At 50.2% G+C, this 57,399-nt stretch carries 56 protein-coding genes, 1 other RNA gene and 1 pseudogene (2 of these 58 cut by a window edge); 19 read left to right on the forward strand and 39 right to left on the reverse strand.

All coding sequences use genetic code 11. The features are described 5' to 3' along the window. The 3 genes from H7K52_RS03110 to H7K52_RS03120 form a co-directional block, all read right to left on the reverse strand. Positions 1–627, reverse strand: the 5' portion of a protein-coding gene (locus H7K52_RS03110; RefSeq protein WP_008926710.1) for a TIGR04086 family membrane protein. It extends 387 nt beyond the left edge of the window; 627 of the gene's 1,014 nt are visible here — the first part of the coding sequence; the start codon lies at positions 625–627; its stop codon lies beyond the left edge, outside the window. A gap of 204 nt (positions 628–831) precedes the next feature. Continuing rightward, entirely contained in the window at positions 832–1,806 is a 975-nt protein-coding gene (locus H7K52_RS03115) for a nickel/cobalt transporter (RefSeq protein WP_008926711.1), read from the reverse strand. Next, on the reverse strand, positions 1,797–2,423 hold the full coding sequence (locus H7K52_RS03120) for a DUF1007 family protein (protein WP_008926712.1): 627 nt from the start codon (positions 2,421–2,423) through the stop codon (positions 1,797–1,799). Before H7K52_RS03120 ends, H7K52_RS03115 begins: the two co-directional genes overlap by 10 nt. A gap of 155 nt (positions 2,424–2,578) precedes the next feature. Between H7K52_RS03120 and csiE the strand changes: the two genes are divergently transcribed. Continuing rightward, positions 2,579–3,847 carry a stationary phase inducible protein CsiE gene (gene csiE, locus H7K52_RS03125; protein WP_182629670.1) on the forward strand — a complete coding sequence of 423 codons (1,269 nt, stop codon included), beginning with the start codon at positions 2,579–2,581 and terminating at the stop codon, positions 3,845–3,847. Here csiE and H7K52_RS03130 read toward each other — a convergent pair. Next, positions 3,829–4,977, reverse strand: a complete 1,149-nt coding sequence (locus H7K52_RS03130) for a 3-phenylpropionate MFS transporter (RefSeq protein WP_003848653.1) — start codon at positions 4,975–4,977, stop codon at positions 3,829–3,831. The genes csiE and H7K52_RS03130 overlap by 19 nt on opposite strands. Positions 4,978–5,105: 128 nt before the next feature. Further along, positions 5,106–6,359, reverse strand: a complete 1,254-nt coding sequence (gene glyA / locus H7K52_RS03135) for a serine hydroxymethyltransferase (RefSeq protein WP_003848651.1) — start codon at positions 6,357–6,359, stop codon at positions 5,106–5,108. 326 nt (positions 6,360–6,685) lie between these two features. On the opposite strand from glyA, the gene hmpA reads away from it, so the two are divergent. Next, the gene (gene hmpA, locus H7K52_RS03140) at positions 6,686–7,870 is read left to right on the forward strand and encodes an NO-inducible flavohemoprotein (protein ID WP_105098908.1); all 1,185 of its coding nucleotides are present in this window, start codon (positions 6,686–6,688) and stop codon (positions 7,868–7,870) included. A gap of 327 nt (positions 7,871–8,197) precedes the next feature. Here the strand turns inward: hmpA and glnB are convergent, their stop codons facing one another. The 5 genes from glnB to purL form a co-directional block, all read right to left on the reverse strand. Beyond that, the gene (gene glnB, locus H7K52_RS03145; RefSeq protein WP_003848647.1) at positions 8,198–8,536 is read right to left on the reverse strand and encodes a nitrogen regulatory protein P-II; all 339 of its coding nucleotides are present in this window, start codon (positions 8,534–8,536) and stop codon (positions 8,198–8,200) included. A gap of 184 nt (positions 8,537–8,720) precedes the next feature. Further along, entirely contained in the window at positions 8,721–10,055 is a 1,335-nt protein-coding gene (glrR, locus tag H7K52_RS03150; protein ID WP_409072672.1) for a two-component system response regulator GlrR, read from the reverse strand. Next, positions 10,055–10,723 carry a two-component system QseEF-associated lipoprotein QseG gene (gene qseG, locus H7K52_RS03155; RefSeq protein ID WP_003848631.1) on the reverse strand — a complete coding sequence of 223 codons (669 nt, stop codon included), beginning with the start codon at positions 10,721–10,723 and terminating at the stop codon, positions 10,055–10,057. The genes glrR and qseG overlap by 1 nt, the downstream gene beginning before the upstream one ends. A gap of 3 nt (positions 10,724–10,726) precedes the next feature. Further along, complete coding sequence (locus H7K52_RS03160) at positions 10,727–12,154, reverse strand: sensor histidine kinase (RefSeq protein ID WP_003848629.1); 1,428 nt, start codon at positions 12,152–12,154, stop codon at positions 10,727–10,729. A gap of 579 nt (positions 12,155–12,733) precedes the next feature. Further along, positions 12,734–16,621, reverse strand: a complete 3,888-nt coding sequence (gene purL, locus H7K52_RS03165) for a phosphoribosylformylglycinamidine synthase (RefSeq protein ID WP_182629672.1) — start codon at positions 16,619–16,621, stop codon at positions 12,734–12,736. Positions 16,622–16,887: 266 nt separating this feature from the next. On the opposite strand from purL, the gene mltF reads away from it, so the two are divergent. Then, the gene (gene mltF, locus H7K52_RS03170) at positions 16,888–18,345 is read left to right on the forward strand and encodes a membrane-bound lytic murein transglycosylase MltF (protein WP_003848623.1); all 1,458 of its coding nucleotides are present in this window, start codon (positions 16,888–16,890) and stop codon (positions 18,343–18,345) included. Here mltF and tadA read toward each other — a convergent pair. Further along, positions 18,342–18,833, reverse strand: a complete 492-nt coding sequence (tadA, locus tag H7K52_RS03175; protein WP_071591679.1) for a tRNA adenosine(34) deaminase TadA — start codon at positions 18,831–18,833, stop codon at positions 18,342–18,344. The genes mltF and tadA overlap by 4 nt on opposite strands. Before the next feature lie 63 nt (positions 18,834–18,896). Further along, positions 18,897–19,535, reverse strand: a complete 639-nt coding sequence (gene yfhb, locus H7K52_RS03180) for a phosphatidylglycerophosphatase C (protein WP_008926715.1) — start codon at positions 19,533–19,535, stop codon at positions 18,897–18,899. Positions 19,536–19,690: 155 nt separating this feature from the next. Here yfhb and H7K52_RS03185 point away from each other — a divergent pair, with 155 nt between their 5' ends. Beyond that, complete coding sequence (locus H7K52_RS03185) at positions 19,691–20,530, forward strand: MurR/RpiR family transcriptional regulator (protein ID WP_003848617.1); 840 nt, start codon at positions 19,691–19,693, stop codon at positions 20,528–20,530. Between the two features lie 55 nt (positions 20,531–20,585). After that, a complete protein-coding gene (locus tag H7K52_RS03190; RefSeq protein WP_140915741.1) occupies positions 20,586–20,834 on the forward strand; it encodes a YfhL family 4Fe-4S dicluster ferredoxin in 249 nt (82 codons plus the stop codon). On the opposite strand, the gene acpS is transcribed toward H7K52_RS03190, so the two are convergent. The 11 genes from acpS to rpoE all read right to left on the reverse strand — a co-directional run bounded on the left by acpS (position 20,831) and on the right by rpoE (position 30,289). Beyond that, complete coding sequence (gene acpS, locus H7K52_RS03195; RefSeq protein ID WP_008926716.1) at positions 20,831–21,211, reverse strand: holo-ACP synthase; 381 nt, start codon at positions 21,209–21,211, stop codon at positions 20,831–20,833. The genes H7K52_RS03190 and acpS overlap by 4 nt on opposite strands. After that, positions 21,211–21,942 (reverse strand): pyridoxine 5'-phosphate synthase, encoded by a 732-nt coding sequence (pdxJ, locus tag H7K52_RS03200; RefSeq protein WP_003848612.1) that lies wholly within the window; start codon positions 21,940–21,942, stop codon positions 21,211–21,213. Before pdxJ ends, acpS begins: the two co-directional genes overlap by 1 nt. A gap of 72 nt (positions 21,943–22,014) precedes the next feature. Beyond that, on the reverse strand, positions 22,015–22,743 hold the full coding sequence (recO, locus tag H7K52_RS03205) for a DNA repair protein RecO (RefSeq protein WP_003848609.1): 729 nt from the start codon (positions 22,741–22,743) through the stop codon (positions 22,015–22,017). 4 nt (positions 22,744–22,747) lie between these two features. Then, entirely contained in the window at positions 22,748–23,653 is a 906-nt protein-coding gene (gene era, locus H7K52_RS03210; RefSeq protein ID WP_003848607.1) for a GTPase Era, read from the reverse strand. Between the two features lie 145 nt (positions 23,654–23,798). Continuing rightward, positions 23,799–24,479 (reverse strand): ribonuclease III, encoded by a 681-nt coding sequence (rnc, locus tag H7K52_RS03215; RefSeq protein WP_003848606.1) that lies wholly within the window; start codon positions 24,477–24,479, stop codon positions 23,799–23,801. A 131-nt stretch (positions 24,480–24,610) separates the two neighbouring features. Then, positions 24,611–25,585 carry a signal peptidase I gene (lepB, locus tag H7K52_RS03220; protein WP_182629673.1) on the reverse strand — a complete coding sequence of 325 codons (975 nt, stop codon included), beginning with the start codon at positions 25,583–25,585 and terminating at the stop codon, positions 24,611–24,613. Between the two features lie 9 nt (positions 25,586–25,594). Continuing rightward, on the reverse strand, positions 25,595–27,394 hold the full coding sequence (gene lepA, locus H7K52_RS03225; RefSeq protein ID WP_003848603.1) for a translation elongation factor 4: 1,800 nt from the start codon (positions 27,392–27,394) through the stop codon (positions 25,595–25,597). Between the two features lie 218 nt (positions 27,395–27,612). Next, positions 27,613–28,077, reverse strand: a complete 465-nt coding sequence (rseC, locus tag H7K52_RS03230) for a SoxR-reducing system protein RseC (protein WP_008926717.1) — start codon at positions 28,075–28,077, stop codon at positions 27,613–27,615. Next, complete coding sequence (gene rseB / locus H7K52_RS03235; RefSeq protein WP_003848599.1) at positions 28,074–29,030, reverse strand: sigma-E factor regulatory protein RseB; 957 nt, start codon at positions 29,028–29,030, stop codon at positions 28,074–28,076. The genes rseC and rseB overlap by 4 nt, the downstream gene beginning before the upstream one ends. Further along, a complete protein-coding gene (gene rseA / locus H7K52_RS03240; protein ID WP_003848597.1) occupies positions 29,030–29,683 on the reverse strand; it encodes an anti-sigma-E factor RseA in 654 nt (217 codons plus the stop codon). Before rseA ends, rseB begins: the two co-directional genes overlap by 1 nt. A gap of 30 nt (positions 29,684–29,713) precedes the next feature. After that, positions 29,714–30,289, reverse strand: coding sequence for an RNA polymerase sigma factor RpoE (gene rpoE / locus H7K52_RS03245; RefSeq protein WP_003848595.1), 576 nt, complete (start codon positions 30,287–30,289; stop codon positions 29,714–29,716). 412 nt (positions 30,290–30,701) lie between these two features. Between rpoE and nadB the strand changes: the two genes are divergently transcribed. After that, positions 30,702–32,321, forward strand: a complete 1,620-nt coding sequence (gene nadB, locus H7K52_RS03250) for an L-aspartate oxidase (protein ID WP_182629705.1) — start codon at positions 30,702–30,704, stop codon at positions 32,319–32,321. Here nadB and trmN read toward each other — a convergent pair. Continuing rightward, entirely contained in the window at positions 32,306–33,055 is a 750-nt protein-coding gene (trmN, locus tag H7K52_RS03255) for a tRNA(1)(Val) (adenine(37)-N(6))-methyltransferase TrmN (protein ID WP_008926719.1), read from the reverse strand. The genes nadB and trmN overlap by 16 nt on opposite strands. A 164-nt stretch (positions 33,056–33,219) precedes the next feature. Here trmN and srmB point away from each other — a divergent pair, with 164 nt between their 5' ends. Then, a complete protein-coding gene (gene srmB / locus H7K52_RS03260; protein ID WP_003848590.1) occupies positions 33,220–34,548 on the forward strand; it encodes an ATP-dependent RNA helicase SrmB in 1,329 nt (442 codons plus the stop codon). Between the two features lie 217 nt (positions 34,549–34,765). Here srmB and grcA read toward each other — a convergent pair whose 3' ends face one another. Continuing rightward, positions 34,766–35,149 (reverse strand): autonomous glycyl radical cofactor GrcA, encoded by a 384-nt coding sequence (gene grcA / locus H7K52_RS03265; RefSeq protein WP_008926720.1) that lies wholly within the window; start codon positions 35,147–35,149, stop codon positions 34,766–34,768. Between the two features lie 242 nt (positions 35,150–35,391). Between grcA and ung the strand changes: the two genes are divergently transcribed. After that, the gene (gene ung, locus H7K52_RS03270; protein ID WP_105098901.1) at positions 35,392–36,072 is read left to right on the forward strand and encodes a uracil-DNA glycosylase; all 681 of its coding nucleotides are present in this window, start codon (positions 35,392–35,394) and stop codon (positions 36,070–36,072) included. A 59-nt stretch (positions 36,073–36,131) separates the two neighbouring features. Here the strand turns inward: ung and grpE are convergent, their stop codons facing one another. Further along, positions 36,132–36,713 carry a nucleotide exchange factor GrpE gene (gene grpE / locus H7K52_RS03275; protein WP_003848585.1) on the reverse strand — a complete coding sequence of 194 codons (582 nt, stop codon included), beginning with the start codon at positions 36,711–36,713 and terminating at the stop codon, positions 36,132–36,134. A 122-nt stretch (positions 36,714–36,835) separates the two neighbouring features. Between grpE and nadK the strand changes: the two genes are divergently transcribed. The 3 genes from nadK to bamE all read left to right on the forward strand — a co-directional run bounded on the left by nadK (position 36,836) and on the right by bamE (position 39,994). Beyond that, positions 36,836–37,714 (forward strand): NAD(+) kinase, encoded by an 879-nt coding sequence (gene nadK / locus H7K52_RS03280; RefSeq protein WP_003848582.1) that lies wholly within the window; start codon positions 36,836–36,838, stop codon positions 37,712–37,714. Positions 37,715–37,798: 84 nt separating this feature from the next. Continuing rightward, positions 37,799–39,460 carry a DNA repair protein RecN gene (gene recN, locus H7K52_RS03285; protein WP_182629674.1) on the forward strand — a complete coding sequence of 554 codons (1,662 nt, stop codon included), beginning with the start codon at positions 37,799–37,801 and terminating at the stop codon, positions 39,458–39,460. Positions 39,461–39,646: 186 nt separating this feature from the next. Beyond that, a complete protein-coding gene (bamE, locus tag H7K52_RS03290) occupies positions 39,647–39,994 on the forward strand; it encodes an outer membrane protein assembly factor BamE (protein WP_003848578.1) in 348 nt (115 codons plus the stop codon). 96 nt (positions 39,995–40,090) lie between these two features. On the opposite strand, the gene H7K52_RS03295 is transcribed toward bamE, so the two are convergent. Then, positions 40,091–40,384, reverse strand: coding sequence for an RnfH family protein (locus H7K52_RS03295; protein ID WP_003848574.1), 294 nt, complete (start codon positions 40,382–40,384; stop codon positions 40,091–40,093). Continuing rightward, complete coding sequence (locus H7K52_RS03300) at positions 40,377–40,811, reverse strand: type II toxin-antitoxin system RatA family toxin (protein WP_008926724.1); 435 nt, start codon at positions 40,809–40,811, stop codon at positions 40,377–40,379. The genes H7K52_RS03295 and H7K52_RS03300 overlap by 8 nt, the downstream gene beginning before the upstream one ends. 158 nt (positions 40,812–40,969) lie before the next feature. On the opposite strand from H7K52_RS03300, the gene smpB reads away from it, so the two are divergent. From smpB to H7K52_RS03320, 4 genes and pseudogenes are all read left to right on the forward strand, one after another. Further along, positions 40,970–41,452: an SsrA-binding protein SmpB gene (gene smpB, locus H7K52_RS03305; RefSeq protein ID WP_003848573.1), complete on the forward strand. Its 483-nt coding sequence runs from the start codon at positions 40,970–40,972 to the stop codon at positions 41,450–41,452. A 43-nt stretch (positions 41,453–41,495) separates the two neighbouring features. After that, positions 41,496–41,857, forward strand: a transfer-messenger RNA (tmRNA) gene (gene ssrA, locus H7K52_RS03310). 176 nt (positions 41,858–42,033) lie between these two features. Continuing rightward, on the forward strand, positions 42,034–43,263 hold the full coding sequence (locus tag H7K52_RS03315) for a phage integrase central domain-containing protein (RefSeq protein WP_182629675.1): 1,230 nt from the start codon (positions 42,034–42,036) through the stop codon (positions 43,261–43,263). A 5-nt stretch (positions 43,264–43,268) separates the two neighbouring features. After that, positions 43,269–43,754: pseudogene (locus H7K52_RS03320) on the forward strand (tyrosine-type recombinase/integrase); the annotation flags it as partial. 217 nt (positions 43,755–43,971) lie between these two features. On the opposite strand, the gene H7K52_RS03325 reads toward H7K52_RS03320, so the two are convergent. The 3 genes from H7K52_RS03325 to H7K52_RS03335 form a co-directional block, all read right to left on the reverse strand. Beyond that, entirely contained in the window at positions 43,972–44,166 is a 195-nt protein-coding gene (locus H7K52_RS03325; RefSeq protein ID WP_182629676.1) for a hypothetical protein, read from the reverse strand. Positions 44,167–44,169: 3 nt separating this feature from the next. After that, positions 44,170–45,864 (reverse strand): patatin-like phospholipase family protein, encoded by a 1,695-nt coding sequence (locus tag H7K52_RS03330; protein WP_182629677.1) that lies wholly within the window; start codon positions 45,862–45,864, stop codon positions 44,170–44,172. A gap of 140 nt (positions 45,865–46,004) precedes the next feature. Beyond that, on the reverse strand, positions 46,005–48,911 hold the full coding sequence (locus H7K52_RS03335; RefSeq protein ID WP_182629678.1) for a DEAD/DEAH box helicase: 2,907 nt from the start codon (positions 48,909–48,911) through the stop codon (positions 46,005–46,007). 338 nt (positions 48,912–49,249) lie between these two features. Here H7K52_RS03335 and H7K52_RS03340 point away from each other — a divergent pair, with 338 nt between their 5' ends. The 4 genes from H7K52_RS03340 to H7K52_RS03355 all read left to right on the forward strand — a co-directional run bounded on the left by H7K52_RS03340 (position 49,250) and on the right by H7K52_RS03355 (position 52,058). Further along, entirely contained in the window at positions 49,250–49,636 is a 387-nt protein-coding gene (locus tag H7K52_RS03340; RefSeq protein WP_182629679.1) for a hypothetical protein, read from the forward strand. Further along, entirely contained in the window at positions 49,614–50,846 is a 1,233-nt protein-coding gene (locus tag H7K52_RS03345; RefSeq protein ID WP_259400617.1) for a relaxase/mobilization nuclease domain-containing protein, read from the forward strand. Before H7K52_RS03340 ends, H7K52_RS03345 begins: the two co-directional genes overlap by 23 nt. Before the next feature lie 243 nt (positions 50,847–51,089). After that, complete coding sequence (locus tag H7K52_RS03350; protein WP_182629680.1) at positions 51,090–51,674, forward strand: DUF4755 domain-containing protein; 585 nt, start codon at positions 51,090–51,092, stop codon at positions 51,672–51,674. Between the two features lie 3 nt (positions 51,675–51,677). Further along, positions 51,678–52,058: a hypothetical protein gene (locus H7K52_RS03355; RefSeq protein ID WP_182629681.1), complete on the forward strand. Its 381-nt coding sequence runs from the start codon at positions 51,678–51,680 to the stop codon at positions 52,056–52,058. A gap of 164 nt (positions 52,059–52,222) precedes the next feature. Here H7K52_RS03355 and H7K52_RS03360 read toward each other — a convergent pair whose 3' ends face one another. The 8 genes from H7K52_RS03360 to H7K52_RS03390 form a co-directional block, all read right to left on the reverse strand. Further along, positions 52,223–52,846: a hypothetical protein gene (locus H7K52_RS03360; RefSeq protein ID WP_182629682.1), complete on the reverse strand. Its 624-nt coding sequence runs from the start codon at positions 52,844–52,846 to the stop codon at positions 52,223–52,225. 60 nt (positions 52,847–52,906) lie between these two features. Further along, positions 52,907–53,116, reverse strand: a complete 210-nt coding sequence (locus tag H7K52_RS18915) for a hypothetical protein (RefSeq protein WP_259400618.1) — start codon at positions 53,114–53,116, stop codon at positions 52,907–52,909. After that, the gene (locus H7K52_RS03365) at positions 53,098–53,694 is read right to left on the reverse strand and encodes a Cthe_2314 family HEPN domain-containing protein (RefSeq protein WP_259400619.1); all 597 of its coding nucleotides are present in this window, start codon (positions 53,692–53,694) and stop codon (positions 53,098–53,100) included. The genes H7K52_RS18915 and H7K52_RS03365 overlap by 19 nt, the downstream gene beginning before the upstream one ends. 49 nt (positions 53,695–53,743) lie before the next feature. Continuing rightward, a complete protein-coding gene (locus H7K52_RS03370) occupies positions 53,744–54,001 on the reverse strand; it encodes a hypothetical protein (RefSeq protein WP_182629683.1) in 258 nt (85 codons plus the stop codon). 163 nt (positions 54,002–54,164) lie between these two features. Next, a complete protein-coding gene (locus H7K52_RS03375; protein WP_182629684.1) occupies positions 54,165–54,584 on the reverse strand; it encodes a hypothetical protein in 420 nt (139 codons plus the stop codon). A gap of 87 nt (positions 54,585–54,671) precedes the next feature. Then, complete coding sequence (locus H7K52_RS03380; RefSeq protein WP_182629685.1) at positions 54,672–55,070, reverse strand: hypothetical protein; 399 nt, start codon at positions 55,068–55,070, stop codon at positions 54,672–54,674. Continuing rightward, positions 55,051–56,706 carry a hypothetical protein gene (locus H7K52_RS03385; protein ID WP_182629686.1) on the reverse strand — a complete coding sequence of 552 codons (1,656 nt, stop codon included), beginning with the start codon at positions 56,704–56,706 and terminating at the stop codon, positions 55,051–55,053. Before H7K52_RS03385 ends, H7K52_RS03380 begins: the two co-directional genes overlap by 20 nt. Beyond that, positions 56,703–57,399, reverse strand: the 3' portion of a protein-coding gene (locus H7K52_RS03390; protein WP_182629687.1) for a tyrosine-type recombinase/integrase. It continues 647 nt past the right edge of the window; the window shows 697 of its 1,344 coding nt (coding positions 648–1,344); its start codon lies off the right edge, out of view — the gene reads right to left on this strand; it ends in the stop codon at positions 56,703–56,705. The genes H7K52_RS03385 and H7K52_RS03390 overlap by 4 nt, the downstream gene beginning before the upstream one ends.

Raw genomic sequence — 57,399 nt, forward strand, 5'->3', positions numbered from 1 at the left:
GGTGTTGCTAGCCTGGTTTTCTGCATTCTGCGCTTCTTTATTTGCGTCCTGCTTCAAATTCTCGGGTTGTAATTCCGGTTTGCCTGTCTGGCGTAATGTCGTTTCCAGTTCGTTCTGCAGGTTATCTAAATTAATATTATTCTCCTGCAGCTTTTGTTTTGCCATTTGAGTAACCGAAGGCGCTGCAGCGGAAATACCACTACCGAGTGCCTGGAAACCTGAACCCACAATATTCATCGCGCCGCCTAATACACTGGTCGCCAGTGCAATAGCCAGGTAAATAGTGAAAATTGTGCTAAGGCCAAACATCAATAAACCGTGCAGGGCCCCTTCGCGCTGAGCCAGTCGCCCGGCAACATAACTCCCTGCCGCCATCGCAACCAGCATTTCAATGGCTGTCCAGACCAGTGCGCCAGTACCCAGGCCGTCGAGAGGATTCTGTTCTTTCATCGGATCAATGGTGGTGGCACCAATGGCTGTTCCCAGCAATGTCAGAATGATATGAACGATTAAGGCACAAATAACACCGGCAAAAACGGCGCTCCAGGAAATACGCTTTAACGGTAATCCTGCAGGTCCGGTCGCCAGCGTTTCGGTGTAGCCATTATTAATACGGGTATCAGCCATGAAATATACTCCTCGCAATAAACAGAAAGCTGTCTTGATCTTTTATCATGCCGACGGCGGAATGCCGTTTTGGTATTAACAGCGTAGACAGGGAATAGTGATTTCACCACTGAACTACTCAGATAAAAAATTAAAGTGATGAAGCCTCAGATAATTAGCGAGGTAAAGATAACAGCGGAAATTTTATTCCCGCTGCGCTTTTAGTCAGAAAGGTCGAATTCCGCCGCCCAGCGTTAACCGGGCAGACTGCCATAATGCAATACCCACTACGATTAATATCAGGCTACCGGTCAAAGCCAGGATGGGAATCAGAAGTCGCATGATGCCAGCACCAGGCTGTGCCAGCCGCTGTGCTACCGAGCGCGCCTGTTGCACCAGCAAACCAATAGCGGAAATAGTCAGAGCCGTGCCCAGTGCCATTACCGCAGCAGAGAGAATGCCCCAGCCATAAACACCAATCACTTTGGCGAACAGCAGCATCATAATCGCGCCAGAACAGGGACGTAAGCCCATCGACACCACAACCAGCATCTGAGTTTTCCAGCTGACGTTGCCATTCATCTGCTGCGGCGTCGGCAGATGTGCGTGGCCGCATCCGCAATGCTCGTCATGCTGATGCTGCGGCTGGAAAGCACGAAATACCGGAGCGGGTCGTGGGCGCAACGCCAGCCACAGCGCACGCAGCGCCCGATACCCGATCATCACACCCAGCCCGATCACCAGCAGATAACTGCCCTTTTCAAGCCAGAAACTGCTGAGATGCAGCTGGCGCGATGAGGTTTTCAGCAGCACCAGCATCACCGTGACCAGCACAATCGCGACCGATCCCTGCAGCAGTGAGGCAAGCAGCGTCAGCCTGATACTGGTTCTGACGCGGCTCGGATGGGTCGCCAGAAAGGTCGCGATCACCACTTTTCCGTGGCCCGGTCCCAGCGCGTGCAGCACGCCATAGATCAGGCTGAATATCACCAGCGATATGCCTGCCTGGTGTGGCTGCTCCGCGACCTGCTGTAACAGCTGAGTCATCTGCCGGTGCAAATCTTTCTGCCACAATACACTCTGAAGCAGAATCTGCGACCAGTAAAGCCAGACCAGCAGTGCGCCGCCAGAGAAGAGTCCTGCTATCAGCCAGAGTGGCCAGAGTCGGGTGGCCCTGGAAGGCGTGGAGATTATTGACATGTCAGTACCACCGTTTGTGCGAACTGGCGGCCTAAATCCATCTCTTCAGCCGGGGCATCCGCTTTGTCCAGCGACAACGCATACTGTTTCAGCGAGTCGTTGGGTTTGGGCGTATTGAGGGTAAACCGGCAACGCGTCTGCAGTGCAGGCGGCAGCGTTAAAGCACCGGGATTGTCGTAAAACATATCGACGAAATAGGTGGGATCAAAAGTCAGGATCTCAAAGCGCTGTCCGGTCAGCTTCGGGGGTTCCGCCAGCGGCAGAATAAATTCCAGCACCGCTTTGTGGCCGTTTCGCGAAAGGTTATATTCCGTTGGCAGATTCAAAAACTTTACCCGCTGTTGGTTGTGCCAGATTTCTGAGAAGTAGTGCTGGCCCAGCACGTTTGCCATCACACCCGCTGCCAGCTTTTTCCACACTACAGTGCCAGGTTTCGCGTCGCCCGCGTCATACAGCAGATCAGCGGAGGTAATCTCATCCATGGTCCAGGTCATCTTCAACCCGGTAAAGGTGTCATCCTTCACCACCAGTTCCGTTTTCATATCAATGAAGCTGTGAGGGTGTGCCAGCACAGCCGGACTTAATACCATTAACAGAGCAAAGAGTGCGCGTTTCATAATGTTATAAAGTAACGTTCCCGACGAAAAGAATCTATAAGTAACAAAATTTTGTGACCCGCCTTAAACCTCTGGCAAATAAACCGCGTAAACCGCGCAGGCGCTGAACGGGTTGACTATTCTTAGCTCAAAATAGCCTGCTGGAAATCTGATTGATGAGTTCTGCTACCCCTTTGGCACCACTCTTCTCCCGTTCACAGCGTCAGTGCCATCTTTTATTGCTGCTGTTTCTGCCGACACCTTTGCTTACGCTTGAAAAAGTCTGCCAGCTGAATGGCGTCGATCCTGACGTTGCCCGACAGGATATCGCGGATGTGGGCCATGAGATACAGCGATATCACCAGCTGGAATTGCATCAGATGGTAGATGGCAGCTTTCGTCTTCATGGAACTGAGCTGGATCGGCGCCTCTGTCTGCTGCATAACCTGCGACGCAGTCTGCGTTTATCGCAGGACTTCGTCTGCGAACATTTTGCCGCGCCTCTGCGTCAGCGCCTGAAAGTCATGAAGATTGAGAAAGCGCTGTGGGATGAGACCAATTTACAGGCACTGATTCAGCACTGTAGCCTGCGCCTGAAGCGTGACTTCAGCGAACGTGACCGGCTGTTTCTGCAGATATTCATGAAGTATGGCTTGTGCCAGCGTCAGCCGGTGCTGTTCAGTGAGGCGCAATGTCTCTGGCTGCAGCAGAAGCCTGAGCGGCAGGCCGCTGAGGATGTGATCTACCACTGGCGCAAACGCTGCCATATTGCTCCGCCCGTCAGTGAAGCGGATTTCTGGACGCTGCTGTTCAGCCAGATACATACGCCGGTCGTGGACGCGATTGCGCATCCTGCTGAACAGCAGTTAATGAAAGCGACTCAGCAGCTGATTGATGATTTTGAAGCCTGTGCCGGGATTACCTTTGCTGACCGCAATGAACTGCTGCACCAGCTCTATCCGCATCTGGCGCAGGCGCTGGATCGCACCCATTTCAATATCGGTATCGACAATAGCGTGGCACTGGATGTCAGCCGCCTCTATCCGCGTCTGCTTCGCACCACTCAGCAGGCGCTGCAGGCTTTTGAGCAGCACTACCGCATCGCTTTTACACCGGAAGAGGTGAGTTTAATTACCATTATTTTCGGCGCCTGGCTGATGCAGGAGAGTGCGCTGCAGGAGAAGCAGGTGCTGATCCTGACCGGCGACGACGCCGATCTGGAAGAGGATGTAGAACAGCAGATTCGTGAGATCACGCTGCTGCCAATTAATATTACCTATCAGGACGTGAAACTGTTTCAGCGGGAGGGCGCGCCACGTGATGTCGACATCATCATTTCGCCCTACCCGACCTCGTTGCCACTCTACTCTCCGCCGCTGGTGCATGCGGAACTGCCGCTGACGTTACACCATCAGCAGCGTATTCGTTATTTACTGGAGTCGTAGCCGGGCCGCAGAAACAGCGCGGGCAGTGCCACCAGTGCCATCACCCAGAACAGATGCCCCTGCAGATGGGCGAACAGCACGCCGCAGATCATCGTCATTATCGCAATGCCACCGCCCATCGCCAGCGCGGAATAGAGCGACTGCAGTCGGATGACTTCCGCCCCCTGACGCGCGGCGATAAATCGCATCGCTGCAAGATGGCAGACGGTGAAGCTGCCACAGTGGAGAATTTGCGCCACAATCAGCAGCGGCAGCGCCGTTGTCGCCCCCATCAGACCCCAGCGAATTAGCGCGCAGATGCCCGAAAGCAGCAGCAGATCGCGCGCGCTCCAGCGGCGGAACAGCCGGTTGCTCATGGCAAAGACGACAATCTCTGCCACCACGCCCAGCGACCAGAGATAGCCCACCGTCGAGGCGGAATAGCCGCTCTCCTGCCACCAGATAGCACTGAAGCCATAATAGGCAGCGTGTGCACCCTGCAGCAGTGTCACGCAGAGCATGAATCGCCATACCGCGTTCTCACGCAGCAACGCCCGCCACTCCTGCCATCCACCGCCCGCAGGGCCCTGTCGCTCATGGCCCTGCGGTTGTGTGACGGGTGTCAGCATCATGCCCGCCAGCATAGAAATGACGCCAATGGATAACAGCATCAGAATTGCGTTTGAGGACCAGGCGCTGACCAGCACGCCGGTTAACGCCGAGCTGATGACAAAGGCCAGCGAGCCCCACAGCCTGACCGGCCCGTATGCCAGCCCAATCTGCTGTGTCCAGGTGGCGGCCAGCGCATCGCTGAGCGGAACCAGCGGTGAGAAAAAGAGGTTAAAGCCAATCATCACGGTAAGCAGCCACATCCACTGCTCGCCCACCCAGAAACCGGCGGCGAACAGACAGGTCATCAGCGCCAGCAGGCGCAGCGCCGTAATCAACCGTGATGGATTTTTGACCTGAGAAGCGATAAGCAGACTGCCGACAAAGCGCGCGACCATGCCACACCCGAGCAGCAGGCCAATCTTTTCAGCATCCAGGCCGGTGCCTTTCAGCCACACGCCCCAGAATGGCAGATAGATGCCGTAACAGAAGAAGTAAGTGAAGTAGCCCAATCCGAGCCATCTGGCGGAGCCGATTGCCATATTCCCTCCAGTAAGTTTGCTGCCAGGCAGCATAAACAGGCGTTACTCTGGCAGAGCACTGCGGAGCAGGCAATAAAAAAGGATGGCAATTGCCATCCTTTTTGTGCTGTCTTACAACAGGTTAGCGATTAAGCGTAGACCGGCAGACGGCTGCAGATATCCAGGACTTTCTTTTTGGTCCGCTCAATGGTGGCTTCGTCATTGACGTTATCCAGTACATCAGCGATCCAGCCAGCCAGCTCACGCACGTCTGCTTCGTTGAAGCCACGACGCGTAACGGCAGGTGTGCCGATACGGATACCCGACGTCACAAACGGGCTTTTCGGGTCGTTCGGTACGCTGTTCTTGTTAACCGTGATGTTGGCACGGCCCAGCGCGGCATCCGCTTCTTTACCGGTCAGGTTTTTGCTCACCAGATCGATCAGGAACAGATGGTTATAGGTGCCACCGGAAACGATGTCATAGCCACGCTCAATCAGCACTTCAACCATCGCTTTGGCATTTTTTGCCACCTGCTGCTGGTAGGTTTTAAACTCCGGCTCCATCGCCTCTTTGAAGGCAACTGCTTTACCCGCGATAACGTGCATCAGAGGACCGCCCTGGCCGCCCGGGAAGACAGCAGAGTTCAGTTTCTTGTAGAAATCTTCGTCGCCGTTTTTAGCCAGAATGATACCACCGCGCGGACCCGCCAGCGTTTTGTGGGTGGTGGAGGTCACGACGTGCGCATGGGGAATCGGGCTTGGATAAACGTCTGCGGCAATCAGGCCGGCAACGTGGGCCATATCGACAAACAGCCAGGCACCCACGCTATCCGCGATTTCACGCATTTTCGCCCAGTCGCAGACGCCAGAGTAAGCTGAGAAGCCGCCAACGATCATTTTTGGCTTGTGGGTTTTCGCCAGTTCAGCCAGCTCGTCGTAATTGATTTTTCCGGTCTCATCGATACCGTAAGCAACCACGTTATAGAGTTTGCCAGACAGGTTAACCGGTGAGCCGTGAGTCAGGTGTCCACCGTGCGCCAGGTTCATCCCGAGGATGGTATCGCCCGGCTGCAGCAGCGCCGTATAAACAGCGAAGTTAGCCTGAGACCCTGAGTGTGGCTGCACGTTAGCGTAATCAGCACCAAACAGCGCTTTTGCGCGGTCAATCGCCAGCTGCTCAACGATATCAACGTACTCACAGCCGCCGTAGTAACGTTTGCCCGGATAGCCTTCAGCGTATTTATTGGTGAGCTGAGAACCCTGTGCCTGCATAACACGCGGGCTGGTGTAGTTTTCAGAAGCAATCAGTTCAATGTGCTCTTCCTGACGCACTGTCTCCTGCTCCATTGCCTGCCACAACTCGGCATCGTAATCGGCAATGTTCATATCACGCTTTAACATCCGGTTCTCCTGACTCAGCTAACTTTCTGACGGTATTTACCCCCCTTCAGGGGCGAAGGCCAACAGTGTAAACCGTTTTAACAGGTGAAGGTAGGGTGAACCGCCTCTTTTTACGCAAACGATTGGCTGGCGACTGGCAGCACTTTTTTACACCTTTTTAGCCTGTTCACCCGTCACATTTTTTCTCAACGATGTGACGGCGGCGTCTGTTGATGCACCAAAAAGTTGTCACATGGGGAGCCAGAAAGTTTCCCGGGTTATTTACACCACAGGCAAGGCGGCTATAACATGCATTTAAAATACATGTTTAATAAGAGGCCATTGATATGCTTGATGCACACACCATCGCCACCGTTAAATCGACGCTGCCTGCCATAGCCGCCTGCGGTCCAAAGCTTACCGCACACTTCTATGACCGTATGCTGTCGCACCACCCTGAACTCAAAAACGTCTTTAATATGAATAACCAGCGCAATGGCGATCAGCGCGAAGCGTTGTTCAACGCTATCTGCGCCTATGGCGCGAATCTGGAGAATCTGGCCGTGCTGCTGCCTGCGGTAGAAAAAATCGCGCAGAAACACACCAGCCTGAATATTCAGCCTGCCCAATACGCCATCGTCGGTGAAAATCTGCTGGCGACCATCAAAGAATTGCTGAATCCCGGTGACGAGGCGCTGGCTGCGTGGGGCCAGGCCTATGGCATCCTGGCGGATGTGTTCATCAATCGGGAAGAAGAGATCTATCAGGCCACAGCGCAGCAAACCGGCGGCTGGCGTGGCACCCGCGCGTTTCGCATCAGCGCAGTTGAGCAGCAGAGCGAGGTCATTAAAAGCTTTACCTTCACGCCGGTGGATGGCGGCCCGGTAGCCGCTTTTAAACCGGGTCAGTATCTGACAGTACACCTGCAGCCTGCCAGCTTCGAGCATCACCAGATTCGTCAGTACTCACTGACGCATCTCAGCAACGGTAAAGCGTATCGTATTGCGGTGAAACGCGAAGCGCAGGGCACGGTCTCCGGCTGGCTGCATCAGCATGGCAAAGTGGGTGATGAGCTAATGCTCGCCGCACCGCACGGCGACTTCTTCCTGGAGGTCGATTCTGGCACGCCAGTCGCACTTATCTCTGCGGGCGTGGGTCAGACGCCGATGCTGGCGATGCTGCATTCACTGGCAGCCAGCGAGCATCGCGCGCCGGTCAGCTGGCTGCACGCCGCAGAGAACGGCAAACAGCATGCGTTTGGCGAGGAAGTCGGTGCCACTGGCGCGCAGCTCGCCGATTTTATCAGTGAGGTCTGGTATCGCGATCCCGCTGCTGAAGATGCAGGTCGCTATGACACGCAGGGGCTGATGGATATCAGCAAAATGGCTGCACGGTTAGCGTCATCCGATACCCACTTCTATCTCTGTGGACCGCTACCCTTTATGCAGCATGTGGTGGCGCAACTGCGCGATGCCCGCGTGGCAGATGCACGCATTCATTACGAACTCTTTGGCCCGCACAAAGGGATGTAAATCTGCTACTAAGTTCAGGCAGCAACAGACAGCTTCAAAGCGAAGGGAACTCTGGCAGAAGAGGAAAGCGTCCCGCGACATGGACAAAAACGCCGGGAGCGGTTTTGAACAACGCAACGCGTTGGCCCGTTTACGGGCGCACCTCAGGGATGAGGTGCGTAATCGCGCGGGCCGAGCGTGCCATGGATGGCGGGTTTTGCGTCTTTCCGATCTGACCGGGTTCTCTGAGCTGGCTTGATCTCACAGTAGACCTCATCCGATTTCCAGGTATAAAAAAGCCCGCAACGCGGGCCTTTTTATACTGATTAATCGCTGATAAAAAGACGATCAGATCGCCTCTTCATCCTCTTCACCCGTACGGATACGCACAACGCGCGCCACGTCGAAGACAAAGATTTTACCGTCACCGATTTTGCCGGTCTGCGCGGTGCGCATAATGGTCTCGACGCAGGTATCAACGATATCGTCGCCCACCACCATCTCGATTTTCACTTTAGGTAAGAAATCGACCATATACTCTGCGCCGCGATACAGCTCGGTATGCCCTTTCTGGCGACCAAAGCCCTTTACTTCACTCACGGTCATCCCGGTGATGCCGACTTCCGCTAAGGCTTCACGAACATCATCGAGCTTGAATGGTTTGATAATCGCATCAATCTTTTTCATGTCAGACCCTTTTTCACTCCCTCCATGGTCAGAGGGTTTATCAAGTATAAATGTTGCTGGCGCTGTCGGGCGGTAATATCCGGGATTCTTCAGGTTGCCGCAAGCGCTGTCAGATTATGCTGACCGCACCCATTCTGATTCGGGCCTGAGCAGGCAACCTGCCGGTATTACGTCGCAGCCTCCGCTACTCTTTGAAATCACTGGCATCCAGTTCATGGCGAGACAGCAGCTTATAGAACTCCGTGCGGTTGCGTCCAGCCAGACGTGCGGCGTTGGTCACATTGCCTTTGGTCATCTGCAACAGCTTACGCAGATAGTTCAGCTCAAACTGATTACGCGCCTCCGCAAAGGTCGGCAAGGCGCTGTTCTCGCCGCTCAACGCCTGCTCCACCAGCGCATCACTGATCACCGGTGATGAACTCAGCGCCACGCACTGCTCAATGACGTTTACCAGCTGGCGCACGTTGCCTGGCCAGCTTGCGGCCATCAGACGCTTCATCGCATCAACGGAAAAACTGCGAATCTGTGGCTTATGCCGTTCCGCTGCCTGGCGCAGCAGATGATTGGCCAGCAGCGGGATATCTTCTGTGCGCTGATGCAGCGCGGGTATTTTCAGATTCACCACATTCAGACGATAGAAGAGATCCTCACGAAACTCTTTCTTCTCCATCGCCTTCGGCAGATCGCGATGCGTGGCTGAAATGATTCGCACGTCGATTTCACTATCGTGGTCGCTGCCCAGCGGTCTGACCTTACGCTCCTGCAACACCCGCAACAACTTAACCTGCAATGGCTGCGGCATATCGCCAATCTCATCCAGGAACAGCGTACCGCCGCCTGCCGCTTTAAATAACCCCTCACGCGCACTGACCGCACCGGTAAAAGCACCTTTGGCGTGACCGAACAGCTCTGACTCCAGCAGCTGCTCCGGCAAAGCGCCACAGTTAATGGCGACAAAAGGCTTGCCGTTACGCGGGCTGGCGGCGTGAATCGCCTGCGCCAGCATCTCTTTGCCGGTGCCACTCTGACCATTAATCAGTACGCTGACATCCGACTGCGCCACCATATGCGCCTGCTCCAGCAGCTTTATCATCAGCGGACTGCGGGTGACGATCGCCTCGCGCCAGCGGTCATCACTGACCGGTGCCTGCTGTGCCAGCGCCTCATCAATCGCTTTGTAGAGCGCGTCCCGATCAACCGGTTTCGTCAGGAAGCTGAATACGCCCTGCTGCGTGGCGGAAACGGCGTCCGGGATGGAACCATGCGCCGTCAGGATAATCACCGGCAGACCGGTGTGGCGCTTCTGGATCTCGCCAAAGAGCGCCAGCCCATCCATCTCATCCATTCGCAGATCGCTTATCACCAGCTCAATCTTCTCTTTCTGCAACAGACGCAACGCTTCGGGTCCGCTGCCCGCAGTGGTGACCTGATACCCTTCGCTGCGAAGACGCATGCCCAGCAGCTTCAGCAGACTGGGATCGTCATCCACCAGCAGCAATTTTGCCGCTTGTCTGACCATCATTGCTCCTCATCCTGCGGCAGCGCTGTACCATGACTGCTGTCAGAAACATCCGGGGCTTTACGCGATGAGAGCTGCCGCTCAATGTCAGTCAGCCGCTCCAGCTTATGCTGCGTGTCACTGAGCTGCTGCTGTTGCTTAACCATCTGCTGGCGTATCGCCTCAAGCTGACTATCGCTGCTCTGTTGCAGATGGACATAACGGGTGCGCGCCTCACTGAGGTCAAGCTGCGCGGTCTGGTTGCTGCGCCACAACTGAATCAGCGGGCGCACAGACTGTGGGAAATCAGCGCTGTAACGATCCAGGGTTTCCACATAGCGACGACGCTCAACGGGCGTGACGTTGCCATTAGACATCAGCACGCCCTGTTTAAAGGCGCGCGACCAGTTCTCTGCCGGCCAGCGATGGGCTTCGGCTCTGGCTTCTGCAGGAGAAAGGCGCTCAGCACAATCGATCGCCCGCATCCAGTAAAGGGGATTATCCAGTGCGGCCCTCTTCTCTATCGGCCAGAGATCATTGCAGCGGGTCGCCAGATAATCAGCAATGCTGACCTCGGGTTCCGCTACCTGATGGCCTGACGACAGGGATGAGGTGGCCGGGGAGGTCGTACATCCGCTGAGGAGCAGCGTCGTCAGCGTGCTTAACAGCAACGCGGGTAAATATTTCATCAGTCAGACTTTCCCGGCAGTGGTGTTCAGTTCAATTCGAAAACAGACGTCAGCCTGCTCACAGGGGACCAGCGTCAGGTCGCCATGCATCCGGCGCAGGCAATCTTTGGCAATACTCAATCCCAGCCCACTGCCTTTTACCGGCCCTTTGCGCTGCTGGCTGCCCTGGAAGAACGGTTCGAAAATCATTGCCTGCTCTTCCGGCGGAATCGGCGTGCCGCTATTCGCGACCTCAATCCAGATCCGATCGCCCTGCTGCTGACTGCGCAGCCAGATGGTACCGGATTCGCTGCCGTAGTTCACGGCGTTCGAGTAGAGGTTATCAATGACCCGCATCAGTAACGTCGGTTCAGCAAGACAGTGGCTGACCTCAAGATTAACGACCGTCTGCATGAGTTTGGCGCGCGCCGAGAGCGCATGTGCATTGACGACGCCCTCCACGATCGCTGCCACGCTGACCGGTTCCAGCTGGATCGGGCCATCCGCCAGTTTGCGATTGTAATCGAGCAGTTGTTCAATCAGCCGCTGCAGATGGCGGCTGCTGCTGTCGAGAATAGTGACCACCTCTTTCTGGTCGGCGTTCAGCGATCCGGCGACTTCATCCGCCAGCAACTCAGTGCCTTCACGCAGGCTGGCCAGCGGCGTTTTCAGTTCGTGTGAAAGATGGCGCAGAAACTCATGACGCTGAGATTCCAGCCATGCAAGCCGTTCGCTGAGCCAGACGATGCGCTGTCCCAGCGAGCGTAACTCGCGCGGGCCGCGAAAAATCACGCTGTTACCCAGCTCACGCCCTTCGCCAAGCCGGTTGATCATCCGCTCAATGCGCTTGACCGGCCCGATAATCATGCCGGTAAACAGCGTCATCAGCGCGAGACTGATGATAAACAGAATCAGCGCCTGCCAGCCAAAAAACTGGCCGCGATCGGCGATTTCACGCTGCAGTTGTAAGCCGCGCGAAAAGACCACTTCGCGCGTGTCCTGCACCATCTGCGCGTTAGTAGCAGAAAAGCGATCCAGCGCCTCTGCGGCGGGTGTAATGGGATTGCCATTATCACATTTCAGTGGCGTCAGCAGCGGCAGAGTCGCCTGCAAGGTCTGAAAAGCAGGCAGTTCGGGCAGACTGGCGCTATGCGAGCTCAGCATCTGACTGTAGCGGGTGTACTGCGTCTGATAAAGACGAGACAGCGAGGCATCATCCAGCACGCAATATTGACGGTAACTGCGTTCAAGCTCTACTGCCGTTCGTGCCATTGCCTCACTTCTGCGCACATCGGTGAAGGTGTTGCGGTTAGTATCAGCGGCCTGTTCACTTAACGCAGAGAGACTTTCCCACGCCTGCCAGGCCAGTACCAGCAACGGTAGCAGCACCAGAACAAACGCCATCAACACCAGCTGACGCAGAGAACGGGGAAATAAACGCCATTTTTTCACGCAGACGCTTCCTTAAGATTTACTGTCTGGATGCTAGCGGACTCTGACAGCAGAAGAAAGGTGTGGTGGGCAGAAAGAGAAACAAAAGAAAACGGCAGGCTCAATGGCCTGCCGCTGTCACGACGCGTGGTGCATCGCGTAAGAATGGGTGGAGCCTTACTCAACGTTACGTCCGGTGTTTGATAACGCAAGCGATTATCGGTCAGGTGGACGGCAGGCTCCGTTTGGTGCGTCATTCGGGCTTTATGAGCTCTTATCCGCTTCGCGGGGCAATCATAAACAGGTGAATGAGCAGCTGCATAAGTATAGCAAGTTTCATGCCAGAAAATAAATCATTATATTTTTCAGCAGATTGAACGAGCTGCTCCAATGACACCTGCGAAAAGTCCGATGCAGACAGCGTCAATGTGTCTCCACAAGGCGACATTAAATCACCCCGGATACCCGCTCATTTAAAATCAATGAGATAGATGTCGCCATAAAGAGACAGTGCAATATCCCCCTTGTCGCCATTTGCCAACAGCGGCGTAAAAAAGAACAGGAGGCACACCGGCCTCCTGTTCATTTCAGCGGATTACATTAACCCAGCTGTCTGCGCGCATTGCGGAAAATGCGCATCCACGGGCTGTCTTCGCCCCACTCTGCCGGATGCCAGGAGTTGCTGACGGTACGGAAAACACGCTCCGGATGCGGCATCATAATGGTGACGCGACCACTTTCGTTGGTCACAGCGGTGATGCCGTTAGGTGAGCCATTCGGGTTAGCCGGATAGGTTTCTGTCACCTTGCCGAAGTTATCGACAAAGCGCAGTGCCACCAGCCCTTTCGACTCCAGGGCCGCCAGATGCGTCGCATCACGCACTTCAACAAAACCTTCTCCGTGCGAAACCGCGATAGGCATATGCGAACCGGCCATGCCGTCCAGCAGCAGTGACGGACTGGCAGCCACTTCGACCAGGCTGAAGCGCGCTTCAAAGCGTTCAGACTGGTTACGCACAAAGCGCGGCCAGAGATCGCTGCCCGGAATCAGTTCACGCAGATTGGACATCATCTGACAGCCGTTACAGACGCCCAGCGCCAGGGTCTGCGGACGGTGGAAGAAGGTTTCGAACTCATCGCGAACACGCGGGTTGAACAGAATCGACTTCGCCCAGCCCTCACCGGCACCCAGCACATCACCGTAAGAGAAGCCGCCACAGGCAACCAGCGCCTGGAACGCTTCCAGACCGCGACGCCCGGCCAGCAGATCGCTCATGTGAACGTCAATGGCGGTAAAGCCAGCACGATCAAAGGCAGCGGCCATCTCCACATGGGAGTTCACGCCCTGCTCACGCAGCACGGCGACGCGTGGACGCGCGCCCGTCGCGATCATCGGTGCCGCCACATCTTCCTGCGGATTAAAGGTCAGATTGACGTTGAGACCAGGATCGCTGTCGTTTTTCTTCGCTTCATGCTCCTGATCGGCACACGCCGGGTTGTCGCGCAGGCGCTGCATCTGCCAGGTGGTTTCTGCCCACCAGGTACGCAGCGTATTGCGGCTTTCACTGTAAACCGCACTGTCACCGGAACGGATCACAAAGCGATCGCCTGGCTGCGCGCTGCCCAGCAGATGCGTGGAAGCGGCAAGACCGTGATCGGCCAGGATCCGCTCAACGGCATCGCGATCGGCGGCGTTGATCTGAATCACCGCACCCAGCTCTTCGGTGAACAAGGCCGCCAGCGCATCGCTGCCCAGCGAGGCGATATCAACGTCAATGCCGCAGTGACCGGCAAAGGCCATCTCGGCCAGCGTCACCAGCAGACCACCGTCAGAGCGGTCGTGGTAGGCCAGCAGTTTCTGCTCAGCCACCAGCACCTGAATCGCATTGAAGAAGCCAGCCAGCTGGGTGGCATCACGCACATCGGCAGGTTTGTCACCGAGCTGGCGATAGACCTGTGACAGCGCGGTTGCGCCCAGCGTATTCGCGCCGTTGCCCAGATCGATCAGCAGCAGCAGGTTGTCCTGATCGGCCTGCAGCTGTGGCGTGACGGTGCGACGGACATCTTCGACGCGTGCAAACGCAGTAATCACCAGCGACAGCGGCGAAGTCATCTCGCGCTGTTCAGTGCCTTCCTGCCAGCGGGTTTTCATCGACATCGAATCTTTACCGACCGGGATGGTAATACCCAGCGCCGGGCAAAGCTCTTCGCCGACGGCTTTCACCGCCGCGTATAAACCCGCATCTTCACCCGGATGACCCGCAGCGGACATCCAGTTAGCGGAGAGTTTCACGCGCTTCAGCGAACCAATCTGCGTTGCCGCCAGGTTGGTCAGGGCTTCCCCCACCGCCAGACGACCTGACGCTGCGAAGTCCAGCAGCGCAACCGGTGAACGTTCGCCCAGGGCAAAGGCTTCGCCGTGATAGCTGTCGAGGCTGGCAGTGGTCACCGCACAGTTGGCCACTGGGATCTGCCACGGCCCGACCATCTGGTCGCGCGCCACCATGCCGGTCACGCTGCGGTCACCGATGGTGATCAGGAAGGTTTTTTCCGCCACAGCAGGCAGATGCAGTACGCGATTCACCGCATCAACCAGCGTAATGCCGTCACGCTGCAGCTCGGTGCCCTGCGCCTGCTGCGTCACCACATCCCGCGTCATCTTCGGCGTTTTGCCCAGCAGGACATCCAGCGGCATATCGATAGGCTTATTATCGAAATGGCTATCTTCCAGACTCAGGTGCAACTCTTCGGTGGCTTCACCAATTACGGCAAAAGGTGCGCGTTCGCGCTGGCAAATCGCCTTAAACTGCGCCAGCTGATCGGGTGCTACGGCCATCACATAACGTTCCTGTGATTCGTTACACCAGACTTCCAGCGGGCTCATGCCTGGCTCATCACTCAGGATGTCACGCAGGTTAAATCGACCACCACGACCGCCATCGCTGACCAGCTCCGGCATAGCATTGGAAAGGCCGCCTGCGCCCACGTCGTGGATAAACAGAATCGGGTTCTCATCGCCCAGCTGCCAGCAGCGGTCGATCACCTCCTGACAACGGCGCTCCATCTCCGGGTTATCACGCTGTACAGAGGCGAAGTCGAGATCGGCATCAGACTGACCCGAGGCCATGGATGAGGCCGCGCCGCCACCCAGGCCGATGTTCATGGCCGGACCGCCCAGCACCACCAGCTTCGCGCCTACGGTGATTTCGCCTTTCTGCACGTGATCGGCACGGATGTTACCGATACCGCCCGCCAGCATAATCGGCTTATGATAGCCGCGCAGCTCAGTGCCGTTGTGGCTGGTGACCTGCTCTTCATAAGTACGGAAGTAGCCATTCAGAGCCGGACGACCAAATTCATTGTTAAAGGCAGCGCCGCCCAGAGGTCCGTCGGTCATGATCTCCAGCGCGCTGACAATGCGGGCTGGTTTGCCGAAGTCCTCTTCCCACGGCTGTTCAAAGCCAGGAATACGCAGGTTAGAGACCGAGAATCCGACCAGGCCCGCTTTTGGCTTGGAGCCGCGACCGGTTGCGCCTTCATCACGGATTTCACCACCAGAACCGGTGGCCGCGCCTGGCCACGGCGAAATCGCCGTTGGGTGGTTGTGCGTTTCCACCTTCATCAGAATGTGCGCAGCTTCCTGATGCCAGCGGTACTCGCTCTCTCCGGCGTCAGCAAAGAAGCGGCCAACCTCTGATCCTTCCATCACGGCGGCGTTATCTTTATAGGCAGAGAGCACGAAGTCCGGCGTCTTCTCCATCGTATTTTTGATCATTTTAAACAGCGACTTTGGCTGTTTCTCGCCGTCGATAATCCAGTCAGCGTTGAAAATCTTGTGACGACAGTGCTCAGAGTTCGCCTGCGCAAACATATAGAGTTCAATGTCGTTGGGGTTACGACCCAGTGAGGTAAACGCCGCCACCAGGTAGTCAATTTCATCGTCTGCCAGCGCCAGACCCAGGGAGATATTGGCCTGCACCAGCGCCTGACGGCCCTCACCCAGCAGATCGACACTTTTCACCGGCTGCGGCGTGTGGTGCGCGAACAACTGCTCAGCCTGCGCCAGGTCACTGAAGACCGTTTCCATCATCCGATCGTGCAGCAGTGTGCCCAGCGTTTGCCACTGCGCTTCGGTCAGCTGGGGAGCCTGTACATAGAAAGCCAGACCACGTTCCAGACGACGGACATGTGGCAGGCCGCAGTTGTGGGCGATATCGGTTGCTTTGGATGACCAGGGCGAAATGGTACCAGGACGCGGTGTCACCAGCAGCAGACGACCCTGTGGAGCATGTTCAGCAAGAGAGGGACCATATTTCAGCAGACGTTGCAGACGGCTCTGTTCGTCAGCGCTTAAAGGCGTACTGACATCAGCAAAATGGATGTACTCAGCGTAAATATCACTCACCGGCAGATGAGCGTCCTGAAAGCGGGTCAGCAGTTTGTTTACACGAAATGCCGACAGGGCGGGCGAACCACGCAGAATTTCCATTAATAAGTCTCTCGTCAGGGCGCCGGGCGACGCAAATTGGGCGCAACAGGGAAAACGGGGCGTATTATAGAGAAAGCGACCTCGCGACGAAACCGTTTGCGCACAATTTTTGGCGACCCGGATTTGCCTGAAATTTGCGCAAAAGCTGCTATAAAAGTTGCTCAGCGTGATTTTGTTGCGCAAAATGCCCCTCGCTCTGGGAGTTCAAAGAAGATAAATACTGCCTTTAAAAGACAGAGGCCTTAGAGCCAGCGAGAGATAACTATTTGAAACGCCTAAAATTTAATTATCTGTTTATCGGTCTGGTTGCCGTGCTGTTAGCGTTAGCGCTATGGCCATCCATTCCCTGGTATGGGGGTGGGCAGGACCAGATTTCACAGATTAAATCGCGGGGAGTGCTGCGTGTCAGTACCATCAACTCCCCATTGACTTACTACACAGTTAACCAATTACCGGCCGGTATGGACTATGAGCTGGCAAAACGTTTCGCCGATTATCTGGGCGTCAAACTTAAGGTGACGGTTCGTCCTAACCTGAGCGATCTGTTTGATGACCTTGACGATGGCAAAGCCGATGTGCTGGCCGCCGGGCTGAACTATAACAATGAACGCCTGACGCGTTATCAGACCGGGCCAGGTTACTACAATGTTTCGCAGCAGCTGGTCTATCGCGTGGATAAGCCGCGCCCTAAAAACCTCGGTGATTTAAAGGGGCGGCTAACGGTTGCGGCGGGATCGGCTTACCTGTCAACGCTGAAGAGCGCGCGTTCTAATCAGTTTCCCGATCTGGACTGGGCGATCTCCACCGATCAGAGCCCTAAAGCCCTGCTGGAAGCGGTAGCTGATGGCAAGCTCGACTACACCATTGGCGACTCCGTCACCATCGCCCTGTTGCAGCGCATTTATCCGCAGCTGGCGGTCGCGTTCGACGTCACCGATGAAGAGCCGGTGACCTGGTATGTGCGGCACAGCGATGATGACAGCCTGAATGCGGCGATGCTCGACTTCTTTAATGGTATGGGAGAAGAAGGCGCGATGGCGCGGCTGGAGGAGAAATATCTCGGCCACGTCGGCACCTTTGATTATGTCGATACCCGCACTTTCCTGCGGGCCATCGACAATACGCTGCCCGACATCAAACCGCTGTTTGAGAAGTACGCTACCAGCATTGACTGGCGACTGCTGGCAGCGATCTCCTATCAGGAGTCGCACTGGAATCCGCAGGCCACCTCCCCTACCGGCGTACGCGGCATGATGATGCTGACGCGTAACACCGCGGAGAGTCTGGATGTGGGTGATCGTACCGATCCCGAACAGAGCATTCGCGGCGGCAGTCAGTATCTGCAGGATATGATGGCGAAGGTGCCACAGAGCATCCCGGAAGATGAACGTATCTGGTTTGCGCTGGCGGCTTACAACATGGGCTATGCCCATATGCTCGACGTCCGCAAGCTGACGGCACGCCAGGGTGGCGATCCGGACAGCTGGGCGGATGTAAAGCTGCGTCTGCCGATGCTGAGTCAGAAGCGTTACTACACACAGACGACGTATGGCTACGCCCGTGGGCATGAAGCTTATAACTACGTGGAGAATATCCGCAAGTATCAGCTAAGTCTGGTGGGTTATCTGCAGGAGCAGGAGAAGCGTCTGAAGCAGCAGGCGGAAGCCCAGGCCGAACTGGCGAAGGGCTATCCGGCGGTTGAACCAAAGATCGCGATGAACTAACCCTGGCGCTGCGCCTGACGCAGCGCTTTTTTCTGCTCGCGACGCATACGGAAAAAATCGCTCAGCATGGCGGCGCACTCTTCAGCCAGCACGCCACTGTGCAATTCAATCTGATGATTCATGCCAGGGTGGCCCAGCACATCCAGCAGCGATCCCGCCGCGCCACTTTTAACATCGTGCGCACCATAAACCAGACGCGTTATGCGGCTGTGAACCATAGCACCGGCACACATGACGCACGGCTCCAGCGTCACGTAAAGCGTGGTATCCAGCAGACGATAATTTTCCAGCACTTTACCGCCCTGGCGCAGAGCCATTATTTCGGCGTGCGCCGTCGGGTCGTGCTGACCAATGGGCCGGTTCCAGCCTTCGCCAATCACCTGGTCGTTCTGAACCAGCACCGCGCCCACCGGCACTTCGCTCTGCTCCCACGCCCGTCGCGCCAGACCAAGCGCATGGCGCATCCAGTACTCATCTTGTTGTTTCACGCTGACCACCCCGGGCGACTAAAAAGCGGCGCATTATAGCGGTCTCATCGGTCCTTTAAAAACTTATTCCAGCTGTTGCAGTTCACCCGCCGGGGTCACGCGCCAGCGATGCTGACAGAAAAACAGCAGCGGGTTGTCCTGTTTGCTGTCGCTGTAGCCGCTGTAAAGCTGCAGCGGCGTACCGATTTTCTCTTCCAGCTGCGCCACTTTCTCATGGCCAAGACAGCGCATCGCCAGCACCCGCCCACCCCAGCCGCGCTGCATCTGGCTCGCAATCATCTTCACGCGTGGCAGAAACGCGGAGTCGTAATAGACCTGCTCCACCAGCGACTGTGGCGATCCGGTAATCAGCCAGACGTCAGCATCATCACTGCTGAGATAATCCGTCAGACGCTGCTGCACCACCGGGAACGCTTTCACGCGCAGCCGGAACCACTGCGCAAACTCCGCTTCGAGGCGCAGCAATGTCTGCTCAGAGCGTCCAAAGGTAATTGACCAGAGCAGCAGGCTCATGGGCCAGCGAGCCGCGCGGCCTTTAAACAGCAGGCCGATACCGACCACCGGCAATACCGGCACCACCAGCAGCAGATTAAGCGGGCGGCGACGCAGCAGATAGCGCATAAACGTGCCGAACATGTCCTGCTGGTGCAAAGTGCCATCCAGGTCAAAAAATACGATGCGACGTTGTGTTCCCCTGGTCAAACAACTCTCCTTTATGGCTGGTTCTGGAATGATAAAGAGTAGTGTAGCCATCATCAGGCGGTACGGCGATGACTGTCATTTTTAATTCCGATGACTACAATGCCCGATGAATAGTTTATTCTTCATTGATTATCCCTGAATGACGAGGATTGGGCATGAGTTCTTTGCTGCGCATTCGCCAGCTTTATCCACGACTGGCGTTGAACGAACGTCGGCTCGCGGATTTTTTACTGTCGCAACCCGATCGGGCGCGTCACCTGAGTTCACAAAAACTGGCGGAAGAGTCCGGCGTCAGCCAGTCGAGCGTAGTGAAGTTTGCGCAGAAGCTGGGCTATAAAGGTTTTCCGGCGCTTAAGCTGGCCCTGAGTGAGTCACTGGCGGACAAGGATGCCATTACCGTGCATAACCATATTCTGAGCGACGACCCGCTTAAGATGGTGGGTGAAAAACTGCTGACTGAAAAGCTTTCAGCGATCCGCGCCACACTGGATATTAATAGCGAAGAAAAGCTCAACGACGTGTTACAGCTACTGAAAAATGCCCGCCGTATTTTACTGGTGGGCATCGGCGCCTCGGGCCTGGTGGCGAAAGATTTCTCCTGGAAGCTGATGAAGATCGGCATTAATGCGGTGGCGGAACAGGATATGCACGCCCTGCTGGCCAGCGTGCAGGCGATGGGGCCAGGCGATGTGCTGCTCGCCATCTCTTACACCGGTGAACGGCGAGAGATCAATCTGGCCGCGCAGGAAGCGGTTCAGGTGGGCGCAGATGTGGTGGCGTTCACGGGTTTTACGCCGAATACCCTGCAGCAGAGTGCCGGTTACTGTCTTTATACGGTGGCGGAAGAGCAGAGTACCCGCAGCGCGGCGATCTCCTCAACCACGGCACAGCTTGCTCTGACCGATCTGCTGTTTATGGCGCTGGTGCAAAACGATCCGGAGCGCGCGTCCAGCCATATTCGTCACAGTGAAGCGCTGGTGAAAAAGCTGGTCTGATCAGCGTCAGCACGTATAATACCCGCGCTTTTTCTGTTGGTATCAGGTGGGTAAAATGGCGCTGTTGATTACGTCCAGATGCATTAACTGCGATATGTGTGAACCGGAGTGCCCGAATCAGGCGATTTCACTGGGCGATGCGATCTATGAGATTGATGTCAGCCGCTGCACGGAATGTGTCGGGCACTATGAGCGGCCAACCTGTCAGCAGGTCTGCCCCATCGACAACACGATTATCATTGACCCACAGCACACCGAATCTCGCGATGTGCTATGGGAGAAGTTCGTGCTGCTGCACGGCTAGCTTTCAATGATTACTGTGGCGCAGGCGTAGTGACGCTCATCGGCCAGCGTCACGTGAACGTGCTTAACGCCCAGCCTCTCTGCCACGTCAGCGGCATGCTGAAAGAAGCGTAACCCCGGTTTTCCCAGCGCATCGTTGTAAACTTCAAACTGATTAAACGCCAGACCACCGCGAATGCCGGTGCCAAAGGCTTTTGCTGCCGCCTCTTTAACCGCAAAACGTTTGGAGAGAAAGCGCACCGGCTGCTTGTGCGCCTGATACTGGTGCCATTCGGCTTCACTCAGCACCCGACGCGCCAGCCGATCGCCGGAGCGCGCTATCACCCCGGCGATGCGTTCAATCTCAACGATGTCCGTCCCTAATCCGAGAATAGCCATTAGCGACGGGCTTCACGCAGCAGTTGCTTCATCTCTTTAACTGCATCCGGCAGGCCACTCATTACTGCACGCCCGATAATCGCATGGCCGATGTTCAGCTCATGCATTTCCGGCAGCGCGGCAATCGGCAGCACATTGTGGTAGGTCAGACCATGACCGGCGTTAACTTTGAGCCCCAGGCTGGCAGCAAAAGTCGCGGCATGGCGAATGCGCGCCAGCTCAGCGTCACGCGCCAGTCCCTCTGGTGCCTCGGCGTAAGCGCCAGTATGGATTTCGATGTAAGGCGCACCCGTGGCAACGGCGGCTTCGATCTGGCGGTGATCGGCATCAATAAACAGCGAAACCAGAATGCCAGCATCCTTCAGCAGTCGCACGGCCGCGTTCATCTTCTCCTGCTGTCCCGCCACATCCAGTCCGCCTTCCGTTGTCACTTCCTGACGCTTTTCCGGCACCAGGCAGCAGAAATGGGGCTGAATGTCACAGGCAATGCCGATCATCTCATCGGTGACCGCCATCTCCAGATTCATGCGCGTCTGAATCGTGTCACGCAGAATTCGCACGTCGCGATCGGTGATGTGACGGCGATCTTCACGCAGGTGCACGGTAATGCCGTCTGCGCCTGCCTGCTCGGCGATAAACGCCGCCTGTACCGGATCGGGATAGTTTGTCCCACGCGCGTTACGCACCGTGGCAATGTGATCGATATTGACGCCTAACAGCAACTCAGCCATGACCATCCTCACTTCTTTTCCATCGTGATGTTGAGTGTACCGCGCAAATATAAACAGGCGGTACGACCAGCGCTATTCTTCTGCCTGTTCGGGCTTTTTCTTCGGGATAAACTGGCGGAACAGCTCCTGACTTTTCAGCGGCTTGCCACCAAGATAAGGCTTCAGGGCGATGCGCGTAAAGCGCTTCGCGGCACGCAGGGTGTCGGCATCCGGAAACTCTCGCTCACACAGGGCGTGCAGCTCCCGTCCGGTAAAGCTGCGATTGTTCACCACCAGGCTGGCGATAAAACCCCGCTCTTCGCGATAGCTGTAGGTCATATCGTCGCTGACCGGCTCGCCGCTGCCGGCGCAGTGCAGGAAGTCGACGCCGTAACCCAGGTGACCGAGCAGCGCCAGTTCAAATCGTCGCAGTGCCGGTTCGGGCTTACCGTGTGTTGAGGCTAACGCCTGAAGACAGTTGAGATAGTCGAAGAAGAGTTCCGGGAAGGGAGATTCCTGCTGCAATACGCGTGAGACCAGCTCATTGACGTAGAGACCGCAGTAAAGCGTGATGCCGCTGAGCGGTAAAGCCAGCGACACCGCTTCGGCATTGCGCAGGGTTTTAACTTCCCCGCGCCCGCTCCAGCGAACCAGCAGCGGGGTAAAAGGCTGTAACGCGCCTTTCAGGTTGGAACGCCGGGAACGCGCGCCCTTGGCCAGTACCCGAACCCGTCCTTCACTTTCGCTGAACAGGTCGAGCAGCAGGCTGGTTTCGCTGAAGGGACGACTATGCAGCACAAAGGCGCGTTGCCAGCCTTCCATTGAATCAGAGATCGTCTGTATAACCCAGGCTGCGCAGTGCACGTTCGTCATCTGCCCAGCCGGATTTCACTTTCACCCACAGTTCGAGATGCACTTTCGCTTCGAACATCTCTTCCATGTCCCTGCGCGCTTCGGTTCCAATGACTTTGATTTTGGCGCCTTTGTTGCCAATCACCATCTTCTTCTGCCCTTCACGCTCAACCAGGATCAGACCATGGATATCGTAACCGCCGCGTTCGTTGGTAACGAAGCGCTCAATCTCAACCGTGACAGAGTAAGGCAGTTCAGCGCCCAGGAAGCGCATCAGTTTTTCACGGATCATCTCTGACGCCATGAAGCGCTGTGAACGGTCAGTGATGTAATCTTCCGGGAAGTGATGATCGGCCTGTGGCAGATGCTTGCGGGTAATCGCCGCAATGGTATCGACGTTTTTGCCGCTCTCAGCAGAGATAGGCACGATATCGAGGAAGTTCATCTGCTGGCTCAGGAACTGCAGATGCGGCAGCAGAATGCTTTTATCCTGGATATTATCGACCTTGTTGATCGCCAGCACGACCGGCACTTTGTTGTCGCGCAGTTTGTTTAAGACCATCTCGTCATCTGGCGTCCAGCGGGTGCCTTCAACCACGAAGATCACTAGCTCTACGTCACCAATCGAACTGCTGGCTGCGCGGTTCATCAGACGGTTAATGGCACGCTTCTCTTCCATGTGCAGACCCGGAGTATCGACGTAGATCGCCTGATATTCGCCCTCGGTGTGAATGCCCATGATGCGGTGGCGCGTGGTTTGTGGCTTACGCGAGGTGATCGACACCTTCTGCCCCAGTAACTGGTTCAGTAAGGTGGATTTACCGACGTTTGGTCGGCCAACAATCGCGACAAAGCCGCAATAAGTAACGTTTTCGCTCATTCGAATCCTGAGTTGTTCAGCGCATGATACGGCGCTGAAAAAGTGCTATTTGAATCGTGTGTCATTCAGCGTCTTCTGACGCCGGGACAGAATTGCCAAAGGATGATTCACTGTGTGCCGCTCCGGCACGGTCACCCCGACAGACCTATTCGAGACCTAATTTTATCAGCGCCTGTTCAGCTGCTGCCTGCTCAGCTTTACGACGGCTGGAGCCGACGCCGACGACCGGCTCGGCCATGCCACTCACCTGACAGTGAATGGTGAATTCCTGATCATGGGCTTCGCCACGCACCTGCACGACCAGATAACTTGGCAGTGGCAGATGACGTCCCTGCAGATACTCCTGCAGACGCGTTTTCGGATCTTTTTGTTTGTCGCCAGGACTGATTTCGTCCAGACGGCTCTGATACCAGTCAAGGATCAGCTGTTCTACCCGCTCAATACCGCTGTCGAGGAAAATGCCGCCAATCAGCGCCTCGACCGTATCTGCAAGAATAGATTCACGACGGAAGCCGCCGCTTTTTAGCTCACCCGGTCCCAGACGCAGACACTCGCCAAGATCAAATTCGCGGGCCATTTCAGCCAGCGTGTTGCCACGCACCAGTGTGGCGCGCATGCGGCTCATGTCACCTTCATCAACCCGCGGGAAGCGGTGATAAAGGGCATTAGCGATCACATAGCTAAGAATTGAATCGCCAAGAAATTCCAGGCGTTCGTTATGCTTACTGCTGGCGCTACGGTGAGTCAGGGCCTGCTGTAACAGTTCCGAATGAGTAAAAGTGTAGCCCAGTTTGCGCTGAAGCTTGTTAATCAGGATGGGGTTCATGCGATTCCAGTTCTTTGTTGCGTCTGTGACTCTGCATACCAAACGGGGCTGGCAATCCAACACGTTCCGTTTGGTGTGCAGTGGCCTCCCTGAGGAGGCCACCCGAATTGCCTGTTAATCAGACAATGTTGTTAGTGGATACCGCCGATGCGACTGAAACGCACGCCGGTAGGCCACTGGCCTTCTTGTTTCTCAAAGCTCATCCAGATAGCGACCGCTTTACCGACCAGATTACGCTCCGGGACAAAGCCCCAGTAACGGCTGTCGGCGCTGTTATCACGGTTGTCGCCCATCATGAAGTATTGTCCTTTCGGCACGACCCAGCTCGACTGCGGCTGACCCGGCTGCTGATAATACATGCCTGCCTGACTCTGCGCTTCGTTTACCAGCAGAATGTCATGCGTCACGTTACCAATCGTCTCTTTGCGGGTGGCCAGGCGCAGACCTCCGCGCATAGTATCGCCCTGCGGCACCTGATAAAAACCGTTGCCGGTTTCGTTGCCATCAAAACCGCTAAAGGTCTGAATAAAGTTGCTTGGCTCAATATCGGTGTACGTTACCGCCAGCGCTGTGTCACAGGCTTTGTCGTCGTTGCAGGTCGGTTTTACCGTCAGGGTTTTGCTGTAAGGATCATAGATGACTTTGTCGCCCGGCAGGCCGATAACGCGCTTAATATAATCCAGGCTCGGATCTTTCGGGTATTTAAATACCGCGATATCGCCGCGCTTCGGCTGACCGGTTGGGATCAGCGTCGTCTGGGTAATCGGATCTTTGATACCGTAAGCGAATTTCTCCACCAGGATAAAGTCACCAATCAGCAGCGTTGGCATCATCGAGCCAGAGGGAATCTGGAACGGTTCGTAGATAAACGAACGCACGATGAACACCACCGCCAGCACCGGGAACACAGACGCGGTGGTCTCAACCCAGCCTGGCTTGGCAGCAACCTTCGCCAGCGTTTTGCTATCGAGCGCGTTGCCGGTCTGGGCCTGAACCTCAGCCTGTTTAGCGCGACGCGCAGGTGCCCATTTAAAACGATCTATTACCCATACGATGCCAGTAATCAGCGTCGCTATCGCCAGAATCAGGGCGAACATATTAGCCATTGGAAATCCTTATTTGCTGTCCTTACCGACATGCAGAATGGCGAGGAACGCTTCCTGTGGCAGCTCAACGTTACCAACCTGCTTCATACGCTTCTTACCGTCTTTCTGTTTCTGCAGCAGTTTCTTCTTACGGCTCACGTCACCGCCATAACACTTGGCGAGTACGTTTTTACGCAGCTGTTTAACCGTTGAACGCGCGATAATGTGGTTGCCGATGGCAGCCTGAATCGCAATATCAAACTGCTGACGCGGGATGAGATCTTTCATTTTCTCAACCAGATCGCGTCCGCGATAAGGTGCGTTGTCGCGGTGAGTGATCAGCGCCAGCGCATCCACACGTTCAGAGTTAATCAGTACGTCAACGCGCACCATGTCTGAAGGCTGGAAACGTTTAAAGTTGTAATCCAGCGAGGCATAACCGCGCGAGGTTGATTTCAGACGGTCAAAGAAGTCGAGTACCACCTCTGCCATCGGAATTTCGTACGTCAGTGCCACCTGATTGCCGTGGTAAACCATGTTGGTCTGCACGCCACGCTTCTCAATACACAGCGTGATGACGTTGCCAAGATACTCCTGTGGCAGCAGCATGTGACATTCCGCAATCGGTTCACGCAGCTCTTCGATATTGTTCAGCGCAGGCAGCTTAGATGGGCTGTCAACATGAACGATCTCGCCACTGGTAGTCACGACTTCATACACCACCGTCGGCGCGGTGGTGATCAGATCGAGATCGTATTCGCGCTCCAGGCGCTCCTGGATGATCTCCATGTGCAGCAGGCCAAGGAAGCCGCAGCGGAAACCAAAGCCCAGGGCGGTTGAGCTTTCTGGCTCATAGAACAGCGAGGCATCGTTCAGGCTCAGCTTGCCGAGCGCATCACGGAACGCTTCATAGTCGTCAGAGCTGATTGGGAACAGACCGGCATAAACCTGCGGCTTCACTTTTTTGAAGCCTGGCAGCGCTTTGTCTGCCGGGTTACGCGCGGTAGTCAGGGTATCGCCTACCGGCGCGCCAAGGATATCTTTGATGGCGCAGACCAGCCAGCCGACTTCACCGCAGTTCAGTTCATTACGATCGACACGCTTCGGGGTGAAAATTCCCAGACGGTCAGCGTTATACACCTGGCCGGTGCTCAGGACTTTAATCTTGTCGCCTTTACGCATGGTGCCATTTTTCACACGCACCAGAGAAACAACGCCCAGATAGTTATCAAACCAGGAGTCGATAATCAGTGCCTGCAGCGGACCTTCCGGATCGCCTTCCGGCGGCGGAATGTCACGCACTAAGCGCTCCAGCACTTCGGGTACGCCGACGCCGGTTTTGGCTGAGCAGCGCACGGCATCCGTTGCATCGATGCCGACGATATCTTCAATTTCCTGCGCGGCACGATCGGGATCGGCAGCAGGCAGGTCAATTTTGTTCAGAACCGGCACCACTTCCAGATCCATCTCCATCGCGGTATAGCAGTTCGCCAGTGTCTGCGCTTCAACACCCTGACCGGCATCCACCACCAGCAGCGCGCCTTCACAGGCGGCCAGTGAGCGGGAAACTTCATAAGAGAAGTCTACGTGGCCTGGGGTATCGATGAAATTGAGCTGGTAAGTTTGGCCGTCCTTCGCGTGGTAATCGAGTGTCACGCTCTGGGCTTTGATGGTGATCCCACGCTCACGCTCCAGATCCATAGAGTCGAGAACCTGCGCTGCCATTTCACGAGCGGTGAGTCCGCCACAGATCTGAATCAGACGGTCAGAGAGCGTAGATTTACCATGGTCGATATGAGCGATGATGGAGAAATTTCTTATGTGCTTCATTTATTGGGATATCTTCGCTTAAAATTCAGTTGAAAACCTGAGCACAGACACATTCAGGAAGATCGCTCTTTACCCACAATCCTGTCAGCCTCATTAATGACGACGCATATTACACTGTTAACGCCGCGCATAAAAGAATGGAACGTGGTGGAAGCGAAACAGATATCTGCGCAAAGCAGAATGGACAAAGGCCGCGAGATGCGCGGCCTGGACGTACGTTACGCTTCGCTTTCAACACGCAGCGCATCAGGAGGCAAGGCAATGCTCAGAATGACCGGCTGAAAAGCTTCACGGTCGCCAAATTTCATTGAAACACCTTTAGCAACAATAAAACCGCCGATGCCACCCAGCAGCGCACCGCAGGCCGCAGCCAGATCGCTGTTAAACAGCGCCTGAAACAGCCCAGCCACCAGGAAAAGACCAGACAGCGGTGTCATATAGACCAGCAGTGCTGAACCAAGCAGGCTGCTCTCTTTGATGCCGAGTTCGATGCGTTGTCCAGGTTGCAGCGGCTTACTGCTGGCGATTTGCATCACATGGGCGTTTTTTGGACCGAGTTTATTCAGCATATGACTGCCACAACCTTTACGCGCCTGGCAACTGTTGCAGGACGTTTTTGCTTCGGTATGCAGTGTGGCGATGCCATCCTGCCATGCCACTACGGTGGCCCATTCTCTCATCATTTTTGTGACCCCAGGTCAATACTGTCCGCAATACGTTTTGCGGTGGAGGGCGGCAATTCGCCAATCACTGCAATTTCGTTATTATTGCGCACAACGGTCTGGACCGTACGACGTCCCGTGCGCAATGTCTGCGTCAGACTGGTTTTATCGGCTGGCGTCACGTTGATGGCGAAACTAAACAGCCCATCGCTGTAGAGCTTCGACTCCATATTTTTGTTCAGCCCCGGCAGTGTACGGCGATTCTGCGACACCAGGGACATGCCGGCAGGTATCCAGCCAGGTTGCCAGGTAAGCGTAACCGCATCCCCTTTCGGCACGGATAGCGACGGAGGCAGATTCGCTTTCTCGAGTCCCTGCATCAGATTTCGTACCCCTTCATCCACCGCAAAGCTGATCACGCGGAACTGCTCCAGCGTTTCGCCATCACGATCAAGCAGGTCGATTCGCAGCGGCAGTTTGGTGTCCACATCCAGCCAGACCACATAGCTGTAACGGGTGCCGTCACGGGAAACGATACGCAGTACATCACACATTTGATCGGCAATGCGGGAGCGCCCTACGGTAATAAAATCGTAGGCTGAGGCAAGTTTGGTGAAGTCAGCAAAAATTACCGAGGGCAAGGCATCGATAATATGATTACCGGGAAGCGAAAAGGGATCGAGGCCGGGTTCGAAGTAGCTGATATCGTTGCCACGCTGGATAACTTCCCGGCGAGGCCCGTCCATCTGTAACAACTGCGCGAATATCCGGTTATCGATTACAGCGTGACGATAACGCAGCGATTCAATGCCGATGCGCGAGACGTTGATATAGGCGAATTCGTAGTTGAGATTCTGACTTGCCTGCTCCATCTGCTGCAATAACGCCCCGGACGCGGTAGTTTGCGCCGGGGCGGCAGATGACCATAACAGACTGCCTGTCAGCAGGCTAACAGCATACCAAAGCGGCTTCATTACTGCTGCTGCTGTCCTAATGATTGGTTTCCGGGAACATCAACCTGCGCCTGTTTTGGCGCATTGGTTTCAATCTGCAGCTGGTCAGCATGCAGGCGACGTTGCAGTTCATAGTCCTGCAGCATCGCATTTACGCGACGGCGCTGGTCCTGAACCTGCTGATTTGAGCTGTTAGTATCAAACGCATCTGACGGCACACCCAGGCTCACCGGCGAGGCTTTCCCCATCATCGGCATGGTATTGAATACCGGAGAGTCAGAGGTCTGCGTGGCACTGCCTGCCGGCTGATTGTAGTGCTGAACACCCACGATCACGGCCAGTGAAACACAGGCAGCCACCCCCACCTGAGTCAGTTGCGCAGCCCATGGACGCGCTTTTTTCCAGAACGGCATTTTTTCCCAGCGGGAAGGTTCTGGCTGAGCTTCAGGGATCAGCGTAGTGACCGAACGTTTAGGTTCTTTTTCGATGGCAGCAGCGACGCGCGCAGAGATATCGAAATGCAGGACATCGCCTGTATCACCGCGCATTGTATCGCGGATGAGATGATAGCTCGCCCAGCTTTTCTGTAATTCTGCGTCCTTAGACAAGGCGGAAAACAGCTCGTTATCTAAGGTCTCACCATCCATTAAAGCGGAAAGTTTTTCTTTCTGCATGCCTATGTACCCTTCCAGTAGCCGTTATCACTAACGTTGGATAAGCGGTTGAACTTTGTTATCAATGGCCTCTCGCGCACGAAAGATACGTGATCGAACAGTGCCTACCGGGCAATCCATAATGACGGCGATCTCTTCATAACTCAGACCGTCCAGTTCCCTGAGGGTGATTGCCATACGCAAGTCCTCAGGTAGCGCCTCGATGGTACGAAAGACAATTTGTTTCAATTCGTCAGACAACATTAAGTTCTCAGGGTTCGAAATTTCTTTTAATGCACCCGCACTTTCGAAATTTTCTGCGTCAATCGCATCCACATCGCTGGATGGCGGACGTCGCCCCTGAGCAACCAGGTAATTTTTCGCTGTGTTAACCGCAATGCGGTACAGCCAGGTATAAAACGCGCTATCGCCCCGGAATGAGTCCAGTGCGCGATACGCTTTAATAAACGATTCCTGTACTACATCAGGGACGTCGCCCGAGGGAACATAGCGTGAAACCAGACTCGCCACTTTATGCTGGTAACGAATTACCAGTAAGTTGAACGATTTTTGATCTCCCTTCTGTACCCGCTCGACAAGGACCTGATCCGTTAACTGCTCGCTCATCCGAGGTAATGTCTCCCCAAATTTTTCATATGCAAAAGTAACTGCCAGCACATCTCATGTTCTGAGCAAGCATGCGCTTAGAGTTGTGATGTGGTGCGAAGTTCACTTCTCGCCCTGATATTTAACACGCCAATAGCCATTACACAGGTTGTTCGTTTTCGTTCAGTGTCAGGCGCGTAAATCGCAGGCAGAGTAACCTATGACAAGAGCTTTTTCATCATTAAATCCTTTAGGTTTAATAAGTTTGCTATAAAAAACCACCTCGTTAGCAGCCCGTTTTTAACTTACTGATTATAGGTAACTTTGGGAAATTCACTGCCGAATAGCGTGAGCTGGTGTTTAAAATACTTCACAGAAACCCCTATTGCGCTTATGCTCAGACGTATTCTTGTTTAGTAAATTAAACATTATGATGAATGTGGCCCCGGATTATGAGTGCGATGTATTAATTGTTGGCAGCGGTGCCGCCGGTCTGTCGCTGGCGTTAAGGCTGGCGAAGCATTGTCAGGTGACCGTACTCAGTAAAGCGCAGGTGAATGAGGGTTCAACGCTCTATGCCCAGGGCGGTATTGCTGCGGTGTTTGATGAGACGGATAGCATTGAGTCGCACATCGAAGATACGCTGATTGCTGGCGCAGGTTTATGCGACCGTGATGCGGTCTCGTTTATTGCCAGTAATGCGCGGCATTGCGTACAGTGGCTGATCGACAACGGCGTCGCGTTTGATCTCGACCCGCAGGCAGCGGGCGATATGCGCTATCACCTGACGCGCGAAGGCGGCCACAGTCATCGTCGCATCCTGCACAGCGCTGACGCCACCGGTCACGCGGTTGAAACCACGCTGGTAAGTCAGGCGCTCAGCCACCCCAACATCCGGATTCTCGAACGTACCAATGCGGTCGACCTGATTCTCTCAGATAAAATCGGCCTGCCGGGCACACGCCGGGTGGTCGGTGCGTGGATCTGGAACCGCAATCGCGAGCGGGTCGAAACCTGTCGGGCACGAGCCGTTGTGGTCGCCACTGGCGGTGCCGCCAAAGTCTATCAATACACCACCAACCCCGATATCGCCTCCGGTGATGGCATCGCCATGGCGTGGCGCGCGGGCTGTCGGGTCGCCAATCTGGAATTTAACCAGTTCCACCCAACCTGCCTGTTTCATCCGCAGGCGCAGAATTTCCTGTTAACCGAAGCATTACGCGGTGAAGGTGCCTGGCTGCTGCGTCCCGATGGCAGTCGTTTCATGCCCGATTTTGATGAGCGTGCCGAACTGGCTCCGCGCGATATCGTCGCACGGGCCATCGATCATGAAATGAAGCGGCTGGGTGTCGACTGTATGTATCTGGATATCAGCCACCAGCCTGAAGAATTTGTTCGCGCGCACTTCCCGATGATCTATGAGAAGTTGCTGACGTTTGGCTTTGACCTGACCAAAGAGCCCATCCCGATTGTGCCTGCCGCCCATTACACCTGTGGCGGTGTCATGGTCGATCAGCATGGTCAGACTGACGTCAATGGGCTCTATGCCATCGGTGAGGTGAGTTACACCGGCCTGCACGGCGCTAATCGCATGGCTTCGAATTCACTGCTGGAGTGTCTGGTTTATGGCTGGTCCGCGGCAGAAGCGCTGATCAAAACGCTGCCCGCCATTGAAGCCGTTACTGCATTGCCTGCATGGGATGAAAGCCAGGTCGATGACGCTGATGAGCGCGTGGTAATCCAGCATAACTGGCACGAGCTGAGGCTATTTATGTGGGATTATGTCGGTATTGTTCGCACGACCCGGCGTCTGGAACGGGCGTTGCGCCGCATTAACCTGCTTCAGCAGGAGATCGATGAATATTATCGCCATTTCCGCCTCTCCAATAATCTGCTGGAGCTGCGCAACCTGGTGCAGGTCGCTGACCTGATGGTACGCTGCGCGCTGGAGCGGAAAGAGAGCCGTGGCCTGCACTTTATCCGCGACTACCCGGATTTACTGCCAGAGGCGCTGCCGACCATTCTGACACCACCGGGCTACATGAAGAGGTAAAACTCCCGCGTCAGGCTGCACCACTCATCGGAATAGCGGGTGTCCGGCGCGCGGATGGCCAGACGCTCCAGTAACGTTTCACCGGCCTGCGGTGAAAAAGCCAGCACAACGCGATGTGGTGGACGATGGGCATATTCCGCCACGTCCAGCCGGAAACGCAGATGCCAGCCATCCGCCTTAGCCAGATCGATAAACGCCTGGCCGGAAGCCGAGGGCAGCACGACACAGAACATCCCCTCCTCTTCAATCAGTAACGCGGCACTGCGTAAGAGCGTCTGATGGTCGAGCGAAGCCGTCGAGCGTGCGCTGTCCCGCGCCGCGGTAGAGCAGGCCACGCCCGGCGCGAAATACGGGGGATTGCTGACGATAAGCGAGTAACGTTTATCACACTGCTCAGCCCAGCCGGCGATATCCTGCTGATGCACCCGAATACGTTCGGGCCACGGCGACTGCTGCACATTCTCCTGCGCCTGCCCTGCGGCTTCCGGTTCTAACTCAACCGCATCGATTTCAACCGGCGACGGCGTGCGCTGTGCCAGCATCAGCGCGATAAGCCCGCTGCCGCTGCCAATATCCAGAATGCGCCTGACACCGGCAACGGGCGCCCAGGACCCGAGCAGAATGGCATCGGTGCCCACTTTCATCGCACAGCGATCGTGTGCGACAAAAAATTGTTTAAAGGTAAAACCGTTCTTGTTTAACTGTGGCCGTTCACGCGGCTTATCCTGCATCATTCGTCACTACCATCGTTTTTTCCTGCCGTACGGCAGCGCATGAGTGTAACGTGACGACAGAGGGAATTCACGCGACAGACACCCCCAGGCGCAGCCGAAACGGATTAACAGATGAAGATTCAGTCTGATCTGTCTATAATCAGCGCCCCAAACTGAGGTAGACCATGACAGTAACCACATTTTCCGAACTCGAACTCGACGAAAGCCTGCTACAAGCGTTGCAGGAAAAAGGCTTTACGCGCCCAACAGTGATCCAGGCTGCTGCAATTCCGCCCGCACTGGAGGGTCGTGACGTTCTGGGTTCGGCACCTACAGGGACCGGGAAAACCGCCGCGTATCTGTTACCGGCGTTGCAGCACCTGCTTGATTTTCCGCGCAAGAAATCCGGACCACCCCGCATCCTGATTGTGACCCCAACACGCGAACTGGCGATGCAGGTTGCAGATCATGCGCGTGAACTGGCGAAACATACCCATCTGGATATCGCCACGATCACGGGCGGCGTGGCTTACATGAACCATGCCGAAGTGTTCAGCGAAAACCAGGATATTGTCGTCGCCACCACCGGCCGACTGCTGCAGTACATCAAAGAAGAGAACTTTGACTGTCGCGCCGTAGAAACCCTGGTACTGGATGAAGCGGACCGCATGCTTGATATGGGCTTTGCCCAGGATATCGAAACCATCGCGGCTGAAACGCGCTGGCGTAAGCAGACCATGCTCTTTTCCGCCACGCTGGAAGGCGACAACATTCGCGACTTCGCCGAGCGTCTGCTGAACGATCCGGTAGAGCTGGAAGCGGACCCGAGCCGTCGTGAGCGCAAAAAAATTCAGCAGTGGTACTACCGCGCTGATGATCTGCAGCACAAGACAAAATTACTGATTCACCTGCTGAAACAGCCGGATGTGACGCGCTGCATCGTGTTCGTGCGTAAGCGTGAGCGTCTGCATGAGCTGGTGAGCTGGCTGCACGAAGCGGGGATTCGCAGCAGCTATCTTGAAGGCGAAATGGTGCAGGCGAAACGTAACGAAGCGATTAAGCGCCTGAGCGAAGGACGCGTTAACGTGCTGGTTGCTACCGATATCGCGGCACGTGGCATTGATGTTGAGGATGTCAGTCACGTCTTTAACTATGACATGCCGCGCACCGCAGATACTTACCTGCACCGCATTGGGCGTACCGGTCGTGCGGGCCGTAAAGGCATCGCCATCTCACTGGTTGAAGCGCACGATTTCGTCCTGCTGGGCAAAATCACCCGCTATGTTAACGAGCCTATCAAAGCGCGTGTGATTGATGAGCTGCGTCCGGAAACGCGTGCGCCAAGTGCCAAAACCACGGGAAAACCGTCGAAAAAGGTACTGGCCAAACGTGCAGAGAAGAAAGCCAGCGAAACTGAAAAACCGCGGGTGAAAAACCGTCATCGTGATGCCAAAAATGTCGGCAAACGCCGCAAGGCAAGCGGCAGTACGCCAGCTAACGAGAATGCGGAATAAATCATCGCCGTCATAAAAAAATCGCCTCAATTGAGGCGATTTTTTTTATCTGATAATCAGTAATAACCTTTTCACACTGTTTTTCATGCCAGCGCGTTTTCTTTAAGGCGCGAGCATAACAATGCCGGACGTTAAATTTCTTATCTCGTTAATAATTAAGCTAAAGATTGCTGTGTGCGCTTTGCGCTTATTTTCATCACCTGATTAATCAGACTGCTTAAAGACTTTCAGTAAAGGTACGGGTGATGACGTCGCGCTGCTGCTCTGGTGTCAGTGAGTTAAAACGCACGGCATAGCCGGAAACACGAATGGTCAGCTGCGGATAGTTCTCAGGATGTTTAACCGCATCTTCCAGTGTTTCACGACGCAGAACGTTGACGTTCAGATGCTGTCCACCTTCAACCCGCACCTGAGGTTTAATTTCAACCGGCACTTCACGCCAGGCAAATTCGCCCAGTTCGCTGAGCGCGACAACCTGGTCTTCTTCATAGCCCGCTTTTGCACACAGGCAACGCGCCTGGGCTTTCTCTTCGTCCAGCAGCCAGAATGAGTTCAGTAACTGTGAGTTGTTTGATTGCGTGATCTGGATACCCGTGATCATGATTGCGTCTCCCGAATAAAACGTGAATACATCAAATTTGAGGCCCCGGTATAGCACTCTTTATTCCCGGCCTCTTTGACCTGTATCAATACGAATCAGGCATTCAGGCGGCTTTAACGCTAACCCGTTGATCTCAAACCCGCTGCCATTAAAAAATAATTTGTATTATTCAAATTATTTTTGCCTTCAGGTCGACAGCAGGAACAGCTAAGCTTACGGCACTAACGTTAAGGGAGTTGAACATGGCTGAAAAGCTGACCTGGCACGACGTGCTGGCTGAAGAGAAAGAGAAACCCTATTTTATTGAGACGCTGAAGCAGGTCGCCGATCGGCGCGCCGAGGGTGTAACAGTCTATCCGCCGCAGAAAGATGTGTTTAACGCCTTTCGCCTGACAGAACTGGGCGACGTCAACGTTGTGATCCTGGGTCAGGATCCCTATCACGGGCCGAATCAGGCGCATGGACTGGCTTTTTCGGTGCTGCCCGGCGTTCAGGTGCCGCCCTCACTGCAGAATATCTATAAAGAGCTGGTACAGGATATTCCCGGCTTTGAAAAGCCCAACCACGGCTTTCTTGAGAGCTGGGCTAAACAGGGCGTGATGTTACTCAACACAGTGTTAACGGTTGAAGCGGGTAAAGCCCATTCTCACGCACGATTCGGCTGGGAGACCTTTACGGATAATGTGATTGCGGCGATTAACCAGCACTGTGAAGGGGTGATTTTTTTACTGTGGGGTTCGCATGCCCAGAAGAAAGGTAGCATTATTGATCGCAAGCGCCATCATGTGTTGCAGGCACCGCATCCCTCGCCGCTTTCCGCGCATCGTGGCTTTTTCGGCAGCAAACACTTTTCGACCACCAATGAACTGCTGAGCGCAGCCGGTAAAAAACCGGTGGACTGGACGCCGGTCTTACCGGATTAACGCCAGAAAGCACACGGCCGCGTCAGTGCGCGGCCGTGTGACAGGATTCAGGCGTTGAATCAGCTTTTAGCTTTAGAAACCGCCACCATCGCCGGACGCAGCAGGCGACCATTCAGCGTATAGCCACGCTGCATCACCAGCATGACATGGTTAGGCTCAAACTCTTCAGACTCCATCATCGACATTGCCTGATGCACTTCCGGGTTAAATGGCACGCCCGTTTCGCCTACCACTTCAACACCGAATTTACGCACGGCACCCAGCAGGCCTTTCAGGGTCAGCTCAATCCCTTCGATCATGGATGCCAGCTGCGGGTCTTCTTTGTTTGCCACTTCCAGCGCACGTTCCAGGCTGTCGATGACTGGCAGCAGTTCGTTGGCAAACTTCTCCAGCGCAAATTTATGCGCCTTCTCAACGTCCATTTCGGCACGACGACGAATGTTCTCAACTTCAGCCTGCGCACGCAGCTGGGCATCGCGCACACCGGTTTGCGACTGCGCTAATTCAGCTTCGAGCTGAGCAATACGCTCATCACGCGGATCCACCTCTGCTGCTGTCTCCGCTTCCTGAGGTTGCTGCTGATCCTGCTGAATTTCGTCTGAGACTTGCTCGTTTGGGGTGTTCTGTTCTTTACTACTCATGAATTTCTCCGCGTTTTGCACATTCATTTCGCTGGTTGGCTTATTATGGGGATTGGTATGACGGATTCAAGGGAACCTATCACATTGCCTTGCCGTTTTGGCTTATAAGGAACACCGACCAGATGAACAAACACTTTAACTGCATTGGGATTGTGGGTCATCCGCGCCATCCTACTGCGTTAACCACGCATGAGATGCTCTGGCGCTGGCTGACGGCCAAAGGTTATCAGGTGATCGTTGAGAAGCAGATTGCCCAGGAGCTGTCGCTTCACGACGTACAGACGGGCACGCTGGCGGAGATTGGTCAGCAGGCTGATTTAGCCGTCGTGGTGGGTGGTGACGGCAATATGCTGGGCGCAGCGCGGGTGCTGGCGCGTTATGACATCAAAGTGATCGGCATTAACCGCGGTAATCTCGGTTTTCTCACTGACCTCGATCCGGATAACGCACAGCAACAGCTGGATGAGGTGCTGCAGGGCAACTATTTCGTCGAGAGCCGCTTTCTGCTGGAAGCGCAGGTGTGCAAATCTGACTGCTCGCCCCGTATCGGCTCTGCCATCAATGAAGTGGTGCTGCACCCTGGCAAAGTGGCACACATGATCGAATTTGAAGTTTACATTGATGAAGTGTTCGCCTTTTCCCAACGCTCAGACGGGCTGATTATCTCAACGCCCACCGGCTCTACAGCCTACTCACTCTCGGCGGGCGGCCCTATTCTGACGCCGTCACTGGAGGCGATTGTGCTGGTGCCGATGTTCCCGCATACGCTTTCCGCGCGGCCACTGGTGATCAACAGCAGCAGTACCATCCGTTTACGCTTTTCTTCACGTCGCAGTGACCTGGAGATCAGCTGTGACAGCCAGATTGCGCTGCCCATCCAGGAGGGCGAGGATGTACTGATTCGCCGCAGTGCCGGTCATCTTGATTTGATCCATCCTAAAAACTACAGCTATTTCAATACGCTGAGTTCGAAACTGGGCTGGTCAAAAAAATTGTTCTGAAAACCGGCCTCGCCTCTTTACTGGATAAAAAACCAGTTTATACTGTATGAAAAACCATATGTGTTTATTCATACAGGTGAACCTATGCTGGCCCAACTGACCATCAGTAATTTCGCTATCGTTCGTGAGCTCGACATTGATTTCCAACGCGGCATGACAGCTATCACGGGTGAGACCGGTGCCGGCAAGTCTATCGCCATTGATGCGCTGGGATTGTGTCTGGGCGGTCGTGCTGATGCTGACATGGTGCGTCAGGGAGCCAGCCGGGCTGACCTCTGTGCCCGCTTCCAGCTTAAGTCCTCCCCTTCTGCCCAGCGCTGGCTGGTCGATAATCATCTGGATGAGGGCAACGAGTGCCTGCTGCGCCGGGTAATCAGCGCTGACGGACGTTCCCGTGGCTTTATCAATGGCACAGCCGTGCCGCTCTCTCAGCTGCGCGACCTCGGCCAGTTGCTGATTCAGATCCACGGTCAGCATGCCCATCAGCTTCTGCTTAAACCTGATCATCAGAAACATCTGCTGGATGCCTATGCCGGTCACGACGATCTGCTGCAGCAAATGCGCGCCAGCTATCAGACCTGGAATCAGAGCTGTCGCACCCTGGCGCTGCATCAGCAGCAGGCGCAGGAACGCGAATCACGTCGCGAGCTGTTGCAGTATCAGCTGAAAGAGCTGAACGACTTCGCGCCGCAGCCGGGTGAATATGAGCAGATCGATGAAGAGTACAAGCGTCTGGCTAACAGCGGACAACTGCTGTCGACCAGCCAGCAGGCACTGCAGCTGTTAGCAGACAGCGATGACACGAATCTCAACAGCCTGCTCTATACGGCGCGTGAGATGATTTCTGAACTGACTTCGCTGGATGAGAAGCTGAACGGCGTGCACAACCTGCTGGAAGAAGCCGCGATTCAGCTGACCGAAGCCAGCGATGAGCTGCGTCACTACTGTGACAGCCTGGATATGGACCCTAACCGCCTGTATGAGCTGGAAAAGCGTATTTCACGCCAGATCGCGCTGGCCCGTAAGCATCACGTCACGCCGGAAGGCCTGCCCGAACTGCATCAGCAATTGCTGGCAGAAGCGGAGCTGCTCTCACAGCATGAAAGCGATCAGGAGAGCCTGCAGTCACTGGTGGGTGAACATTATCAGGCTGCGCTGAAAAGCGCAGAGCAACTGCATCAGCAGCGCAGCCACTTTGCTGACGAACTGCAGCAGTTGATCACCCAGAGTATGCATCTGCTCTCTATGCCGCACGGCCAGTTCAAGATCGCGCTGACCTTTAATCCGGATCAGCTCACGGCAGACGGCGCGAGCCGCGTCGATTTCCAGGTCACCACTAACCCAGGCCAGCCACTGCAGCCTCTGGGCAAAGTGGCTTCGGGTGGTGAACTGTCGCGTATCGCGCTGGCAATTCAGGTGATTACCGCGAAGAAAATGGAAACACCGGCGATGATTTTCGATGAAGTGGATGTCGGCATCAGCGGCCCGACCGCTGCCGTGGTCGGTAAACTGCTGCGTCAGTTGGGTGAATCGACCCAGGTGATGTGTGTGACTCACCTGCCGCAGGTGGCCGGTTGTGGTCATCAGCACTTCTACGTCAGCAAAGAGACCGATGGCGCAATGACTGAAACCCATATGCAGCCACTGGACAAGCAGGCGCGTCTGCAGGAACTGGCGCGACTGCTGGGCGGCAGCGAGGTCACACGCAATACCCTGGCCAACGCAAAAGAACTTTTAGCCGCATAGCAGCGCACTTTTTTAACCCTCCGTGGTCATATGCTTGCTCTGTAGAGGTTTCCAACAGCGAAAAGGTTTATTATCATCGGCACTTATGTCGCCAGAGTAATAAAGCCTGCCGCAGGCAGAGTTCAGATTTTGATGGCAAGAAAGCCGCCTTTAAAAGGCGTTTGGCCCCGGAAAAGGAATGTATAGATGCGCTGTAAAACGCTGACTGCCGCGGCAGTAGTAATGTTGATGATGACCGCCGGATGTTCCACCTTAGAGCGCGTGGTCTATCGTCCTGATATCAACCAGGGGAACTATCTGGTTGCCAACGATGTGGCCAAGATTCATACCGGTATGACACAGCAGCAGGTGGCTTACACGCTCGGTACGCCGATGATGAAAGATCCGTTTGGCAGCAACGTCTGGTATTACGTTTTCCGTCAGGAACCAGGTCATGAGGGCGTAAAACAGCAGACGCTGACGCTGACCTTTGATGGTAATGGCGTTCTGACTAATATCGACAACAAGCAGAATCTGTCACAGAACAACGACTGATTGTCCGTAAGATTGTCAGAAACAACAGACAGCAAAAAGGCGCACTGAGCGCCTTTTTTTATGCCGGGTATCCGCTGTATCTGATGGGATAAGGGCTTATTTTTTGCTTTCTGCCGCACGTTCTGCGCGCTGCCGGCGTAACTCTTTAGGATCGGCAATCAGCGGACGATAGACTTCGATACGATCGCCCTCATTCACCACATCATCCAGCTTCACCGGACGACTATAGATGCCGACCTTGTTACTGGCGAGGTCAATCTCCCGACGCAGTTCAAGTAGTCCTGATTTGAGGATGGCCTGTTCAACCGTGCTGCCCTGCTCCACTTTCACATAGAGCTGATACTGCTTTTCAGGCAAGGCATAGACCACCTCGACGGAGATATCAGGCACGGTAAACCTCTTTGGCGCGCTGTGTGAAAGCCTGCACCATGCTATTGGCCAGCTCTTTGAAGATCCGTCCAAAGGCCATCTCTACCAGCATGTTGGTGAATTCGAACTCCAGGCTTAACTCAACCTTGCAAGCGTCATCGCCCAGCGAGACGAACTTCCAGCCGCCAGTCAGCTTGCGGAACGGACCATCAACCAGTTGCATATGGATGCTCTGGTTATCCGTCAGGGTATTGCGGGTGGTAAACGTTTTGCTGATGCCCGCTTTCGACACATCCACGGACGCCGTCATCTGATTCTCAGACGCATCCAGCACGCGGCTTCCGGTGCAACCCGGCAGGAATTGCGGATAGGCATCCACATCATTTACAAGTTGGTACATCTGCCCGGCACTAAACGGGACCAGCGCCGAACGACTAATCTGAGCCATAATGGTTCCTGTTCATCACAAAACCGCTGAATAATAGCATTTTCAGCGATTAAACAAAAATGTCCCCGAGTGAGGGTGTGCTAGAATATCCCGTTTCCTGCCGCCCCGCTGGACTGGGGATGCGATAACCGACTAAGTGATGTAAAATACGCCGCACTATGACAAAGAAAAAAGCACACAAACCCGGTTCTGCCACTGTTGCCATGAACAAACGCGCCCGCCACGAGTACTTCATTGAAGAGGAGTATGAAGCGGGATTGTCGTTACAAGGATGGGAAGTTAAGTCACTTCGTGCCGGTAAAGCCAACATCAGCGACAGCTATATTCTGTTGCGCGATGGCGAAGCCTTTCTGTTCGGTTCAACCTTTCAACCCTTAGCCGTTGCCTCCAGCCATGTGGTCTGTGACCCGACACGCAGCCGTAAGCTGCTGTTGAAGCAACGTGAACTTGATTCACTGTATGGCCGCGTTAACCGCGAAGGCTACACCATCGTGGCGCTGTCGCTGTACTGGAAGAACGCCTGGTGCAAACTGAAGATTGGTGTTGCACGCGGTAAGAAAGAGCACGACAAGCGCGACGATATCAAAGACCGTGAATGGAAACTGGATAAAGCACGTATCATGAAGAATTCAAAGCGTTAAGCGCTGGATTTTGATTTGTTTTGTTGCTAGTATTTGAAGTTCTGGGGCTGATTCTGGACTCGACGGGATTGTGAAGCCTTAGGAGCATGCCGAGGGGCGGTTTGCCTCGTAAAAAGCCGCAAAAAAATAGTCGCAAACGACAAAAACTACGCTTTAGCAGCTTAATAACCTGCTTTTAGCCTTCTCTCCCTAGCTTCCGCTCTTAAGACGGGGATCAAGAGAAGTCAAACCCAAAAGAGATCGCGTGGATGCCTTGCCTGGGGTTGAAGCGTTAAATCCAATCAGGATAGTCTGTTAGTGGCGTGTCTGTTCGCAGCTAACCGGCGAATGTAAAAACTGACTAAGCATGTAGTGCCGACGGTGTAGTAATTTCGGACGCGGGTTCAACTCCCGCCAGCTCCACCAAAATTCTTTCGCGGCGATACCAGAATTGTCCGCTGAAGTCCTGAAAGCCCGCACGGCACAAGCCTTGCGGGCTTTTTTGTGTCCATAGTAATCCACCGAGAGTTGCTAGAATCCACGCCATATGACACCCTGTTTAGGACCCAACGCCCATGGGTCCAAAATCTGAGGGTCCAAACATGCCGAAAATCGTCACTAAACTCAATGATACTCAAATCAAAAGTACTAAGCCTGGCGAGAAGGAAGTAAACCTCTTCGATGGTGACGGCTTGTTTTTGCGCATATCGCCAATCGTGAAAGGTGGCAAGAAAAACTGGTACCTAAGGTATGCGGTTCCCGTGACTAAGAAACGAACGAAAATGAGTTTGGGAACTTACCCTCACCTTACCCTCGCGCAAGCTCGCTCTCTCAGAGATCAGTACCTCGCCCTACTCGCTCAGCAGATTGATCCGCAAACCCATAAGGCCGATAAAGCGAATGCACTAAAAGCGGCCACTGAAAACACATTGCAGGTAGTTGCAAAAAAGTGGTTGGAAGAGAAGAAAAGAACGTCAGGAATTTCAGAAGATCATGCAGCAGATATCTGGCGTAGCCTTGAACGTAACGTCTTCCCTGGCTTGGGTAATGTTCCGATAAAAGAGATTCGCCCCAAACTCTTAAAGCAACAGCTTGACCCAATCGAACAGCGTGGGGTCCTTGAAACATTAAGGCGCATAATTTCGCGACTAAACGAAATTTTCCGGTGGGCAGCAACTGAGGAACTTATTGAATTCAATCCTGCTGATAACCTTGCACAGCGCTTTAGGAAACCCAAAAAGCAAAATATGCCAGCACTACCTCCTTCAGAATTACCCCGCTTTATGGCTGCATTAAACAATGCTTCCGTTCGACTGGAGACACGGCTGCTGATTGAATGGCAATTATTAACATGGGTTCGCCCAGGTGAAGCCGTTAAAGCGAGGTGGTCTGACATTGATACAACCAATGGCATTTGGACCATTCCGGCAGATTTCATGAAAATGAGAAAAATCCACAAAGTTCCATTAAGTAGAGAAGCCTTGCGAATTCTCGAAGCAATGAAACCAGTGAGTGGGCACAGAGAATGGATTTTCCCAAGTATAAAGGCCCCTCTAAGCCATATGCATGAGCAGACAGCCAATGCCGCTATCATTCGAATGGGATTCGGAGGTGAGCTTGTAGCCCACGGTATGCGCTCAATAGCAAGGACAGCAGCAGAGGAATCCGGCAAGTTCAGAATTGAAGTTCTCGAATCTGCACTTGCTCACTCAAAGAAGGACGAGATCGTAGCAGCATACAACCGCGCTGAGTATTTAGCCGAACGAACGGCACTAATGCAGTGGTGGGGTGATTATGTTCAAAATCAAAAGTATAAAGCTATAGCTGCATAAATACTGGTAGACATACGCTTTGCCTTGTTGAATGGCAGTTGTTAACTAAGTTAAGACCAGCTAAAGCCGCAATGGCCAGGTGGGACGAGATAAATTTTGAGACAGGGGAGTGGCGCATTCCTGCTGGACGTATGAAAATGAAATGTATGCATATTGTTCCTTTCTCTAAACAGGCACTTGCGGTATTAAAAGTTATGAAGCTTATTATCAAACAATGGTTATAGGTTTTTACCGGATACCGTAATCCGCTTGAACCTATGAACAGCAAGACGGCTAACATGGCGCTAAAGCGCTTGGTCTTTAAAGACATCCTTGTTGCGCATGGTATGAGATCAATAGCTTCAACTGTTCTCAATGAGAAGGGTTTTCAGCCTGACGTGATTGAAGCAGCACTGGCACACATTGATACTAATGAAGTCAGGACAGCATACAATTGCTCTCAATATCTGGAACAACGAAGAAATATGATGGCGTGGTGGGTAGATATTTAATCTGTTAGCAGGTTCCATTAAAGTCTTTTACTTTGCTGAGGCAGCATAAGAAAAATAAATACTCCCTTAAGAATCATAAAGTTGCGAGAATAATTTTTGCTAAAATGAGAAAAGGATACCTTTCATGGCATCCATTTTCTCTAGTGAAAAGTGTAGATAAGCGAAAATACTTATTACTGATCTTTTTTTACAATTTTCAAAATAATTGATCGATAAATTAACGAGTTAAATTTAAGACAATTTTGATTTGATTGTCAGGTTTAGCGTTTTCTTCTCTTTTTACCTTTAACTCATTCAATCCTTTCTCAAAAGCCCTTACACCATCTTTAGTATAAAAATTATCATATGTTGCTTTATAAGTGTTATTGTAAGAACTATTTGAACTAACTTGTGTTTTAATTTGTTTTTTCATAACTCACCTCTTCTTATCTAAGACTTTCGCTTCATGAAATAATGTTCTTTGACCTATAAGTACACTCCTTATTGTCAAAGCATACGCATTAATTACATCAAGATAAGTACTGTTTATGGCGTAAGAATGCGGCGTACTACTCATAACATAATTCCATCGATAAAGCAATGGGCAGTTTTGATAAAACATATTTATATCAATACACAACAATGCAATCACTTGATTTCCATTGCATTTAACCAACTCATTGTAATTTCTATCTAAATTATTAAATCTTTTGATAGGAAAGCAAAAGCGTGTGACATTTTTTTTAGCATTATAAATCCAAATAGTATCTTCATTCAACCAAGAAGTTACACAATCAATTTTATTAACATTTAATGGCGAAAGTGGATATGTATGATTTTTTATTTTAATACCATTATTGCTACTATTTGAAACAGACAAAATATCCGAAGTTTTAGAGTCAATACTCACATATAACCAAGCTTTAATGCTGCAATTACTCAATTTTGATTCTAGTTGCTGTCGAATCATTGATAGCAGGTAATCAAAATCACCACAAAGGTTTTTAGCTTCATCATAAGGCGTATAAGCATTTGATTGCCCTTTTGTAAGATGATGCTCAGCTAAGAATTTTTTTGCGCTTCCATAGCCAGAGTTAAAAATTATCTCCATATCTTTATTTGTTAGATTGAAGTTCAAAGTATCATATTTTTCAGGTACTGAAACTGGTACTGCTATCCCGCCTACCACATCAGAAATAATATTATTACTTGCATCTACAGCTGAATGAACGAGATCTCCTAAATATTTAAAAAAACTATACTGATCACTTTTTTTCTTAGGGGTTATTTCCGATCTTAAATCAAATGCATAGACTGGTAAATTTTTAAATCTAGAACCATTGAAAAGAAAAGTGGGTAGATTACATGACACACCACCGTCTACTAATACTTGGTCGTCAATATAGCTAGGCCTGAAGAAAATAGGATAGGAACAAGAAGCTGCAATTGACTCAAAAATACAAGTTTCCGGTGTTTTCTCCCAACTAAACTCAACTACACTCCCTGTTTTTACATCGGTGGCAATTACGCGCAAATCAACTTTATTAAATTTATAAAAATCTTCATACGACAGAGATTTATTATTACCTGTCCGCTTAATCAATCCCACAGGCAATTTAATTTCACTATAATATGTTAAAAACTCAATAATATTCTGTTTTCTGTGAAAGCCCTTGTTTTTAGACAAAACATTCGCACACCGGATAAAATTAAAAATTGTAATTGGTGACAAAAATAATAAAAGTCTTTTATCTTTTAACGTATAAAGGTTAGTTATATTCTTTAGATATAAGTCAACACCATCTTTCAAAATTTCTTTTCGCTGTAATCTCAATTCGGCAGCTTTGATATTTCTATTTATTGAATCAAGCTTGTTAAAGAATAGCTTTACAGCATCCGTATTTTTTTGTTGTTTTTCGTCAAGCAAACTTAAAAAGTTTCTTTCCTTCATTGCAGTAAATATTTCGTCAGCTTTCATTCCTAATGATGAAAGGAATGCCACCATAGCTCCCGCAGAGGCCCCACCAAACCCCACAAAACGAATATTAGCTTCTTCTGCAGCTTTTAATGCCCCAGCAAATGCAGCTCCTTTAGCACCCCCCCCCTCGAAAACAGCATAACTCTCGATCATACAAACCTCTTATTTATAACTTGTGAAATTAATTTTAATTATAAGCAAGGACTAACTCTCCGAAGCGCTTTGCTTTCTTCGAAGAGTTCCCCTTGCTTCCGAAGCCTGGCTTCGAAAGATTAAAGCGAAGCACGTTTTTTTTAGCTGAAACTATATTCTTTCATTGGGAGATCTTCAGCCGAAGCAGCACCAGGAATACTTAACCACTGCCAGATCTGTTCTTGGGTAATGTTGCCTGAAAGTAATCTCAAAAACGCTTCACCTAAATCGTGTCCTTCAACAACAGAAAGTCTTTCACATACCTCAATTACAGTTAATACACTTGGGTCTACACCAGGGTGGCATAAGGTGACGCAAAAATTATCCCTATAACCATATAGTTCAGAAGCTCTCAAAACGTCAGTGGCTCCATTAAAATCAACAAGATTTTCTCCTAATTTAGTTTTAAGCTCAACAACTAAATCTGGCGAATCTTTAAAACTTAACAAGTAGTCAGGCGCGCCTGTTTTTTTACCATCATCGAGTTTGATATAATTCACTTGCGCCAGCACTAATAATTCCTCAAAAGCTTCTTCGTATTCAGTTCCGCGAGCTTCATAATATCTTTTAAACTGTCTTTCGAAACCTAATTTTTTAGATTTAAGAATATGACGCTCAGCTGCAACAGCTCTTTGATTTGTCTTCCAAACCTTTGCTGCATCTCTTAACCAGTTGGCTTTTTTGTGAGGAGTTGGCTTAATATTTCTAAATAACTCAAGTCTAAAATCCTCAGCCTCTTGTTCTCCTTGAGCGAGATATTCTGGTTTAAAATATTCGCTTGAAGATATATTTAGCATTTCTATCCGGGTTAGTTTGAAACCTCTCTCAGGATAGATCTTATTGAGCGCGGTTAACCATAGCGCCTTATCATTTAGTCCAGTAGTGACCCGAAATGCCAAACGGCTAATAAATCTAGGAAGTAGTCGGAGGTTATTAACCATTTCATCGTTTAGAAATACGGGCCGTAATTCAGAAGTAACTCGTGTATCAGCGCAGGACATGATCACAGCCGAAATCCCTTTGAGTAACCAGGCTAAATTTCTATATAAATCGTTTAGCATACCAGCCGTCAGAGCGTCAAAAGAAGCTTCAAGGTTACGTAATTGCTCTCCCTCAATCCAATCATAAGCTAATTTTGCAGAATTCATTGATGGTAAGTTCCTTATCCATACATTCTCATAAAGAGGAATATTAAATTTGGAAGGATCTAACAAAACTGCTTTATCGAGCATATAAGGTAGGTATCTAGGAGACTTTTTACCTTGGTATTCAACAAACTCAGGGCATGAGAAGCATGCGTAACAGATTGAGAGAATTAATTTTTTATAATTCTCGTTTTCCTCTATTCCCAAAACACATTTAGAGAACCACTCAGAATTATTAGCAAAAAACTTGAGAAGATTTACGCCCGATTCTGGTTTAAAACCAGCCAAAGATACTGCCTTTCCAAAGGCAGTTGCTTGTAGATCTCCTGTTTCTGTTCTAATCAAAAGTCCTTCATTAGTTAACATCTCAAAGGAATTATCGAGTTCACCATCCCACTTGTTAAAGTTTTTTAAGTTTGTGTCTTGCTCAACAATTCCACTAAGGGTATTAAAAACAATGTCCTTTAAATCAATAACATTACTTGAAAGACCTGATGCAACTAATTGCAAGATCAATCTATTAAAATCTTTAGGCTCTATTCGGTTTTTGAGAGGCGGCATATCACTAAATTTTAGATACTTAAGGGCCGCAGCTCGTTCAGTATTATTGTTCGCAAAGAAAATAATATTTCCTTCGGAATGCTCTGTTCCCATCCTACCAACTCGCCCTGCCATATTATGGAATTCGGAAGTACTAATCGGAACATATTTCCTCATTTCACTGTTCCATCTTTGCCACGAAGCAAAAAATGCAGTGCCCAAAGGGAAATTTACTCCAGCTGCGAGAGTTGAGGTTGCAAAAACAACATCTATTTGATTATCTTGAATTTTTCTTTCGATTATTTCTCTTTCATCATCTATCAGATCTGCACTATGACAGGCAACTCGATACTGAAAGAATTCTTTCAACAAACTATTTGCCATAGTTTCAGGAATGCCATCGAAGTCAAAACCGATTTGAGAGTTTAAGGGCGTTTTATATTCATTAATTAGAGCCTGAGCGAGAGTATACGTATCTTTTTTTGTCATGCAAAAAACTATAATCGGCGTTAACTCTCTATTTTTCTCTAGATAGTTTTTTATATTTTTTGCTATACCAACAACTTGTTGCTTCACTCTATATGAGTTTATCTGTTCAGGTAATTTTGTGCTGCAATTGTAAACTTCCCCATCATGCGCAAAGCATTCATATATCAAATGTTTTTCTCTAACACTTGTATATATCAATCCAATTTCTAGCCATTCTGACAATTTGAGTGCGTCACGATGATCCAACACTGCTGACAAGCCGACTAATTGAGCCCAGCCAGCACGCTTTATTAGAGTTAGTAGTATTTCAACTTGTTGCCCCCGGTTCTCATCACCTATTAATTGAATTTCGTCACACACAAAAACTGTAGATTTCATACTCTTAGGAACACCAGAAGCCGAAAGTATACCTAAATATTTTTCATAAGTTGCCACCATAAGCTTTGCATTTAGTGGGGAAGGAACGGCGTTGCCTGAAGCATCCTCGATAACGTCTCCTGTTGCCAGAATCAATGCGCTGGGATCATTATCTAGAAACTCTTTTAATAATTGATTTTTAAAATCTTCAAACTTTTGTCTTGCTAATGCTCTATGAGTAACTAAGAAAACCGCATTATGACCTTCTTTTATACCTTTAGTTAAGGCAATCGTTCCCACTAATGTTTTACCAGTGGAAGTAGGAGAAACTACAAGTAAGCTTTTACCCTGCGCTATCCCTTGATCAAGGCTCTCATATTGCACGTCGGTTAAGCATACGTCATCATTTTCTCTGTAAAACAGCGGGCTGAATGTTGCATCGTTCAAGCCACAGTTGGATGGCAAACCGTATTTCATAATCCCTCATCTTTGTTAATTATCAATAGTTTACAAAAAAATACGTGTAAAAAATCATCGCCTCAGTGACATAATGACACATTCATTAGCATTTTCAATATGTCAATAAGAATTAACCTGATTTTATGATTTTAAGGAGCTCGGAATAAATGGTTTTATTGAGAAGTACTGAATATTCGTTTTAAAAAATTCCTCAATAAATTAATTTGGGAATTTACATGATGTAACTGAGGAAAAATATAAATCGTATAGGCTTTGTTGACAGAATCGCATTAAGAGATATAAATAAATGTAAGCATAAGTAATATGCATTCATTCAAATATTAAAAGGATTTTAAATGGATATAACCTATCACACACCTCTTTTAAAAAACTTACGCACTCATTGCGTCAGCGTCAGGTTAAATAATTTAGAGGTATATAAATTAGATTTTGAACGCAAAGGCCATGCTAAAGGCGAATGGCTTCGAATGTGCTTCATGAATAATCAACCTATTGTCGTTCCAGAAATCAACCGAAACGCATGGAAAATGTTGGGTGAGATAAATCACAGGCTTAATGAGATCCTAAATCACCTGAATGCTAAGCAATCATGTAGCTCGCTGACAAAGACAGAACTCTTCGCTGTAAAACGTCAAATCAGTGAGCTTCGTTCTCGCCTCCTTACTGCTGATCTATGGAGTATCCCCTCTAATGAAGGGCATGCAGAAGATCAAACGAGGTAAGAGCTTTGCCGGAGTTGTTCTGTACGCGTTGAAACCTGGAACGCACCATAAAACTGATCCCGTAGTCATCGGCGGGAACATGCTGGGCGCTTCAGCACCTGAACTGATTACTGAGTTCGACGCCTCTGCTTCACTTCGTACAGACATACTGAAACCTGTATGGCACAACTCACTTCGCCTGCCTCAAGGTGAATCCCTTACAGTGAAGCAATGGGTTATGTTTGCTGACGACTACATGAATCGCATGGGGTTCAGTGAGACGCACCTACGCTGCTATGTCATACATGACGACGAGGCCGGCCAGCACATTCATATCATTGCGAGCAGAGTGGATCTGATTAGTGGGAAGCTATACCTGGGCAGGAATGAAAACCTTGCGAGTACACGCATAATTCAGGAGCTGGAGCTGACTCATGGCCTGACCAGAACCAAAGGTCCCTCTCCTTCACATAGCCCTTCCCCTGTCAGAATGCGCAAGAAGCTGTCTCGCAACGAGCAACAGAAAGAAAAGCGCGAAGGTCAGCCCACGCCCAAGACGTTCCTGCAGAACACTATCGATGAGCTTCTTATAACTGCCAATAATATTCCTCGCTTCATTGAAGCACTTCGCGAGCACGGCATAACGCCCTTACCAAACATTTCCTCCACGGGTCGTATGAATGGTTTCTCCTTCGAATACTCCGGTATAGCTTTCAAAGCTTCGCAACTGGGGAAGACATACTCATGGGCCAATCTTCAGGAGAAGCTTCACTACGCACATGAACGAGACAACCCCCTTCTCTTTGCTTTGAAAGCTTCGGCTCTGGGAGGTGATAAGACGAGTGATTCAGTAACAGAAGCTACGACCGAGGATACTACGCCGTCACTACCGGCTTCGTTAGAGTCAGAAATTATCGCACCTCCTCCCCAGCAGGAACATAAAGTAGAGACAGCGGAAACCTGCGAAGCAAATACGCCTGCCAGCACAGTGCTTACAGCACCGGGACAAGCCAACAACAAAGACTACCTCATGACGGCAGTCATAAAGTGGCTACTAAGCATTCCTTACCTTCAAGCCATTGCAAAATTGCTCAAAGAGACAGGTAAAACATTTCTCCACAGAAAACCCTCATTTTCCGTAATCAATGCGTTGAGATCAGCTGAGCCTGACGTCAAAAATTCCAACGAAACACCTGAAGACTTTTCAAAAAGCTTTTACAAGCCTCACTAACCAGGCCTCTGAAGAACATCATTTTTCCTGTCTAAGCGCTTCAAAACACAAAACAATTGATCGTTTTTACAGATCAATTAATAGCTTAATGATAGATTATAACTATCAAACAAGATCTATCGATCGGTACAAGTGATTTGCTTAAGTTTTGAGCTTGCTCAAAAATGCCCATTAAAAGCAGTGACCAATCAGCTAGTTACAGACATGACTACCTTCACCTATTGGTTTTAAAAGGAATTCAACATGAGCAGCATGAGTATGAGAAAACCCTCTTACTTCCGTTCAATCAGAGTCTGGTTCACAATCGGCGTGGCCGTATTAATCGTCCTCAAGGCAAAACCCACTGACGCCATGGGAATGCTTATTCTCTGGTGTATCCCCGCTTTTTTCTTACTCTTGACAGCTGGTGTTAGCTATAAGCATAAGAAAGATAACGTCTCAACTTTCGATAACTTCAACGAAGGCAATGACGGCTCCTGGAGCCATGAATTCAAAAACTCAAAGCTACTGCTAAATGAGAAGCAGCAAACTATTACGCTCAGGAATGGTAAGAACGAAAAAACGTATCCTTTTAGCTCAGTAATCGGTTGGCGATACAATTTGGAATCTGGTGGCTATGACGGGGGATTTGGAACCGGCGCTATCAGACAGCAAAATCTCAACAACTCAGGTCTTTTCATTGAGGTTAAGGACGTCATTTTTCCCGAATGGCAGATCAAGTTCTATCCGCAAAAAGGGAAGTTTCACCAGGACACCGGTTATAAAGATATGGAAATGCAAATTAAACGCTGGTTAAGAGTTCTTTCTCAGGTTATTAATAAGGAATAAATAATGAAAGCTAAGGTTGCAGGAGCTTTATTAACTCTTATCGTTTTATCAGGCTGTTCGTCAACAGCAGGGAACCAATCAATTAAAAATGAGACGCAGCAAAGTATTGCGTCAAAGATCTTCAAAGGTCGAACTACTGAAGCTGAGGTTCTTTCAATTTATGGAGAGCCAACAAGTAAAACCTCTGTCGATAGCAATACAGAAAGGTGGCTTTACTCGTTAGTGGACTCCAAAATGACATTAACAACTTATATCCCTATTGTTGGATTATTTTCTAATGGGACAGACTTGAAAACAAAATCATTGACCGTACTTTTTGAAAATGGGAAGGTAGAAACATGGTCATTATCAGAAGGTAACGATTCTGTACATAATAGTTTGTAAACCAAATAGAGCGGTAAACCGCTCTATTAATTTTTATTACCGAAGACATAATCTGATAAGTTTACTAAGTGGAACACCACCATATCTGATAGTCGGCCACAGTGAAGCTTAAAATTCCCTCATCGCCTTAAATATTAGTTAACCACAAGCCACATCTAATATTTTTATTTAATATCTCCACTACTACGCAATTCTTGTATAATTATAAGATATTGATTTGATATCAAATCAAATGCATATTTCAACTTTAAAAAAGGGAAATTAGATTTCTTATTAAATACACTTTCGAATACTGTACTGAGATTTTTCCCGTGAGTATCAAAACTAGATATACGGTAAGTGAAATATAGATAACTAAGCCGATCGCCATAATTATTTTTTAATTGAGCGAGCATGCTATTCAAATTTAGCCCATGAGGAATACTTGACCATGCAGGATCCGCAGGCTCTAATCCAATCTGACAGTTTATGGCTGGCTCATTCATGAGTTTAAGATATTCTTTTTTAAAAGAATTTAATAAATATTCATATCTTTCGATCTTTTTATTTTCGTCATCAAATATATAAAGAATCCAAAAATAATTTTCAAGTAAAGAGCGGGATAAGATATGGGTAATATATCTTTCTTCAGGTTTAGATAAATTATCTAAGTCGAACGTATTTGATATTGTTCCCGCAATCGAATGAAAACGTAAAACCTCTTGTGCGAAAAAAGAATTAACCCCTACCCCGTTAGATAAATCTGTTATATTAGAGATTTCATCTCCTAAAGCTTCATAATGATCCACATTAACCTCTTAATTAACTCAACCAGTTTAAGAAACAACAATTCCTCAAAGATAAAATCGTTATTTTTTCCTATGATAATCATGAAAATGTCCTGAAACACCACTTCGGGAATTCTTAGATAGAAAATCATAATGGTCACGATAATAGTCATAAAGTTCATTGACTAAGTTTACACAAGCTTTAAGAGCTATTTCAACCTCATCAATTACGATGGAGCTTATTTTATCTCTCGCTGAGTTATAGACTGATATTAAATCATAACCTTCCATGACTTGCCCTGGTTTTTCCATCCAGGCTGCAGTTTTAAAAAACCATCATCTTCCGTATACAACTTACAAAAGCCTTTATGAGCTCTTTCATTTCTATCTTCGCGTAATGGTAAGCCAGAGGAATCCAAAACCTTTAAATTAATCAATACATTAGGGTAAGAATCTCTTAGTTTAGACTTAAGTTTTTTTATATTTAACTCATGATCTTTAATTTTTAACTCTAAAACTTCATTTACAAAGTGAAAACAAATGTCTCTTAAGCTTGAAAATCTGAATAGCGTTAAATCAACAATAGATTGCAGCCACTCATACCTATTAATATCTTTGACAATGGATTTTATAGGTAAGTCTTGAACCCCAAGCATTTGTGGAATAACTCTTAAATCAACAAATTGTTGCTCTAACGCCTCAAATCTTACATAAGTTAAATGTGCGTAAGCCATATGAGGATCTGCTTCAGAAAATTCTTTCCAGTTTTTATAAGGATGATCATGTAAAAAATAAGTGTTTATAGAATCATAAAGCACTCCTTTAAAGGTAGATTCTTCTAAGCCCCACCAATAATAGTTCCCATTCATAAATCCCACCTAAAAATAATATTCATGTCATCCTGCCACTTAATCTTTATTATCTATAAGAAGCGATTAATCCTTCAAAATACCCTTTAGCAAAAGCAGCCTGAACACTGCGATGCCTTACAGTGCCTGCTTGACTATCTGGCAGTATGGAAAAATCAATATGAAGGCTTTGAGACTTAGACAGGCCTAAGTCATAACCATAGTCATAAGCACAGCCAGCACATTTGTGCCGTCCATTAAACTTGCTTTGGTCATCAGGAAGATTGCTAAAATCAGGGTTATAGCGGTGCTGTTGCTGACAAGTCATGTTTGAAGTCCTCGTGTGTAATAACTCGTCACACACTACAACATTCAGAAAATTCCGAAAGAACTTAAAGTTATAACACATAAGATTTAGTTAACATTCAAGTCATAAAAACTAAAGGCAAAGCTTAACTCGTAGTGCTATCCAATTGAAATAAAAGCAATAGTCAAATCCTGCTTCTTTTCTTCTTTGTTTTTACCGCTACTATTTGCCCCAACAGTATCGCTTTCTCATACTTAACGCGTTCCTCTTTATAAACGCCCTCTGCCTCTTCTTCATTGTCGATTGCATAGTGGATCAAAAAGCGGAAGAAAAAAGTGATTTCATGTTCATACCCAAGTGTGTTTATGACCCGCTGTGAACTCCCCTTCAGCGCGTTTGAAAGCATTGAGATAATAGTGAAGCGATCAACCAAATGATCATTAGCCTGGGACAGGTGGTATTTAATGTAGTAGCCAACACAGAAGAGCCAGATATAGCGAATGATTTTCTCTTGCTGAAAACCTGATTGTTTAAGACGTTCAATAAAAAGTTGTAGAAGAAGAAGCAGTTTCTCTTCTTTCGACAGAACAGTAGAATTATTCATAGTTGCATCCTTGCAAAATTGTCTTCCTGACATGTTAATAAATATCATAAAAATAAACCTAGTCAATAGGTGCAACCTATCAAAATATTACTTTCTTAACCTCTGCGGTAATTCTTCTTCAAGAAGAGAAATGGATATATTGTGACGATAGGCGTTCTCGTGCATTTTTCTTATTTTGAGTAATAAATTTGTGTTTTCATAGGCTAAAGACTTATTGTCGCTCTCAAGTCTATTAATTCTTTCTGCTGCAAGAGTGAGACTACCAGGAACCTTGAGACCCTGCTTAGGAAGAGAGATAGACTTCTTTCTTGTCTTGTAAGCGATAGCTATCTCAATGTGCTTACATAACGCTTGGCGTGTCGGTATTTTTCCCAAATGTGGCTTACATGCTGTACATAATAAGGTCCAAGAAAACTCCTTTTTCTTCCAATTATCAATAATTGACACTATCGTTTTAATCTCTTTTTCATGAAACTTTCTTGTCATTTTCTACCACTCCTCTTAATTGTTTTTCAAGGTAAAGACTTAATACTGTGATTTTTGTTCTAATTTCTTTTTTTTGCTCTGAGCTTAAATATTCAATAACCTTCAAAAGGTAAGATATCTTTCCCTCAATTTCATTTTGTGCACTTCTATTAGAAGGACCTTCAATCTTGGCTGACGAAATATGATTTATATTATTCATTAATTCACGTGATAGATCTGCCAACTCATCATGAGAGACATGGTTATAATTATCGTTATGATGAATGTTTTTCCTACCGGACCATAAAGCAATTTCCACCTCAGAGAGAGTCGTTCTTTGAGCCATCGTATTAAGCAAATGTCTGATTTGGTGGCTGTTAAATTTGATCTCTCCTGGATAAGAGTTTAAAGATTTATTTCTATTAAAAATGTTCATTCGCGGGTTATTTCTTGTTAATGTTATATTGAACTCGCCAAAGAAGTAACGGCTCTTTACTCTTTCAAGTGTGAATATGTCGGTGTTTTTTGAAGAATTTAGTTGGTATTTATTCACAATAAATAGCTTATTTCCCCATGAAGGCAATGCTTTTTTATTGCCGTCTTTTACGGGTCTATTTTTTCTATAAAGATAATTCCAAAAGTGTGAGCAACTAATCACATTGTTTTCAATTTCTTGAAGAAATGCTTTATTCTCAAAGTTCATTTGTGGGGTTTTGATGTCAAAACCTAAATTATAAAGATCTTGATTCGTAATAACTTCGAGTTTACTTTTATTGAGTTTTTTATAAAATGCTTTTTCACCTTTCTCAATAACGGAGCAGACAGCTCGAGCATTAGTACTAACTTCTTTAATGCGGTGGATTGCTTCTTCAGCAACCGGAAACATACAGTCTGGGAGCCATTTCATATTAAACCCAAATCCTTTTTCTGAGTAGAACCTGAGACAAGGCCTTTCAATGTCTTTTGAATCTTTCAATACAACTAGGCAGTCTTCATTTAGTTCCATGATTTCATTGATTCGTGAGGGGGCGCACAATAACAAAGCAAAAATAGAGCTTGTATAAATATCACGAAGACCTTGTGGTTTAGATTTGAATACCCCCCCCATAAAACTAATGACTCTTGGATCAGGAAGTTTATCGTTTAAACCATTTTCCTCTTCTGCAATTGTTTTATTCTGACTATTACTTTCAGTCAGAGGGTAAGTCCAATTTAATATATTAGCTTCAATCATTTCATTTCTTACTAGAAAATTACAAATATGCTTAATATTCAAGTAGATCTCATTGACCTTTCCCTGTGAATATTGGTTGTAAGCAAGCTCCATTGCCTTATCCAATACCCTTGAGTTTAAATTGCTTATCTTATAGCTATTGCTCAAATTCGACATGGTTACTTCTAAAACTTTGAAAGCACGAAGAATTGCAATGCACTTATTGATTTTATTTAAACCAATTTTAACTAGATAAGACTTAATAAAATCTGACATATATTCAGATAATGGTTGCTTCATGTTACGTGACTTCCAGCTATATTTGTAGAATGTCATTCCATTATCCCATTTATGATCTTCCCAGTTAACCTCATTACTAAGCGAAGCCTGACACTTAGATTCCTGAATGAATTTTTTTATTTGCAACTCGCATAAATTACTCATAACTTATCCTCCATAACTTTGATTATATTAACTATTTCTGACATTTCTTTTGAAATCACTCGTTCAATTTCGATTAGTTCATGAGTATCAGCAAAGGTTTTTTTAATTTCTTTTATGGTTTCTTCAAGTGCACATATCTCTGCAGTAAATGTTATTGGTTCAACAAACAAATTAGCTATCGGAATCATTGCTGAATTCATAATGGCATTAATTTTTGCCCCATTATTAGCATTGTTATGTACATAAGAACGAACCGATTTGGAGGACGTATGATCTAAGGCTTTCGCAATTGCTGCGGCACAAAAGCCTTTCTCAGCAGCCTTTGTACCCAATGTATATCTGAATCTTCTTGAATTTATATTGCCAAAATTTATTGAAGAATTAGCAATTGATTTATTGACAGTACACCGAATTCTACTTGCAAATTGACGAGATGTTATTACTAAATCTCCATTTTTTAAGCTATCTACAGTGACCTTTTTAGTTTTAAAAGGATCAGTGCTTATAAAAACCGGTAACTCCTGAGTTTGATTGTAGCTCATCTTAATACTCAATGTATTTTCGACCAGTTCAACCACCGCATTAGACAAAAACTTAAGATGGCTATATAAACTTTCAGGAATTTCTAATTTAGAGAACGTCTGTCGATAGCTGTTTTTTTGCTTGATTTGTGGAACATCTATAAAATATTTT

It is taken from the genome of Pantoea hericii (assembly GCF_014155795.1).
GTDB lineage: Bacteria > Pseudomonadota > Gammaproteobacteria > Enterobacterales > Enterobacteriaceae > Pantoea > Pantoea eucalypti.

What these genes read in the sequence shown, in the direction of transcription:
- purL (WP_182629672.1), bottom strand. Translation starts at nt 16,621, where the DNA reads ATGGAAATTCTGCGTGGTTCGCCCGCCCTGTCGGCATTTCGTGTAAAC.
- recN (WP_182629674.1), top strand. Translation starts at nt 37,799, where the DNA reads ATGCTGGCCCAACTGACCATCAGTAATTTCGCTATCGTTCGTGAGCTC.
- recO (WP_003848609.1), bottom strand. Translation starts at nt 22,743, where the DNA reads ATGGAAGGCTGGCAACGCGCCTTTGTGCTGCATAGTCGTCCCTTCAGC.
- H7K52_RS03130 (WP_003848653.1), bottom strand. Translation starts at nt 4,977, where the DNA reads ATGGCAATCGGCTCCGCCAGATGGCTCGGATTGGGCTACTTCACTTAC.
- H7K52_RS03330 (WP_182629677.1), bottom strand. Translation starts at nt 45,864, where the DNA reads ATGATCGAGAGTTATGCTGTTTTCGAGGGGGGGGGTGCTAAAGGAGCT.
- rseC (WP_008926717.1), bottom strand. Translation starts at nt 28,077, where the DNA reads ATGATGAGAGAATGGGCCACCGTAGTGGCATGGCAGGATGGCATCGCC.
- ung (WP_105098901.1), top strand. Translation starts at nt 35,392, where the DNA reads ATGGCTGAAAAGCTGACCTGGCACGACGTGCTGGCTGAAGAGAAAGAG.
- bamE (WP_003848578.1), top strand. Translation starts at nt 39,647, where the DNA reads ATGCGCTGTAAAACGCTGACTGCCGCGGCAGTAGTAATGTTGATGATG.
- csiE (WP_182629670.1), top strand. Translation starts at nt 2,579, where the DNA reads ATGAGTTCTGCTACCCCTTTGGCACCACTCTTCTCCCGTTCACAGCGT.
- acpS (WP_008926716.1), bottom strand. Translation starts at nt 21,211, where the DNA reads ATGGCTATTCTCGGATTAGGGACGGACATCGTTGAGATTGAACGCATC.
- rseA (WP_003848597.1), bottom strand. Translation starts at nt 29,683, where the DNA reads ATGCAGAAAGAAAAACTTTCCGCTTTAATGGATGGTGAGACCTTAGAT.
- H7K52_RS03335 (WP_182629678.1), bottom strand. Translation starts at nt 48,911, where the DNA reads ATGAAATACGGTTTGCCATCCAACTGTGGCTTGAACGATGCAACATTC.
- qseG (WP_003848631.1), bottom strand. Translation starts at nt 10,723, where the DNA reads ATGAAATATTTACCCGCGTTGCTGTTAAGCACGCTGACGACGCTGCTC.
- glnB (WP_003848647.1), bottom strand. Translation starts at nt 8,536, where the DNA reads ATGAAAAAGATTGATGCGATTATCAAACCATTCAAGCTCGATGATGTT.
- trmN (WP_008926719.1), bottom strand. Translation starts at nt 33,055, where the DNA reads ATGATGCAGGATAAGCCGCGTGAACGGCCACAGTTAAACAAGAACGGT.
- H7K52_RS03350 (WP_182629680.1), top strand. Translation starts at nt 51,090, where the DNA reads ATGAGCAGCATGAGTATGAGAAAACCCTCTTACTTCCGTTCAATCAGA.
- H7K52_RS03115 (WP_008926711.1), bottom strand. Translation starts at nt 1,806, where the DNA reads ATGTCAATAATCTCCACGCCTTCCAGGGCCACCCGACTCTGGCCACTC.
- H7K52_RS03355 (WP_182629681.1), top strand. Translation starts at nt 51,678, where the DNA reads ATGAAAGCTAAGGTTGCAGGAGCTTTATTAACTCTTATCGTTTTATCA.
- H7K52_RS03325 (WP_182629676.1), bottom strand. Translation starts at nt 44,166, where the DNA reads ATGAAAAAACAAATTAAAACACAAGTTAGTTCAAATAGTTCTTACAAT.
- H7K52_RS03375 (WP_182629684.1), bottom strand. Translation starts at nt 54,584, where the DNA reads ATGAATAATTCTACTGTTCTGTCGAAAGAAGAGAAACTGCTTCTTCTT.
- era (WP_003848607.1), bottom strand. Translation starts at nt 23,653, where the DNA reads ATGAGCGAAAACGTTACTTATTGCGGCTTTGTCGCGATTGTTGGCCGA.
- grcA (WP_008926720.1), bottom strand. Translation starts at nt 35,149, where the DNA reads ATGATCACGGGTATCCAGATCACGCAATCAAACAACTCACAGTTACTG.
- pdxJ (WP_003848612.1), bottom strand. Translation starts at nt 21,942, where the DNA reads ATGGCTGAGTTGCTGTTAGGCGTCAATATCGATCACATTGCCACGGTG.
- rseB (WP_003848599.1), bottom strand. Translation starts at nt 29,030, where the DNA reads ATGAAGCCGCTTTGGTATGCTGTTAGCCTGCTGACAGGCAGTCTGTTA.
- nadB (WP_182629705.1), top strand. Translation starts at nt 30,702, where the DNA reads ATGAATGTGGCCCCGGATTATGAGTGCGATGTATTAATTGTTGGCAGC.
- glyA (WP_003848651.1), bottom strand. Translation starts at nt 6,359, where the DNA reads ATGTTAAAGCGTGATATGAACATTGCCGATTACGATGCCGAGTTGTGG.
- H7K52_RS03370 (WP_182629683.1), bottom strand. Translation starts at nt 54,001, where the DNA reads ATGACTTGTCAGCAACAGCACCGCTATAACCCTGATTTTAGCAATCTT.
- smpB (WP_003848573.1), top strand. Translation starts at nt 40,970, where the DNA reads ATGACAAAGAAAAAAGCACACAAACCCGGTTCTGCCACTGTTGCCATG.
- H7K52_RS03190 (WP_140915741.1), top strand. Translation starts at nt 20,586, where the DNA reads ATGGCGCTGTTGATTACGTCCAGATGCATTAACTGCGATATGTGTGAA.
- grpE (WP_003848585.1), bottom strand. Translation starts at nt 36,713, where the DNA reads ATGAGTAGTAAAGAACAGAACACCCCAAACGAGCAAGTCTCAGACGAA.
- H7K52_RS03385 (WP_182629686.1), bottom strand. Translation starts at nt 56,706, where the DNA reads ATGAGTAATTTATGCGAGTTGCAAATAAAAAAATTCATTCAGGAATCT.
- H7K52_RS18915 (WP_259400618.1), bottom strand. Translation starts at nt 53,116, where the DNA reads ATGGAAGGTTATGATTTAATATCAGTCTATAACTCAGCGAGAGATAAA.
- glrR (WP_409072672.1), bottom strand. Translation starts at nt 10,055, where the DNA reads ATGGTCAGACAAGCGGCAAAATTGCTGCTGGTGGATGACGATCCCAGT.
- H7K52_RS03340 (WP_182629679.1), top strand. Translation starts at nt 49,250, where the DNA reads ATGGATATAACCTATCACACACCTCTTTTAAAAAACTTACGCACTCAT.
- rpoE (WP_003848595.1), bottom strand. Translation starts at nt 30,289, where the DNA reads ATGAGCGAGCAGTTAACGGATCAGGTCCTTGTCGAGCGGGTACAGAAG.
- srmB (WP_003848590.1), top strand. Translation starts at nt 33,220, where the DNA reads ATGACAGTAACCACATTTTCCGAACTCGAACTCGACGAAAGCCTGCTA.
- H7K52_RS03185 (WP_003848617.1), top strand. Translation starts at nt 19,691, where the DNA reads ATGAGTTCTTTGCTGCGCATTCGCCAGCTTTATCCACGACTGGCGTTG.
- H7K52_RS03300 (WP_008926724.1), bottom strand. Translation starts at nt 40,811, where the DNA reads ATGGCTCAGATTAGTCGTTCGGCGCTGGTCCCGTTTAGTGCCGGGCAG.
- H7K52_RS03120 (WP_008926712.1), bottom strand. Translation starts at nt 2,423, where the DNA reads ATGAAACGCGCACTCTTTGCTCTGTTAATGGTATTAAGTCCGGCTGTG.
- H7K52_RS03315 (WP_182629675.1), top strand. Translation starts at nt 42,034, where the DNA reads ATGCCGAAAATCGTCACTAAACTCAATGATACTCAAATCAAAAGTACT.
- H7K52_RS03380 (WP_182629685.1), bottom strand. Translation starts at nt 55,070, where the DNA reads ATGACAAGAAAGTTTCATGAAAAAGAGATTAAAACGATAGTGTCAATT.
- rnc (WP_003848606.1), bottom strand. Translation starts at nt 24,479, where the DNA reads ATGAACCCCATCCTGATTAACAAGCTTCAGCGCAAACTGGGCTACACT.
- lepA (WP_003848603.1), bottom strand. Translation starts at nt 27,394, where the DNA reads ATGAAGCACATAAGAAATTTCTCCATCATCGCTCATATCGACCATGGT.
- lepB (WP_182629673.1), bottom strand. Translation starts at nt 25,585, where the DNA reads ATGGCTAATATGTTCGCCCTGATTCTGGCGATAGCGACGCTGATTACT.
- H7K52_RS03365 (WP_259400619.1), bottom strand. Translation starts at nt 53,694, where the DNA reads ATGAATGGGAACTATTATTGGTGGGGCTTAGAAGAATCTACCTTTAAA.
- hmpA (WP_105098908.1), top strand. Translation starts at nt 6,686, where the DNA reads ATGCTTGATGCACACACCATCGCCACCGTTAAATCGACGCTGCCTGCC.
- H7K52_RS03345 (WP_259400617.1), top strand. Translation starts at nt 49,614, where the DNA reads ATGCAGAAGATCAAACGAGGTAAGAGCTTTGCCGGAGTTGTTCTGTAC.
- nadK (WP_003848582.1), top strand. Translation starts at nt 36,836, where the DNA reads ATGAACAAACACTTTAACTGCATTGGGATTGTGGGTCATCCGCGCCAT.